The organism is Pantoea wallisii (assembly GCF_002095485.1).
GTDB lineage: Bacteria > Pseudomonadota > Gammaproteobacteria > Enterobacterales > Enterobacteriaceae > Pantoea > Pantoea wallisii.
Genome location: NZ_MLFS01000034.1, coordinates 1 through 50,734, shown reverse-complemented (window position 1 = coordinate 50,734; position 50,734 = coordinate 1). Strand labels below are relative to the sequence as shown.

The window sequence follows — 50,734 nt, the reverse complement described above, 5'->3', positions numbered from 1 at the left end:
CCCCGGCGTGCTGTGCGTGGTGCCGGGCGAAGTGTGGGGCGGCGCGGTGCAGCGCTATTTTCTCGCGCTGGAGGGGGGCATCAACCTGCTGCCCGGCTTTTCGCCAGAGCTGCAGGGCGTTTATACCGAAGAGGGCGAGGACGGCCGCAAGCGGTTAGTGGCAAATATGCTGGTGTGATGTGCGTGGCGGGAGGGCACCGTGTGCACCCTCCCGCCCGGCACTGCATCAGTACCGATGGTAGCTGCGCTGCGCCTGGTTCACCTTATACAGATAGCGGCGTGACTCACCGGAAGGGTGGCTGGTGGTCAGCGTCTGATACACCTGAGCGGGCGACATACCGTTGATCAGCGAGAACGCGCGATCTTTATCGCTGGAGAAGACGCGCAGCACGCTGCCGGCGCCGCCGTTATACGCAGTAATCACCGCATAACGCCGCGACAGCGGATCCTGAATTCCGCCGAGATAACTCTTCTGCAGCAGCGACAGATAGGCCGTGCCGGCATCAATATTGTTAGCGGGATCCAGCAGGTAGCTGCGGCTTGGTTTGCCCCATTTCCCCTTCATCCGGAACACATCCACGCCGGCGGTATGCTGCACAACCTGCATCAGCCCCAGCGCGTCAGAGTTACTCACCGCATAGGGGTTGAAGCTTGATTCCGTCTGCATAATCGCCAGGATCAGTGAGGCATCCACGCCATACTGCTCGGCAGCTTTACGCACCAGCGGCAGATACTTATGCGCACGCTTATCAAGATGGTTAGGCACCATCGGAATGGTTACCGACCAGATAACATGCAGCCCGGATGTGCGCTTCTGCAGCTTGTTCTGGATCAGATAGTCGGCAAAGCTGCCGGCGCGCCCCTGCCAGCGGATCGGCTGCCCGGTATTATCCAGCACCTGACCGTACAGCAGTGGCTCTTTACTGATCTGAATATCGTTGGCATCGGAGTAGAGATCGACATTGCCCGGATCGTCACCGATCAACAGGGTGGTAACGATCGCCTGGCGCAGGCTGGCCATGGGATCGGTGCCGGAGATGGTCTCAATGGTGATGCTACCGCTGTCAAAGTTAATGTGACTGCGGGTGTAGTAGTTGTCGCTGTATTTGACGTAATCTTTCGGCCCGGCGATCAGAACCTCATTGATTCCCCAGATATTCTCAATGTTGGCGGCGAACTGCCCCATCAGAATGTCAAACCCGTTGGTGTCCTTTACCCACTCTTCGTGATACTGCGATTTTTTTTGTCCGGAGCAGGAGACCAAAAGTGGTGCGATCACCAACAGTGCTATCAGTTTTTTATTCATTGTGAATGCGTGCCTGACTCGAAAAAGTGGGCCTCAAAGGGAGGCCCGCAACGGTTATTTTTCTGGCGGGGTGTAGCCTTCAATGTGCACATCTTTGCCTTCAAACAGGAAGTTGATCATCTCCTGCTCCAGCACTTTACGATCGCCCGGGTTCATCATGTTGAGCTTCTTCTCGTTGATCAGCATGGTCTGTTTGGACATCCACTGCTGCCAGGCTTCTTTAGAGATCTCGTTATAGATGCGCTTGCCCAGTTCACCGGGGTAGAGCTGAAAATCCTGACCTTCAGCGTCGCGTTGCAGATAAGTACAAAAAATGGTGCGGCTCATTACTCTTCCTCTTCGGTCACACTTGTTCGCAGTTTAAGCTGACGTGGATGGCGCAGCTCTTGCAGTAAACGCTCAACTGGCGCGGCCAGGCCCACTGACGGTGGTTGCGCTAAGTTATACCAGAGAGCGCCTGCTTCATCCATCAGCGACCCGGAAGAAGGCCATGCCAGCCACATAGGCACAATGTCTAAGTGGAAATGGCTGAAGGTGTGGCGGAACGCGGTAAGCTGCTGCGGTTTGGCGTGGATATTGCGCGCGGCCAGCCAGTCCGTCAGCGCCTGCTCACTGGTAAACTGCGGGAAGCAGAAGAGACCGCCCCACAGCCCCACAGGCGGACGCTGTTCAAGAAACACCTCATCACCGTGCTGCATCATCAGGAACCAGCCGCTGCGCTCTGGCAGCGTCACTTTTGGCTTCTTGCCCGGATACTCTGCCCAGCTGTGAGTGGCATAGGCCACGCAGCCGCTGTTGAGCGGGCAGATTTCGCATTTGGGGCGAGAGCGAGTACACACTAACGCGCCCAGATCCATCATGGCCTGATTAAACTGGCTGACGCCCTCAGCGGGCGTAACCTCTTCGCTGATCTGCCACAGCCGTTTTTCGACCTCTTTTTTGCCCGGCCAGCCGCCAACCGCATAACAGCGTGCCAGCACACGCTTAACGTTGCCATCAAGAATCGGGAAGTGTTGGCCGAGCGACAGGGAGAGAATAGCGCCGGCCGTTGAGCGGCCTACGCCCGGCAGCGCAGCGACATCGTCGAAATTACGCGGGAACGTGCCGCCGTGCTTATCTACCACCTGCTTTGCCGCTTTATGCAAATTGCGTGCTCGCGCGTAGTACCCGAGGCCGGTCCACAGATGCAGCACTTCATCAAGCGGCGCGGCGGCGAGATCGCCAACCGTGGGAAAGCGCGCCATAAAGCGTTCAAAATAGGGAATAACGGTGGCAACCTGCGTCTGCTGTAACATCACTTCGGAGAGCCACACTTTATAAGGCGTCTTCTCCAGCTGCCACGGCAGAGTTTTGCGGCCGAAGCGGTGATACCACTCCAGTACCTGTTGCGCGAACTGTGGCGCCTGCATCATAAGAAGGAAATTTTCCGTGTTTACTCTACAATCAGGCAGGAATTCCAGCACAGAGACATCAGGGTGTAAACCTGAAGATTGCAAAGGCTTGCTTCTGCTATCTAACTTTGCATAATGCGCGTTTCCCTGAACAGGCTAATCAGCAGGCATCAACATGATTAATGACGTCATCACCCCGGAGTTTGATGAGAACGGGCGGCCTTTGCGCCGTATCCGCAGTTTTGTGCGCCGCCAGGGGCGCTTAACGAAAGGGCAGCAGCTCGCGCTCGATAATTACTGGCCGGAGATGGGCGTTGAGTATCAGGCGCAGCCGCTGGACATGGTGGCGCTATTTGGGCGCGAAGCACCGTTGGTGCTGGAGATCGGTTTTGGCATGGGTGCGTCACTGGTGACCATGGCGCAAAACAATCCGCATCAGAACTTCCTTGGTATTGAAGTGCATGCACCGGGCGTGGGCGCCTGCCTGGCCTCGGCGAAGGAGGCGGGCGTTGAGAATCTGCGCGTGATGTGCCACGACGCGATTGAGGTGCTGGAGAATATGATTCCGGATAACTCGCTGCGTATGGTGCAGCTGTTCTTCCCGGATCCGTGGCATAAAGCGCGCCACAATAAACGCCGCATCGTGCAGGTGCCTTTTGCCGAGCGGGTGCTGCGTAAGCTGAAGCTGGGTGGCGTGTTCCACATGGCGACCGACTGGGAAGATTACGCCACGCACATGCTGGAAGTGATGAGCAGTGTGGATGGGTATGTTAATCAGTCGGAAACAAAAACCTACGTGCCGCGTCCGGAGACGCGTCCGTTAACCAAATTTGAGCAGCGCGGGCAGCGACTGGGCCATGGCGTATGGGATCTGATGTTTGAGAGGGTGAAATAATGGCCGTACAGCGTAGCCGTCGTTTACGTAAGAAATTGCATATTGATGAGTTTCAGGAGTTAGGTTTTTCCGTTGCCTGGCGTTTTGCCGAGGGCACCACGGAGGAGCAGGTGGATGCCACGCTTGATCAGTTCATCAATGAAGTGATTGACCCGAATGGTCTGGCCTATGATGGCAGCGGCTATCTGGTGTGGGAAGGCCTGGTGTGCCTGCAGGAGACCGGTAAGTGCACAGATGAGCACCGTGAGCTGGTGCGTAAGTGGCTGGAAGATCGCAACCTCGCTGATGTTCAGGTCACTGAACTCTTCGACGTTTGGTGGGACTAAGTTTTAGTGCCGCGTTCAGGTGCGCATGAATGCGCACCCTACAACGTAATTCAGGTACGCATCATTGCGTACCCTATAATGCACTGTGCCGTAGGGTCGCCCTTGATGGCGACCGTTAAAATACCGTACCGGCATGCGCAGAAAATTTTCCAGGGGCGCCCTTCATGGCGACCGCGTCATTGACCGCACCATACCCACACCGCACAGCATATTCAGGAGATCTCATGATTCGTAAGGCTCTGTTCGCCGCGCTACTGCTGACGGCAGCTCAGGCGCACGCTGACTATCAGTGCAGCGTCAATCCTCAGGATGACGTAATCATCAAGCCGCAGAGCGTGCAGGTGTCAGGCAGCAACGGCAATCTCGAAATATCGCCCCAGGGCGATGTGACGTTCAACGGCAAAAAAGCCACGCTGGATAATGCGGCGCGTCAGCAAGCTATCGATTATCAAAACGCGCTGCGCCGCGATCTGCCATGGGTCGATAGCGGCGCAACCACGCGTCTGGAGCGCGGACGCGTAGCGCTGGATAAAGTTATCGTGGAGAAGCTCGGCACCGACAGCAACGTGCGTAACCGTCTGACCACGCTAAACGGCCAGCTAAAACAGCAGATGAACCGCATCATTGAACATCGCCCCGATGGCCTGACGTTCCACCATCAGGCCATTCAGCAGGTACGTGCCGACGGCGAGAAGCTGGTACAGAGCACGCTGGGCGGTGTACTGCAGGATAGCCTGAACGAAATGGGCGTGAAGCAGGCCGCCAGCGGCAGCAATCCGCTGCAGGCGCTGATGGGCAATCTGGGAGGATTGCAGCAGTCAATCCAGACAGAGTGGAACAATCAGGAGCAGGATTTCCAGAACTTCGGACATGAAGTCTGTAATCGGGTAACAGCGCTGGAGAGCCAGCGCAAAGGCCTGATGAAGAGCATCAAGGGTTAAGGCCCTGTAACGCAGCCAAAGCCAGCCATTGCGGCTGGCTTTGTTGTTTCTGGCCGCTATCGCTGGCGGCCCGGGCTGTACATCGCAGCGTTACATAAACAGCTCAAGCAGTGAGTTCAGAAACAGTTTCCCTTTCTCTGTAATCTGCCAGTGTTCGGCGCTCTCTGTCAGGTAGCCGGCGGCGATGGCCTGGTCCATCTGCGTCCGGATCACCGCCTCATCCAGCCCGGTATAGCGGCGGAAATCGGCGCGCGGTGCGGCCTCCAGCAGACGGAAGCGGTTCATGAAGAACTCAAACGGTTTATCCTCAGCCTCAACGTCATGCTGCTTATCCAGATAATTCCCCTTCATAAACCCGCGCGGATGCCGGGTTTTGACCGTGCGCACGATGCGGCCATCGGGCTGCGTCAGCTTACCGTGCGCGCCACAGCCAATGCCGAGGTAATCGCCGAAGCGCCAGTAGTTGAGGTTATGCTCGCAGCGGTAGCCAGGCTTCGCGTACGCCGACGTTTCATACTGCTGATAACCGGCAGCGGTCAGCAGCTGATGCCCCTGCTCGAAGATATCCCACAGCGCATCATCATCCGGCAGCGCGGGCGGACGCGAGCCAAACAGCGTGTTCGGCTCAATGGTGAGCTGATACCACGAGAGATGCGGCGGATTCAGCGCAATTGCCTGGCGTAAATCGTCCAGCGCTTCCTCCAGCGACTGATCAGGCAAGCCGTGCATCAAATCGAGGTTAAAACTGCGCAGGCCAAGCCCGGCGGCCAGATGTGCCGCGCGTACGGCCTCTTCCGGCCCGTGAATGCGACCAAGCCGCGTCAGTTTTTGCGGGCTGAAACTCTGCACGCCGATCGAGATACGGTTAATGCCGGCCTGCTGGTAGCCGCTGAAACGGTCCGCTTCAACCGTACCCGGATTGGCCTCCATGGTGATCTCTGCATCGGCGGCCAGCGGCAAACGGGCACGTACGCCATCCATCAGCATCTGCATCGCACTACTGCTCAGCAGGCTTGGCGTACCGCCGCCGATAAAGATGGTGCGTACTTCGCGGCCGGCCGTAAGCGGTAAATCCTGTTCAAGATCGCTGAGCAGGTGCTGCACATACTCAATGTGCGGCACCTCGCCTTTCAGCGCGTGTGAATTGAAATCACAGTAGGGGCACTTCTGTACACACCATGGAATGTGGATGTACAGGCTTAACGGAGGTAACTCAGGCATTGCGCATCGCTTCCAGCAGCAGCGTCAATGCTTTTCCCCGATGTGAAACGGCGCGCTTTTCATCTTTACTCAGCTCCGCCGCGGTCTTGCCCAGCGTGGGCACATAGAATATGGGATCGTAACCAAAGCCGCCTGCGCCTGCCGCTGCGCGGGTAATCTCACCCTCCCAGCTGCCGTGGAACACCAGCGGCACCGGATCTTCGGCATGGCGCACGTAGACCAGTACACAATGGAACTGCGCCTGACGCTTGCCGTCCGGCACGTTCTCCAGCGCCAGCAGCAGCTTATCGAGGTTCTGCTGATCGCTGGCATCCACGCCGGCGTAGCGCGCCGAGTAGATGCCCGGTGCGCCGCCCAGCGCATCCACCGCCAGACCCGAGTCATCAGCAATCGCCGGCAGGCCCGTAATCTGCGCTGCGTGACGCGCTTTCAGGATAGCGTTTTCAATAAACGTCAGGCCGGTCTCTTCGGCGGACGCTACGCCCAGCTCGGTTTGCGCCACGATATCGAGGCCGAAAGCCGCTAACAGATCGGCCAGTTCACGTACCTTGCCGGGATTACCGGTGGCGAGCACTACTTTTTGCATAACAGTTCCAGATTAACGAATTACAGCAGATACCAGAGACCCGGGAACAGGTCCATGCCGAGGAAATTCAGCGCGTACAGCACCAGAATCACAATCATGGCAGAAAAATCGATGCCGCCCATTGCCGGCAGGATACGGCGGATCGGAGACATTAACGGCTCAGTCAGCTGATAAAGAACCTGATCGACCGGACCGCGGCCCTGACTGATCCAGCTCATCAGCGAGCGAATAATAATCACCCAGAACACCAGATAGCCGGCCGATTTCACCAGCGACAACAGCCCAACCAGCAGGTTGGTGGGATCAACCGAGAACACGCCGACCTGAATCAGCAGCAGAATAGGGTACTTTAGCGTGGTAAGGACAAACGCCAGCAGCAGGGAAGCGGTATCAATCGGCCCGATCGCAGGCAGAATGCGGCGCAGTGGTTTGATAATCGGCTGGGTAATCTTCACAACGAACTGCGAAAGCGGATTGTAAAAGTCACAGCGCGACCACTGCATCCAGATGCGTAACAGCAGCACCATTACGTACAGGTCAATCAGCGTTTTGACTAAAAACGTCAGTGTTAACATGAGGTTCCTCAATTATTGTTGTGAAGGACGCGCGTAATCCCGCGCGCCAAATACGGCGGTGCCAATGCGCACCATGGTACTGCCTGCGGCGATGGCCGCATCCATGTCGTCGCTCATTCCCAGAGAGAGCGTATCGACGTCGGGAAAATCCCGCTGTAAGGCGTGAAATGCAGCGGCCATCTGCTGGCAGACCGCCAGCTGGCGCGCATACGCCTGCTCCGGAGCCGGTATGGCCATCAGGCCGCGCAGCCGCAAATGCGGCTGGGCACTGATCTGCTGCGCCAGCTCCGTAACGGCCTCCAGCATGATGCCAGATTTGCTGTTTTCGTCACTGATATTTACCTGAATTAACACGTTAAGCGGTGGCAGATGGGCCGGGCGCTGATCGTTCAGGCGCTGCGCGATACGTTGGCGATCAACGGTGTGGCACCAGGCAAAATTCTCCGCCACCAGACGGCTCTTATTGGATTGCAGCGGGCCGATAAAGTGCCATTGCAGATCAGGATGTGCGGCCAGTTCGGCGACTTTTTCAACCCCTTCCTGCACGTAATTTTCACCGAAGGCGAGCTGCCCCGCAGCAATGGCTTCTGCGATAGCGCTCGCAGGTTTAGTTTTACTGACTGCAAGCAGCGTAATTTCTTCTGGCGCGCGGCCGCAACGCGCAGCAGCAGCGGCGATACGCTCGCGCACTTGCTGTAAGTTGTGCTCAATGGAAGTCATAGTCAGGAGAAGTTAAATGGATTTGGATGAAGTTGTGGCGCTTAGTGTAAAGCATAATGCTGCCGATCTGCACCTGTGCAGCGGACATTTGCCGCACTGGCGGCGGCAGGGCGTGCTGGAGCCGGTGCCGCAGCAGGTGAAGCTGACAGACGACTGGCTGCAGACAGAGATGGCCCGCTGGCTGAATCCGGCGCAGCAGGCCGACCTGGAGCGGGCAGGGCATGTGGATTTTGCCCTTACGCTTCACGGCGGGGTACGGCTGCGTGCCAATCTGTTTAAACAGCGGCACGGGCTTTCGCTGGCGCTAAGAGTGATTGCCAGCCAGGTGCCGGACATCACCAGCCTGCGGTTGCCTGCGGTAGTGCAGCAGTGGTTAACCCTGGAAGAGGGGCTGATCTTAATCACGGGCGCGACCGGCAGCGGTAAATCCACTACGCTCGCTGCACTGGTGGATAGCCTTAACCGCCAGCAGGCGCGGCATATCATTACGCTTGAGGACCCGATTGAGTTTGTGCATCACAGTCAGCGATCGCTGATTCAGCAGCGTGAAGTGGGCGCGCACAGCGCCTCGTTTCAGCATGGGCTGAAAGCTGCACTGCGCGAAGATCCCGATGTGATTCTTTTGGGGGAGTTGCGCGATAGCGAGACAATTCGTCTGGCGCTTACCGCTGCGGAGACCGGCCATCTGGTGCTGGCAACGCTGCATACGCGGGGCGCCACGCAGGCGGTGGATCGGCTGGTGGATGTATTCCCGGCGGAGGAGAAAAACCTGGTGCGGACGCAGCTGGCGGGCAGTCTGAAAGCGGTGCTGGCACAGCGGCTGGTAACAGCAAAAGCGGGCGGCAGAATCGGGCTATTTGAGGTGCTTATCGCTACGCCCGCGGTTGCCAACCTGATTCGCGAAGGCAAAATGCACCAGTTGCCCGGCGTATTGCAAACCGGTGCGCAGTCGGGGATGCAGACCTTCGCCCAGAGTGAACAGGCCAGGCAGAGCGCAGGGCTGGTTTAGCACCTGAGCCGCCGCCCGGCATCATGTGTTCCGTAGCGGCAGGCGCAGAGATCAATGCGTCTCGAACCAATCCTGCAGAATAATCACGGCGGACTGTGAATCCACCTGGCCTTTCTGCAGGGCACGGAAACCGCCGCGCTCAAACAGATCGGCGCGCGCTTCGACGGTGCTCAGACGCTCATCCTGCAACTCAACGCGCACGCCAAAACGTCCATTCAGGCGATTAGCGAACCTGCGCGCCCGGGCGGTAAGCGGCTGTTCGGTACCGTCCATATTCAACGGCAAACCGACCACCACGTAATCCGGCTGCCACTCTTTCAGCAGCTTCTCAATCAGATTCCAGTCTGGCGTGCCATCCTGCGCTTTTAACGCTGTCAGCGGTCGCGCTGTACCAGTCAGCTGCTGGCCGATCGCGACACCGATGCTTTTCGTGCCGAAATCGAAGCCCAGTAAGGTTTCACTGGCCATCAGGCGTGCCCTGCATCGCTGGTCATATTATGAATATCCACGCCCATGCTGCGCGCAGCTTCACGCCAGCGTTCGGCAATCGGCGTCTGGAACAGAATATTGCTGTTGGCCGGCGTAGTGAGCCAGGCGTTCTCCAGCAGCTCACTCTCCAGCTGGTCTTTCTCCCACGCGCAGTAACCCAGCGCCACCAGCACGTTATCGGGCTGCTCCGCCGTACCAATGGCTTCCAGCACATCACGTGAGGTCGTAATCACCGTATTGTCTGAAATACGAATGCTGGAGGAGTAGATGCGCTGCGCAGAGTGCAATATAAAACCACGATCCTCCGCCAGCGGGCCGCCAGCGAACACCGGTTTATCCAGTTTGATCGCCGGATCGCGGTCTGTTGCAGTGATTTTTAGCTTTTTCAGGATGCCTTCAACCGTCAGGTTTTCCATCGGCTTATTCACGATCAACCCCATGGCACCCTCTTCATTATGCTCGCAGATATAAACCACGGAGCGTTTGAATAACGGGTCCTGCAGTGACGGCATCGCAATCAAAAAATGGTGCTGTAAATTCATTATCACTCGTTTACCAAAAATAGCCGGCGCTGATGCTTCAGCGCCGGTTTTGGGTGATTCATGGAGTTCGCACTCCTGCGGCATCCTCAGCCCAGACGTTTTTCAATCGCATCCATCAGCATACCGGTAATGGATACCGGGAATGCTGCTTCGATTTCACGGATACAGGTTGGGCTGGTGACGTTAACTTCAGTAAGTTTATCACCGATGATATCCAGGCCGACAAAAATCAGCCCTTTCGCTTTCAGCGTTGGGCCAACACGACGGGCAATCTCCCAGTCACTGTCGCTCAGCGGACGCGCTTCACCCCGGCCACCGGCAGCGAGATTACCGCGGGTTTCGCCACCCTGCGGAATACGCGCCAGGCAGTAAGGCACCGGCTCACCGTCCACCACCAGCACGCGCTTATCACCCTCTTTAATCGCCGGCAGATAGTTCTGCGCCATGCAGAAGAACTGGCCGTGGTTGGTCAGGGTTTCAGTAATCACGCCAAAGTTGGCATCATCCTGCTTCACGCGGAAGATGGATGCGCCGCCCATGCCATCCAGCGGCTTGAGGATCACATCGCCGTGCTCCTGCCAGAAAGCGCGCAGCTGCTCTTTATTGCGCGTTACCAGCGTATCCGGCGTGAGATCGGCGAACCACGCGGTGTAGAGCTTCTCGTTACAGTCACGCAGGCTCTGCGGCTTGTTAACGATCAGCGTGCCTTGCTCTTCGGCGCGCTCCAGCAGATAAGTAGCATAGATAAATTCTGTATCAAACGGCGGATCTTTACGCATTAATACCACGTTGAGATCGGCCAGCGGGATGGTCTGCTCGCTACCGAAGGTGTACCACTGCTCGTAGTTCTGCTCGACGCTCAGCAGGCGGGTGCGTGCATAGGTTACGCCGCCGCGCAGGGAGAGATCGCCCATCTCCATGTAGTGAATTTCATACCCGCGGCGCTGTGCTTCCAGCAGCATGGCGAAGCTGCTGTCTTTTTTAATGTTGATGGACGAAATTGGGTCCATAACGATGCCAAGCTTAATCATTATTCTCTCCTCAAAGGGGAATTCAGCGACCCCGTTCCGTGCGAAAGCGTTGTGCTGGTCAGTTATCTGTGTGTATTCGGGGGAAATTATCCCTTAACCGAGGTCGCCAAACCTCACCTGAAGTGCCGTGATCGCCGTGAGCGCCGTCGTTTCGGTACGCAATACGCGCGGCCCCAGTAAAATATCGGTAAAGCCCTGCTGCGCCGTCATCGCAATCTCATCAGCAGAGAGACCGCCCTCCGGACCAATCAGCAGCCTGACGCGCTTCACCGGCTGCGGCAGCGTATTGGTGCTCTGGCTGGCGCGCGGGTGTAAATTCAGCTTCAGGCCGTTTTCAGCCTCTGCGCACCAGGCCTCCAGCGTCATCGCTTCACGGATTTCCGGCACGCGGTTGCGGCCGCACTGTTCACAGGCGGCAATCGCAATTTTCTGCCACTGCTGAATCTTCTTCGCCAGTCGCTCGGCATCCAGCTTTACGCCGCAACGCTCAGAAAACAAGGGCGTAATCACATTCACACCGAGTTCGATCGATTTCTGGATGGTGAATTCCATTTTTTCACCGCGCGACATCACCTGGCCGAGGTGCAAGTGTAGCGGGGATTCACGATCGTCAGACTGGCTGGCAAGGATCTTTACTTTTACACGCTTTTTATCGGCCTGGGTGATTTCGGCACTAAAAGTCAGATTACTGCCATCAAACAGTTCAACCTGCTGCCCGGCGGTCATGCGCAGTACGCGTCCGACATGATTAGCGGCATCTTCCTCAAGGAAAATTTCACTGTTAACTGCGAGAGGGTGGGGATGATAAATGCGGGGTATGCGCATGCGGTTCCTGCCAGCGTTATGCCGCATCGCCTGATGCGGCCCAATCGAAAAAGCTAGTTTAGGGTAGCGCTTTTAGCGCTGGCAAGCCTGCTGAACATATGAATTGTGATTTCCCTGTACCTGAGCGATGCGATTATCGCGCTCACACTCCCATGGCGTAACCGGATAGAGTTTATTCCAGGCGGTAAAGAGCTGCGTTTGCTGACGTGACAGGCGCAGATTGTAGCGATCGCGCATATAGAAGTAGGTGCGGGCGATCGCCCCGCGTGCGCGTGCGGGCGGCTCTGCCAGCTTCTGTTTGAAATCGATCTTCATACTGCACTGGCCATACTGCTGCTCGCTGCCGTTCCACTGGCTGTACTGAAAGTTGTTGCGGTCGCCGTTGACTTCCCCGACGGCCGGCTGCAGGTTATGCAGATCGCTCTCGATACGGCGATAGTCAGCATCTTTACTGCAGTTTTTGCGTCCGCCGCTCTGCCAGCACTGGCGCTGATGGCCAAACTCCCACGCCGGCACCACGTGCTCCCACTCGATGCGCTCAGCGCGGTTGGCGTTCTTACGCACGCTGTAACCGCAGCTGCTGAGATCCGGTACCCCTTTTTTACCGTGCCAGCTGATTTTGCAGCCACAGTAAAAATCCCCCGGGGCGTCGGCATTGATCTTCGCGGCCACTACTTTGGCCTGCTGAAAATTGTTCTGGTGATAAGCCGGGGTGCTGAGGCTAAAGGCGCTTAAAGGGGCGACAAGCAGTGAGAGTAATAACAGCGTTTTGCGAGACATATTCCAAACCCGGTACGAAAAAGGGCGGCAGGGTACCAGAATGGGGCGGGGCGGGAAATGGGATTAACGGACTATTCGGCTGGAAATTCACCCGGCTGCAGCAGCGTACCGCAGTGGACGCAGCGATACTCGCTTTCGCCGCGCACTACGCGGTTATGGCGGCGCACAGTGAGCTGATGCTGCTGGCAGCGGCAGCGATAAGGGAACGTGTTAGCACGTACAGAGGTAATGGCAAACTGGTGCGTGCGTCGCGCGGGCACGCCCAGCACGCTCTCCATCATCCATTTCCACTCTTTGCCGTGCGGCGCAACGCGGCCGAAAGTCTTCCACACCAGCAGGTGCGCCAGCTCATGCGGCACGACTTCATCGATAAACGCCTGCTGATTCTCCTGCAGCAGCACCGGATTCAGGCGAATCTCCCACTGCTCCAGCCACGCCGTACCGGCAGCGGTTCCGCGCTGCTGATAGACCAGGCTGGGTTCAGGATAGCTGCGCTCCAGCCGCTGGTTAGCCAGCTGCAAAAAATGGCGCAGCGAGCGCATAACGGCTTGTTGCAGGGCGATGGGAAGGCGGGGTGTTTTCATGCCGGGAAGAATAAGGCGTTGTGTGCAGCGAATCAACCGCGCCCGTAAGCGGGAAGACCAGGGGGGCGGCGGGCAAAAAAAAGCTGCCCGCAGGCAGCTTCTCAGGTTAATCAGCGGATTACTGACCGATATCGCGCAGTTTTTTGCCCGACATCAGGTTACGCTCAATGTGCTCCAGTGAGACGTTTTTCGTCTCAGGAATCAGGGCTACCGTCAGCAGGATGAAGAACACGTTCAGGCCTGCATATACCCAGAAGGTAGGCGCATTGCCCAGGGTGTTCAGCATGGTCAGGAAGGTGGCACCGACGATCATGTTAGCAATCCAGTTGGTGGCGGTAGAGACAGTGATACCAAAATCGCGGCCTTTCAGCGGCTGAATTTCGGAGCACAGAACCCAGATCAGCGGACCGGCTGACATCGCAAAACCGATGATGAACATCAGCAGCATGGCAATGGCAAAGTACTGCGCAGAGGCAGAATGGATGCCGAGATGCAGCATGGTACCAAGGATACCCATGCCTGCGGCCATCACGATAAAGCCCAGCACCAGCGTCGGTTTACGGCCCCAGCGATCCACCAGGCCGATGGCGATAAAGGTTGCCAGTACGTTGACCAGGCCCACAATCACCGTGCCCCACATCTGCTGGGTGGTGTTAGCGAAGCCCGCAATCTCAAAGATTTTCGGCGCGTAGTACATGATGACGTTCATCCCGGTGAACTGCTGCATCACCTGCAGCAGCACGCCAAGGAATACCGCGCGACGGAAGTGGCTGCTGCTCTGGAACAGCTGCCAGCCCGACTGCTTGATCTTCAGGCTTTCGCGAATCTCATCCAGCTCGCGTTTCGCCTGCTCGCTGGTGTCGCGCAGGCGATCCAGCACGCGCTGCGCGCTGCGGAAGTCACCTTTTGCTGCCAGCCAGCGCGGGCTGTTTGGCAGGAAAAATACGCCCACCAGCAGCAGGATGGCCGGAATAGTGATGATACCCAGCATCCAGCGCCAGTCGCCGGAGGCGCTGAACGCGGTATCGGAGAGGTACGCACCCAGAATACCGATGGTGATCATCAGCTGATAAAGGGAGATCATACTGCCGCGAATCTTCTCTGGTGCGATTTCAGAGAGATACAGCGGCGCAGTGTACGAGGCGACACCCACGGCCAGACCCAGAACCACGCGAGCAGCAATCAGCATCTCCGGGTTTGGCGCCATGGCAGACCACAGCGAACCGATCACAAACAGAATGGCACCGGCCATCAGGCTCTTTTTACGGCCCAGATGCGAAGACATCCAGCCACTACCAATCGCGCCGACTGCGGCACCAAACATCATGGAGCTGACGATCCACTCCTGCTGATGCGCGGTGACGTTGAAATCTTTTGCGATGAACGGTAAAGCACCGGCGATCACGCCGATATCCAGACCAAACAGCAGGCCAGCCAGCGCGGCCAGAAAGCAGACAAACAGGGTCATGGCCTTGTTTGAGGTTCTGCTTTTGTGAGTATTACCAGGCATATTGCCTCCGAAGTTTATCCATCTTTGTTGTTATCAATGTTATGAAACCTGTCGGCGGGAAAAAGTGAGAGCGATCACATCAGTGTAATCGGTTACACACGCTGAAACCCTGCAATTCAGCATTTTTCGCCCGAAATAGTTACGTAACCAGTAAGGTATAGCACCCTTTAAGTTTCTGACATCACTCTGAATACCGGCTATCAGACGACGCTGAAAATAACGCATTTTCACCGGCGTGACTACGCTGAAAAATCCCTAAATTGCCGATAACAAAAGGATTTCAGAATGTAATCGTTAACACTTTGTTGTAAGCAAGGTGATAAGAGTGTAGACAGCGGTTGAAAATGCGCCTGAAGCGCGAGAGGCAAAAAGTGTGATCGCTCGTGGGCACAGAGCGAAACGCAAAAAAATTATGGGTCGCCGCCATTAACGGGCGATATCTGTCTGCGGCAGGCACAAAAAAGCCCGCGTTAAGCGGGCTGGTTTTGGCAGAGCGGGTGCGATTACAGGCCGGCTGCATCACGCAGCAGGGCTGCTTTGTCCGTCTGCTCCCACGGGAAGTGTTCGCGACCGAAGTGGCCGTATGCCGCCGTCTCTTTGTAGATCGGCTTCAGCAGGTCCATCATCTGAATCAGGCCGTATGGACGCAGGTCAAAGAACTCGCGCACCAGCAGCGTCAGCTGCTCGGTAGAGACTTTCTCGGTACCGAAGGTCTCGACCATGATAGAGGTCGGCTCAGCCACGCCAATTGCGTAGGAGACCTGAATCTCACAACGGTCTGCCAGGCCTGCAGCAACGATATTTTTTGCCACGTAACGTGCCGCGTAAGCCGCAGAGCGGTCAACTTTTGATGGATCTTTACCGGAGAACGCACCGCCGCCGTGACGCGCCATGCCGCCGTAGGTATCAACGATGATTTTACGACCGGTCAGGCCGCAGTCGCCCATCGGTCCACCGATCACGAAGCGGCCGGTTGGGTTGATGTGGTATTTGGTGCTGGCATTAATCCACTCGGTTGGCAGCACAGGTTTGATGATCTCTTCCATAACCGCTTCACGCAGGTCAGCCTGTGAGATCTCTTCAGAGTGCTGAGTGGAGAGAACCACCGCATCGATACCGACAATTTTGCCGCCATCATACTGGAAGGTGATCTGGCTTTTCGCATCCGGACGCAGCCACGGCAGCGTGCCATTTTTACGCACTTCAGCCTGACGCTGGACCAGACGGTGTGCGTAGGTTACCGGTGCCGGCATCAGCACGTCGGTTTCGTTGGTGGCATAGCCAAACATCAGGCCCTGGTCGCCCGCGCCTTGCTCCAGCGGATCGGTACGGTCAACGCCCTGATTGATATCCGGTGACTGCTTACCAATCGCGCTCAGTACGGCGCAGGAGTTGGCATCAAAGCCCATATCGGAATGGACATAACCGATTTCACGTACGGTTTGACGGGTGATCTCTTCGATATCGACCCAGGCGCTGGTGGTGATTTCACCGCCAACCAGCACCATACCGGTTTTCACGTAAGTTTCGCAGGCCACGCGCGCTTTAGGATCCTGTTCAAGGATGGCGTCCAGCACGGCATCGGAAATTTGGTCAGCGATTTTATCAGGATGTCCTTCTGATACGGACTCAGATGTAAAAAGGTGTTTAGCCATTCTGTTCTTTACCTTGCAAATGGTTTGAATTCGACTGCATAGCGTAAGCAGGATCAAGCCTGCCCGACGCCCCTTCAGGCAAAGCCGCGAGCAGTAGGGCGTAGTGTATTAAACGGCAATCGCCCCGAAAACGTTAATGGTTTAGATGGAAAACCATCTGGACGGCTATTCTAGGTTACACCGTCAGCACTTTTCCAGTGCTTTTTCGGCTACCGCATTTTTCAGCAAGCGCGTTACTGGAAGATTTTCCTGACAGCACGCGCAGATGGCCGACAAAGATTTTGCATTTTTAGCGATCAAACGGTATAAAACGCCGCTGCTGTTGCTCGCTAACAGCCCGAGGATGACGTCCCTGTACGTCGCGCTGTCAGATATCGTTGATCTGGCTCTCATCCACTCCGTTTCCGCATGCTTATAGCAGGCGTTGGAGGTGATAAAAGTAATGAACCACACTTTCACTCTCTTCGGTTCACTGCGCTTATCTGGCGCGCAGGCACGCCTCTCCATTTCCAGTTCAGTTCTTTTCTCCTGTCTACGTTTTCTGCGCTGCGGTAATCATCCCGACACGAGCGCCGGCTAAGCTTTTCACTCTTTTATCTGTGGTATTTCACGCCCCTGTCGCGCGGAGATGTGCGGCGATTGCCGCCCGGTTTTCACCGACTTTGGCACGGTGTTTTACACTTAAGGTCAGCAACACGTGCGCCGACCGGGTAAGGTGAGATAAGCAGGATGGGAAAATGTCTACCCGGCGCAGCGTTAGTAAAACATGGCAACGGTTTCATATTTCAACGGAAAATTGAGGTTCGCGATGTCTGACGACATGAAGAATATCAAGGGTTCGTCAGCTGGCGAACAGGGTGTACTCCGCTCAATGCAGGAGGTGGCGATGAACGATCAGGACGCAAGCAGAATGCTGCGCACCTACAACATTGCCTGGTGGGGTAATAACTATTATGACGTCAACGAGCTCGGGCACATCAGCGTGTGTCCGGATCCGGATCAGCCGGAAGTGCGCGTTGACCTGGCGAAGCTGGTCAAAGAGCGCGAGGCGGATGGTCAGCGTCTGCCTGCGCTGTTCTGCTTCCCGCAGATTCTGCAGCACCGCCTGCGTTCAATTAACGCCGCGTTCAAGCGAGCGCGTGAATCGTACGGCTATAAAGGTGACTACTTTCTCGTTTACCCGATCAAGGTCAATCAGCATAAGCGCGTAATTGAATCGCTGGTCAACTCTGGCGAACCGCTGGGGCTGGAAGCCGGTTCAAAAGCGGAGCTAATGGCGGTACTGGCCCATGCCGGCAAAACCCGTTCGGTGATCGTCTGTAACGGCTATAAAGATCGCGAATATATTCGTCTGGCGCTGATTGGTGAAAAACTCGGCCATAAAGTGTATCTGGTCATCGAGAAGATGACAGAGGTGCGTCTGGTGCTGGAAGAGGCCGAGCGTCTGAACGTGATTCCGCGTCTCGGTATCCGCGCGCGCCTGGCGTCGCAGGGCTCCGGTAAGTGGCAGTCGAGCGGCGGGGAGAAGTCCAAATTCGGTCTTGCGGCTTCACAGGTGCTGCAACTGGTGGACATTATGCGCAAAGCAGGCCGTCTTGATAGCCTGCAGCTGCTGCACTTCCACCTGGGTTCGCAGATGTCCAATATTCGCGATATCGCCACCGGCGTACGTGAATCGGCGCGCTTCTATGTTGAGCTGGCAAAGCTGGGCGTCAACATCAAGTGCTTCGACGTGGGCGGTGGCCTTGGCGTGGATTATGAAGGCACGCGCTCGCAGTCAGACTGCTCGGTCAACTACGGCCTGAATGAGTACGCCAATAATGTTATCTGGGCTATAGGCGATGCCTGCGAAGAGCACGGTCTGGAGCATCCTACCGTGATCACTGAGTCCGGCCGTGCGGTAACCGCACACCATACGGTGCTGGTATCGAACATCATTGGCGTTGAGCGCAATGAGTTCAGCACGCCGGTGGCTCCGGATGCAGATGCTCCGCGCCCAATCCAGAGCCTGTGGGACACCTGGCAAGAGATGCACGAACCCAGCGTGCGCCGTTCGCTACGCGAGTGGCTGCACGATAGTCAGATGGATCTGTTTGATATCCACACCGGCTACTCCTCCGGTACTTACGATCTGGGTCAACGGGCGTGGGCAGAGCAGCTCTATCTCAGCATCTGCCACTATATTCAGCAGCATCTGGATCCCAGCAACCGTGCGCATCGCCCTATTATCGATGAGCTGCAGGAGCGCATGGCGGATAAGATCTACGTTAACTTCTCGCTATTCCAGTCGATGCCGGATGCCTGGGGTATCGATCAGCTGTTCCCGGTACTGCCGCTGGAAGGGCTGAACAAAAATCCACAGCGTCGCGCTGTACTGCTGGACATCACCTGCGACTCTGACGGCACCATCGACCACTACGTTGACGGTGACGGCATTGCGACCACCATGCCAATGCCGGAGTATGATATCGATAATCCGCCTATGCTCGGCTTCTTTATGGTGGGTGCGTATCAGGAGATCCTGGGCAACATGCACAACCTGTTCGGGGATACCGAAGCCGTGGATGTGTTTGCCTTCCCGGATGGCAGCGTAGAAGTGCAGCTCTCAGATGAAGGCGATACCGTTGCCGATATGCTGCAGTATGTTCAGCTGAATCCGAACGATTTGATGACGCTGTTCCGCGACCAGGTAAAACAGCAGCAGGACATCGATGAGGAGCTGCGCGCGCAGTTCCTTGAAGAGTTCGAGAGTGGTCTGTACGGCTATACCTATCTGGAAGATGAATAAGCAGTAGCGGGCCCGGATGGGCCCGTTTTTTCTCCTCTCTCCCGCCTCACTTCTCTTTTTTCCTGTTTTTTATTGAAAGCGTGAGAAAGATCACTCTCAAATTATCTTTCCCCCCTGCGTTTATTTACGTTGTTAATTAGCGCTGCGCTTTGGTGCTTATTCACATTGCCATATTTACCGCCTGCGAAAATCTACAAGCAGATCTGTGAGTTAACTCAGAGCCCACGAAAAGTAGCAATCTTTCTTTTATGAAGACGCCTGAATGCATAACGAAAATTTAAACATTAAGGTTTCAATAGTAACGGTGGTAACTTTTTATTTTTTGGCGTTTTTTGGAATCCACATAATTAATGAGGGAAAAGACACGATAGGGTAAAAATGAAACTGCTCTATAGTTGATTAACTATTATGCCATAAATAACAGTAAGTTGATTGTTCGTTGTTTTGTCAAGCCAGGCGGTCTGCAATTTTTCTCAGGCATTATCTGATCTTTTTCTGAAACTTAAAGAAAGAGGTGGCCTTTTTTAATTGGTTTAAACGATTAAAGTTGGCAAAAGTGTTAACTGAAATCTATTTTTCAAAATGTAAGGTATACGTTAACCTTCAGTTAAGGTGTTAAGTTTTATCGATGTTTCCCTTACCTGTTACTTGAGAAATCCTGACAGTTCAGAAGTCTCTGTCAGTAGCTGTAAGGATCGCCGGATGGGCCGTAAAAATGATTACCTCTTCTTTCTGGAACCTGTTTACGCCAATTCGGGTGAGTTGCTGGCATGGGAGCTGTTAACACGTTTTGCGGATGACGCAGATATCAATAATAAGCGCAACCCAAACAGGGATGCGGGATTCTTCAGTCAGCTCTCTGCTGACCATAAATGGCAGTTATTCCTCCACCAGGTCGAAAAGCTTATTCAGCTATACCATGCGGGATTTAAGCAGGTCATTAGCGTAAATGTAGACAGAGATATTGTTGCCGGCATTTTTAAAGATGCTGAAGTACAACAAAAATTAGCAACGCTCACGCTGATGCGTATAGAGATCTCTGCCTTCTTTACCGCACGCTTTTCGCGTGCCGATCTGCTGACATTAAAAGGCGTGGCGAAAGTCACTCCGGCCCCGTTATGGCTCGATGATTTTGGTCCGGGTTATTCCAATCTGACCATGCTCGATAGCGGAATATTTGAAATCGTCAAGATTGACAAAGAATTCTTTTGGCAATTTGGCGAGGATCGCACTTTCGACATTCTGCTCGACCATCTTAATCAATTATGCCGCGGCGTGATTGTTGAGGGCGTCGAAACTCAATCTCAGGCTGACTTGCTGGCGCATAAAGCAATTTACGGTATGCAAGGTTACCTCTGGCAGAGCGTCTATCTGAATGATTTGCTTGCACAATCCTGATTAGAAACGCGATGAGGAATACTTATCTTAGGGAGAAATATGTCTGGCGCGGGGAGTAAGAGATTACAGTTTTACTGTCTCCATCCCATCGAAAATAGAGACATATCTCCTGTGGTGTTATTAACGCACCGTTCTCATCGTTTATCAGGCTGGCAGCTTAGCAAGGCTCAGCGTGATTTCATTGTTAATTTCCTGCAATGAAGTTGACCTGGAGAGGATGTGAATAATTCGCCGAATTATTCGCGCATAAAACCGGCATCTGCGGATGGCGGATATTTTTATGGATGCTGATAAGCAAATAACTGCGCGGGATATCAATAACATGAACAATATCTCTATAACGCCTAAAGGCGGGACGATTGCTTCTGAAGTCAGCGGCAATCAGGTTAATTTAACTGCCCCAAGTGTGGTGAAACTTCATCTCAATCAGGCAGATATTAAATCTTTCACACGCAATGGTAATGATTTAGTTGTCACCACCAAATCAGGTGAAGTTCTTGTTATTCATGATTTTTATACACCCAATGGCGATAGCGATCTGGTACTTGAGGACGATCGCGGCGCCTTGTGGTGGGTAGAAGATCCCGGCACGGAAGGTTTTCAGTATGTCTCTATCGACAGCACAGAAGGGCTGTTAGCGGCCAATACAACCGATAACGGCACTATCGCGGCCTTTGGTATTGCCGGTGCGGCGCTGGCAGGTATCGGCGCACTGGTTGCCGGTAATAATGGCGGCGGCGGCGGCGGCGATGATAATGGCGGCGGTGATAACGGCGGTGGCGACAACGGCGGTGGGGATAATGGCGGCGGCGACAACGGTGGTGGCGATAATGGCGGCGGTGATGACACCACGCCACCTGCAGCCGTCACCGATCTGCTGATTACCGGCAATGCGGGCAACCAGCCAGGCACCATTGCTAACGGCTCAGCCACGGCTGACAACACGCCAACCCTGAGCGGTACCGCCGAAGCCGGCGCGATTATCCGCGTTTACGATGGTACGACGCTGATTGGCAGCACGACTGCCGGTGCCGACGGCCGCTGGAGCTTCACGCCCTCTGCGCTGAGCGAGGGGCAGCACAGTTTAAGCGTCACGGCGACTGATGCCGCAGGGAATACCAGCCCGGCGAGCAGTGCAATTAGCTTTACCGTGGATACTCTGGCCCCTGCCGCCGCAACCGACCTCTCCATGACAGATAATACGGGCGGAACGACGACGCCTGTGCCAAACGGGTCAACCACTGACGATAACACGCCAACCTTAAGTGGCCGCGGCGAAGCGGGCGCGACGGTCTCTGTTTATGACGGACAGACCCTGCTGGGTACGGTCGTGGTAGGGGCTAATGGCACCTGGAGCTTCACGACGCCAGTGCTCAGCGCCGGCAGCCACAGCCTGACGGCGACCCTGACCGATGCAGCGGGAAATGTCAGCGCGCCATCAGTCCCGTTCGTAGTGAGCATTGTGGCCGAACTGCCGCCTGCCACCAGCGATCTGCAAATTTACGACGACAGCGGTAATACCGCAGTACAGCTGGGTAACGGCGCAAGCACGGCTGATACCACGCCAACCCTCACAGGCGTAACCACCGCCGGGAGCCTCATTACCCTTTATAACGGAACTACTGTATTGGGTAGCGTGGTGGCGGATGGCAGTGGTCAGTGGCGGTTTACGCCCTCCGCGCTGAGTGACGGAAGTTACAACTTCTCTGCGACGGTAACCGATGCTAACGGTAACGTGACGCAGACCCCCACCATCACCATTACTATCGATACCGTTGCGCCGGTCGGGGCGGGCGATCTCAACCTGAGTAACGGCACGGGCGATACTGCAGTCCCGATTACCGCGGGCGGCGTGACCAATACCACGACGCCAACGCTCAGCGGGACGGCCGAACCGGGCAGTACCATAACCATACGTGACGGGACTACCGTGATTGGTACGGCTACCGCAGATGCCAACGGCGGCTGGAGTTTCACTACACCGGTTCTGAGTGAAGGCAATCATAGCCTGACGACGACTGTCAGCGATGCGGCGGGCAATACCGGGCCAGCTTCAGCCCCTATTAATTTTGGTGTGGATGTTACGCCGCCTGCGCAGGCGGGCGGGCTACAGCTGATTGATAACTCCGGCGCTACGCCAGCGCCGATCGTGAATGGCGCCACGAACAACCCTTCTCCGGCATTGAGCGGCACGGCAGAGCCGAACAGCACCGTTACGGTGTCGGATGGTAACACTGTACTTGGCACAGCCACTGCTGATGCGAATGGCAACTGGAGCTTCACGCCCGCTGCGCCGCTGACGGAAGGTGACCACAGCCTGACGGTGGTGGTTACCGATCCGGCCGGCAACGCCAGCAGCGCATCTGACCCCATCAACTTTACCGTTGATATCACGCCACCGCCTGCAGCCAGCGGGCTGGTACTCAGCAATGACGAAAGCGGCACGCCGGTACCTATTGGTTCAGGCGAAACCACTGACGACAGTACGCCGGTGCTGAGCGGTACGGCAGAAGCGGGCGGTACTGTGCAGGTGTATGACGGCGGCGAACTGCTCGGCAGCGCGACGGTCAACAGCGATGGCAGTTGGAGCTTTACCGTTCCGGCATTGGCGAACGGTGCTCACAGTCTGACTGCAGTAGCGATTGATGCTGCAGGAAACCGCGGTGACGCCTCGCCGGCTGTCAATTTCACCGTCGATGCGGCACTGCCGCCGGCCACCGTCTCGCTGGAAATTACTGACGACAGCGGTAATACCGTGGTCAAACTCGCAGACGGTGACAGCACGCGTGATGATACGCCAACGCTGGCGGGCCTGGCGCCGGCAAACAGTATCGTCACGCTGTATGACGGCGATACCCTATTGGGCAGCGTCACCGCTGATGCCAACGGGCAGTGGACGTATGAAACCGGCGCGCTGGCTGATGGCACCTATAACTTCTCCGCCAGTATCAATGATAACGGCACCGTGACCACGTCGCCGACCATCACCATCACTATTGATACCCTGGTGCCGGCGGCGCCTGCCGGGCTGCAGCTGGTCAATGATCAGGGCGAAACCGACTGCCCATCAGCGCTGGCGGTGCAACAAACGACACGACGCCAGTACTGAGCGGCACGGCAGAGGCGGGCAGTGTCATCACCATCTATGACGGCACCAGCATACTGGGTACGGCTACGGCGAACGAGAGTGGTAACTGGAGTTTCACTACGCCAGTGCTGACTGAAGGGGCGCACAGCCTGACGGCAGTGGCCACCGATGCGGCCGGCAATGCCAGCCCGGCTTCGGCCCCTCTCAATTTCAGTGTGGATACCACAGCCCCGGCTGCCGCTGGCGATGTGCTGTTGAGCAGTGATGTCGGCGGCGTACTGGTCCCGGTTTCGCCTAATGGCAGCATCAGCGACAACGCCCCACAGCTCAGCGGGACGGCTGAATCCGGCAGCGTCATTTCCATCTTTGACGGTGAGACATTACTCGGGTCGGTTGCCACTAACGCAGACGGCAGCTGGAGCTTCACCACGCCAACGCTGGGTGAGGGGGCGCACACGCTGACCACTACTGTGACCGATGCTGCCGGCAATACCAGCTCGCCGTCAGCGGGTATCGTGGTGACTGTGGACACCGTTCCGCCAGCCGTCATTAGCAATCTGGTGATAAATGCAGACTCCGGTAATAACCAGGGCCCGCTAAGTCCCAATGATACCACTGACGATCGCACGCCAACCCTGAGCGGCACCACAGAACCCTTCAGCCAGGTCAGCGTTTACGATGGCAGCACGCTGTTAGGGGTTGTCGCGGTAGATAGCAGCGGCAACTGGAGTTTCACGACGCCGACGCTAAGCAATGGCGCGCATAACCTCATCGTCAGTGTGACGGATGCTGCAGGCAATGTTAGCGCGACCACCCCGGAATTCCCGCTGACGGTTGCCGGTAGTGCACCCGTCGCCAGCGCAGCGCTGGAAGTGTACGACGAAAGCGGCAATACCCTGACGCTGCTGAGTAATGGCGCAATCACCAATGATTCAACACCGCTGCTCTCAGGGGTAGCGACCGCCAACGCGCTTGTTACTATTTACGATGGCACCACGGCGGTGGGATCGATCACGGCGGGCGCTAACGGGCAGTGGAGCCTGCGGTTAGCCAGCTTGTCTGATGGAGTACATAGCCTGCGCGCCAGCTTCGATGATGGCAACGGTAATACCGTCAGTAGTCCGGTTATAACCATCACGCTGGATACCAGCGTGCCGGATGCCGCAGACGATCTGGTATTGAGCAGCGATCAGGGCGGAATTGTCACGCCGATCGCGGCGGAAGGCGCATCGGGCGACAATACGCCGGTACTGAGCGGAACGGCCGAAAGCGGCAGTGTCGTAACCATCCTTGATGGCACTACAGTACTCGGCAGCGTGACCGTTGGCAGTAATGGCACCTGGAGCTTTACCTCTCCGGCACTGATTGATGGCAATCACAGCCTTACCACAACGGTAACGGATGCGGCCGGTAACGTCAGCGCGCCTTCCGCGCCTGTCACCTTTACTGTCGATACAACACCGCCTGCGGCAATCAGCGACCTGTTGGTGAGTGATGACAGCAGCACACCGATTACCAGCGGTGGCACAACCACTGACAGCACGCCAACGTTAAGCGGCACCACCGAGGCTGGCGCGGTTGTCAGCATCTATGACGGCAGCACGCTGCTGGGTACCGCAACCGCAGGCAGTGATGGCAACTGGAGCTTCACTTCACCACTGCTGACCAATGGCGCGCACTCACTCACCACCACCGTCACGGATGCGGCCGGTAATGTCAGCCAGCCCTCTTCGGCACTCGATTTCACCGTGGATGCCGGTATTCCGCCGACCAGCGAACTGCTGGTGGTAGCGGACGACAGTGGCGCTGCGCTGGTGGTGTTGAGCAATAATGACAGCACCCGTGATGCAACGCCGATACTGAGCGGCCGTGCTGAAGCGGATGTTGTCGTCACCCTGTTTAATGGCACCACAGAGATTGGTAGCGTCATTGCGGGCAGTGACGGCCTCTGGACCTTTACGCCGACCGAACTGGCAGACGGCACCTATGTGTTTAATGCTTCGTATACCGACGGTGCCGGCACGCTGATAGAGAGCAACCAGGTTACCATCACCATCGATACGGTTGCGCCTGTCACTCCGGCAGATGTGGGGCTGACCGACGCTGACGGCAACACCATCCCGTCAGGAGAGACCACTAACACCAATGCGCCGGTACTGAATGGTACGGGTGAGGTGGGCAATACGGTTACTATTTCGGATGGCAACACCGTGCTGGGAAGCACCACCGTGGGCGGAGATGGCAACTGGAGCTTCACCACGCCGCCGTTGAGCGAAGGCAACCATAGCCTGACCAGTACGCAGACCGATGCGGCAGGTAACGTTAGTCCGCCATCTGCGCCGGTGGTCGTCACGGTAGATACAGTACCGCCAGCGGTACCGGGCAACCTGCAGCTGAGTGATGCAGACGGCGATGCGCTGGCGGCTGGCAGTGTGACCAATGTTGCGCAGCCGGTGCTTAGCGGCAGCGCTGAGCCGGGTAGCACCATCACCGTCTCTGATGGCGATACTACGCTGGGTACCGCGACTGCCGGTGCTGATGGCAGCTGGAGCTTTACGCCGCCAGCCGCGCTGGATGAGGGCAACCACAGCCTGACGGCGACAGTGACTGATACAGCGGGCAATACCGGGCCAGCCAGTACGCCGCTGGTGATCACCATTGACACTACGCCGCCAGCGGTGGTGAGCGATCTGTTGCTCAGCAACGATCAGAGCGGCACGCCGGTAGCCATCGGCAACGGCGTAACCAACGACACCACGCCGGTGCTCAGCGGTCGCGCTGAGCCGGGCAGTACGGTCGCGATCAATGATGGCCAGACGTTACTTGGGACCGCAACCGTAGCCACTGACGGTAGCTGGAGCTTCACCACGCCGGTCCTGCAGCCGGGCGACCATAGCCTGACCGCGACCGTAACCGACGCAGCGGGGAATACCGGTGCGCCGTCTGCCGCATTGCCGGTGACCATTGATGTCGCAAGCCCGGCAGCACCAGACGATATCACGCTGGTGAACAACAACGGCACCACACCACAGCCTATTACTTCTGGCAGTCTGACCAACGATGCCACCCCGCTGCTGAGCGGGACGGCAGCGGCGGGCAGCGTGGTGACCGTCTCTGATGGGACCACAGTGCTGGGCACGGCGATTGTCGCGGAAGATGGCAACTGGAGCTTTACACCGGCTGCCGCGCTGGGCGATGGCAGCCATAGCCTGAGCGCGACGGTGACGTCGCCGGCTGGCAACACCAGCGCACCTTCTGCACCGATTATTATTACGGTGGATACCAGTGCGCCTGCTGTCGCCAGCGATCTGCAGCTGGTGAATGATAATGGCGATGCGCCGCAGCCGATTACCTCGGGCGGCGCCACTAACGATACCACGCCGCTGTTTAGCGGCAGCGCGGAGGCAGGAAGTACCCTCGCGATCTACGACGACGGTGCCCTGTTGGGCACGGCGCTGGTCGGGTCCGATGGCCGCTGGAGCTTTACGCCGCAGCCAGCGCTGGAAGCGGGCGATCACAGCCTGACGACAATCGTCACCGATGCCGCAGGCAACAGCGGTCCGGCGTCCGCAGCCATCAACTTCACCATCGATCTCACGACGCCGCCGGCCGCGGCGGAGGTGGTGCTGACCAACGACAACGCCACCACACCGCAACCGATCGCCAACGGCAGTGCGACCAACGACACGACGCCAGTGTTAAGCGGCACGGCAGAGGCGGGCAGTACGGTCACGGTGCTGGATGGGAATACGGTGCTGGGCACCCTGCTGGTGGGAAGCGGTGGCGACTGGAGTTTCGCCCTGCCGACGCTGACGCAGGGCGCGCATAGCGTGACCACAACGGTGACCAGCCCGGCAGGTAACGTCAGTGAACCTTCTGCCGCGATCGATTTTACCGTGGATACCGTCGCGCCTGCCGCACCGGCGGCGCTGCAGCTGGCAAACAATGAAGGGGCTACGCCAGTGGGCGTACCATCGGGTGGCACCACCAACGACACCACGCCGCAGCTGAGCGGCAGCGCTGAACCAGATAGCCTGGTCATTGTGCGTGATAACGGCGTCGTTATTGGATCGGCCACTGCAGGCGCAGATGGCAGCTGGAGCCTGACGCCGGAGACGCCACTTGTTGCGGGCAGCCACAGCCTGACGGCGACCGTGACCGATCCGGCAGGCAATGTCGGCCCGGCCTCAGCACCTTATACATTCACGGTCGATCTCACGGCGCCGGAAGCGCCAGTGGGTGTGGTACTGAACAATAATGAGGGCGGCGCACTGGTACCGATTGCCGCAGGCGGTACCACCAACGATGCCACGCCGGAGTTGACCGGCAGCGCCGCGCCGGGCAGCATCATTACCATCTATAACGACGACAGCACCACGCCGCTGGGATCGGTCACCGTAGGGGCAGACGGCACGTGGCTCTTCGTTACCGGGACGCTCACAGATGGGGATTACAGCCTGAGCGTGACCGTGACAGATGCCGCTGGCAACGTCAGCGATCGCTCTGAGCCTCTCACCTTTAGCGTCGATACCGCCGCGCCAGGCCCGGCAACGGGACTGCTGTTAACCAATAATGATGTGGATCCGGGCACAGCCATCACCTCCGGCAGCAGCACCAATGACAATACGCCGGTGCTGAGCGGTGTGGCGGAACCGAACAGCATCATTACCGTGTATGACGGCCAGATTCCGATCGGCACGGCAACCGCGGGCGATGACGGCAACTGGAGTTTCTCACCCATACTGACGGATGGTCAGCACAATTTGAACGTTACCGTAACGGATACGGCGGGCAACACCAGTGAACCGGGCAATAGCATCTCGTTCACGGTGATTACCAGCACACCACCAGCGGTAACCGATTTGACCATTGCCAACAACAACGGTAGCGGCGCACCGGTCACCATTCCGAATGGCGGCCTGACCAATGACAGCACGCCACTGATCAGCGGCGCGGGCGCACCAGGCAGTGTGGTGGTGATCGCCAACGGTGATGATGTGCTGGGTACGGTTACCGTGGGCGCCGACGGCAGCTGGAGTTTTGCACCGCAAACTGCGCTGGCGGACGGCAGCTACACCCTTACCGCCACCACGCGTGATGCGGCGGGCAACCTGAGTGCGCCGGTGACGGCGCAGCTGGTGATTGACGCCACGCCGCCGCAGCCGGCGACGGAGATTACGCTATCAAGTGATAACGGGGCCTCGCCAGGCGAGATTCCGGCAGGCTCCACCACCAGTGACAACACGCCGCTGCTGGCCGGGACCGCAGAAGCGGGCAGTACGGTCAACGTCCTGGATAATGGTGTGCTGGTAGGCACCGCAATTGCGGACGCAGACGGCGCATGGAGCTTTAGCGTTCCGACGCTGAGCAATACCGCACACAGCCTTACCGTGACGGTCACCGATGCAGCAGGCAATACCGGCACGCCTTCTGCGCCCATCAACTTCACCGTCGACAGCCAGGCACCGGTGCAGGCCACACTTGTCGTGACCAATGACAACGGTCCCAATCAGGTGATTGTGCCGAATGGCACGTTAACTAACGACAACACGCCACTGCTGAGCGGCGAAGCCGAGCCGGATAGCCTGGTCATCATCTATGATGGCGACGTTATTTTAGGCTCGACCACCGCCACTGCTGGCGGCACATGGAGCTTCCCATCACCGGCACTGACCGACGGCGCGCATACGCTGACGGCGACGGTCACCGACGCGTTGGGTAACGTCAGTGCGCCGTCATCCAGCTTTACCCTGCAGGTTGACGCTACGCCACCGCAGCCGGTGAGCGGGCTGCTGGTGCAGAACGACAACGATGCGGACAATCCGGCAACCATTGCCAACGGCGGCGCAACCAATGACAACACGCCGCTGCTGAGCGGTACCGGTGAGCCGGGTGCCCTCGTGAATGTGTTTAACGGCAACCTGATCGTGGGTTCGGCAACGGTAGACGCAGACGGCAACTGGAGCCTGAACACCAATCCGCTCGACAACGGCACCTACAATTTGTCGGTGGTGGTGAGCGATGCGGCGGGCAACGCGAGCGATCCGGTGAGTGTCGGGCTGACAATCAACACCGTCGCGCCGGATCCGGTGTTGACCTTTAACGTCTTTGGCAACAACGGTTCGACGCCGCTGCTGGTCAATGATAACGGCTTCACCAATGATACAACGCCGGTACTGCGTGGTACGGCGCTGGCCGGCGCAACGATCAACCTGCTGCAGGATGGCGAGGTGATCGGTACGGCTATCGCGGATGCCAATGGTGTGTGGCGCTTCGAAACCAGCGCACTGGATGACGGTGCCTATGCCTTCTCCGTGGAAGTGGTGGATGCGGCCGGCAACGTCAGTGAACCGACCGGACCGATTACCGTCAACATTGATACCGTACTGCCAGTCGCGGTCACGGACCTGACGGTGTCAGACAATGTGGGCGGTAGCAACGGCGAGCTGGGCAACGGCGCAGCTACGGATGACAACACGCCGCAATTAAGTGGCACGGCGGAAGCGGGAAGCCGGGTCGCGATTTATGACGGCGATACCCTGCTGGGCACCGCGCTGGCGGGCACAGGAGGCGCCTGGACGTTTACCCCTGCGGCCCTGAACAATGGTCTCCACTCCTTTACGGTGGTGGTGACTGATGCGGCGGGCAATGTGGGGCCGGCGTCGGCCGCCTTTGATATTAATGTTCAGGCCGATCTGCCACCGGCCACCAGCACGCTTCAGATCACCGATGACGCCGGTGGTACGCTGGTCACGCTGGCCGACGGTGCGGTAACCAGAGATACCACGCCGACCCTGAGCGGCCTGGCGGGTGCGAACGAAATCATTCGCATCTATGACGGCACAACCAATACGGAGATTGCCAGCGTCACGGCAGGGACGAATGGTCAGTGGAGCTACACTCCTACGCTGACAGTGGACGGCGTATATTCCTGGTATATCACTGCACAAAGCCCAGGTAACGATCCTGGTGCGCCGTCTGACACTATCACCATTACGCTGGATACCGTGGCGCCAGCAGCGGTTGATGATCTGGTGGTCAGTAACGACAGCAGCGGTACGGCGGTGCCGATTACCGCAGGCGCATTCGTGAATGACAATACGCCAGTCCTGACCGGCAGCACTGAACCCGGCGGCATCGTGACCATCTTTGATGGCAGCAATGTGCTGGGGACGGCGATTGCCAACGGTGACGGCGACTGGACCTTTACCACGCCATTCCTCAATCAGGGGCCGCACGCGCTGAGCGTGGCGGTGACCGACGCGGCGGGCAATGTTGGCCCGGCGACGCCGGCCCTGAACTTCACTATCGATAGCGTCGCACCGGCGGCACCAACGCTGCTCATCACCAACGATGTGATTAATCAGCCGGTGCCAAACGGCGGCTACTCGCGCGATGCCACGCCAACCCTGAGCGGAACGGCAGAAGCGGGCAGCAGCATCACTATCCGCAGTGATGGCGATATTCTGACGACGCTCACCGTGCCGGCAAACGGTCAATGGAGTTATACGCCGGCAACGGCGCTGGGCGAGGGCCCACACGTGATTAGCGCATCAGTGACGGATGCGGCGGGCAACGTCAGCGGCACCACCAGCGCCACGGTTATCGTGGATACCGTGGCGCCTGCGGCAGTTACGCTCAATGCCAGCAACAACGAAGGCAGCACGCCGGTAGCGATCCCGAACGGGACCACCACCGGTGATGCGACGCCGCTGCTGAGCGGAACGGCGCAGGCCGGCACCCTGCTGACCATCAGTGAGGCGGGCCAGGTTGTGGCGTCGCTGACGGTCGGTGCCAGCGGCAACTGGAGCTACACCTCGGCGGCGCTGAGCGATGGCAGCCATACCTTCAGCGTGATCGCCACTGATGCTGCAGGCAATAGCTCACCGCCGACTACGTTGACGCTAAATGTAGATATCACGCCGCCGCTGGCCGCCACCAACATTGTGGTGCTCAATGACGCGAACGCCACCGTGCCAGCGGGCGGATCCACCAATGACACCACGCCAACGCTGCGCGGTAACGCTGAAGCGAACGGTATTGTTACCGTTTACGACGGCAATACCGTGCTCGGCACGGCAACCGTCGATGGCACCGGTGCCTGGACCTTTACCTCGCCAGTGCTGAGCAATGCCGCGCACAGTCTGAGCGTAACGGTCACGGATGCGGTGGGGAATGTCGGACCGCGCACCGCGCCAATCAGTATCACCGTTGATACGACAGCACCGACCAACCCAACACTGGTGGTAACCAATGACAACACCAGCGCGACGGTCCCCAACGGCGGCTACAGTAACGACAGCACGCCAACGCTGCGCGGCACGGCCGAAGCCAACAGCACGGTGATTATCCGTGAAGGCACTACGGTGCTGGGCTCGGTGGTGACAGGCGGCGACGGCAGCTGGAGCTTCACCGTTCCGGGCACGCTGACGCTGAGTGACGGTTCGCACACGCTGAGCATTACGGCGACCGACGCGGCGGGCAACGTCAGCGGCGCGGTCAGCTCAACGCTGTTTGTGGATACCGCTATTCCGGCGGCCATTACCGGCCTGACGGCGGCAACAACAACGGCAGCACGGCGGTGACAATCCCGAACAACGGCGTCACCAACGACAGCACGCCGCTGCTGACCGGCTCGGGTGAGGTGGGCGCGCGCGTGACGGTTTACGACGGCACGACGCTGCTGGGTACCGCCACGGTGGGCAGCAACGGCAGCTGGAGCTTTGTGGTGGCCAACGCGCTTAGCAACGGCAGCCACACCTTCAATGTGACGCAGACCGATGCGGCGGGTAACACCAGTCCGCAGGCCTCAACCACGCTGACCGTGGATACCGTGGCGCCGCCAACGGTTCTTGATCTGGTCGTCACGGACGATGTTGCGCCAAATACCGGCGGGCTCACTAACGGCGCGGTGACCAATGACACCACCCCAACCCTGAGCGGAACGGCGGAAGCCAATGCTATCGTCACCATTTATGACGGTACCACGGTGCTGGGATCGGTCACGGCAGGCGCGGGTGGAACGTGGAGCTTCACCACTGCAGCCCTGAGCAACGGCGTGCATCCGCTCAGCGTTACCGTTCGCGATGTGGCGGGCAACGTGAGCCCGGCCTCGGCAACGGTATCCATCACCGTCGATACGGTCGCGCCGGGCAATCCAACGCTGGTGGTGACCAATGACAACACCAGCGCGACGGTACCCAACGGCGGCTACAGCAATGACAGTGCGCCAACGCTGCGCGGCACGGCCGAAGCCAAACAGCCACGGGCAGCAACGGCAGCTGGAGCTTTGTGGTGGCCAACGCGCTCAGCAACGGCAGCCACACCTTCAATGTCACGCAGACCGATGCGGCGGGCAACACCAGTCCGCAGGCCTCAACCACGCTGCGTATTGATACCGTGGCGCCTGTGGCAAGCACGCTTACCATCACCGACGACACCGGCACCACGCCGGTATCGCTGGCGAATGGCGCGTACACCCGTGATACCACGCCAACCCTGAGCGGCACGGCAGAAGCTGGCGCAGTAGTGACCATCTTCGATGGCGCAACGGCGATCGGGTCTGTCACTGCAGGCACCGGCGGCACCTGGAGCTTTACCACCGCCGCCCTGGCGAATGGTGCGCATACGCTGAGCACCACGGTGACCGATCCAGCGGGCAATGTCAGTACCGGTAACGCCACAGCGACAGTGAACGTGGATAACGTACCACCGGCGGCCGTCAGTGCGCTGGCGATCAACAGTGCCGGTACTACCGTCACGGGTAGCGGTGAAATCGGTGCCACGGTGACAGTGCGCGATGCCGGCGGTAACGCGCTTGGCACGGCGACAGTGGGCACCGGCGGTACCTGGTCGGTCACGCTTAGCACTGCTCAAACCACCGGCGCAACGCTTTCGGTCACGCAGACGGACCGCGCCGGTAACGTTTCACCGGGTGCTTCTCTGGTTGGTGCGATCCGCGTGGTGGCGACCAATGACACCAACGAAGTCGATTACACCACTACGCAGGCGACGGTAAGCAACGGCACGGTCAATTCGTCGCACACGGCGTTGCTGACGGTAGGCTTGGGTACGCTGCTGAATGCCAGCGTAATTAACAACGGTAACGCTTATCTGTTCAACGTGGGTCCGGACGATACGCGTACGGTGACGCTTAACGGCTCTGTGACCAGTATCGGTCTGGCGGCCAACTACTCGCTGAACCTCTATGAGCAGCAGGCGAACGGCTCGTGGTTGTTGATTCGCTCGCAGCCTAACTACATCAACGCCTTGCTGACCATCGGCACGCTGAAGGGCGGCAACGTTACCTACAGCGCGCTGGGGACCGGCAACTATGCGGTAGTCGTCGCGGCAACCACCAACGTCAGTGTCCTGCCGACCACCACAGTTAGTACGGTATCGGACTTCACTACCCTGGCGGTCACCACGGCAGCGACGGTCACCGGTAATCTGCTGACTAACGACACCAGCTCGATCGCCGGCACCATTCCGGCGGGCACGGCGGTTACCACGGTAGGCGGGAGTGCAGTGGCCGCAAGCGGTAATACGATCATCAATACCGCTTACGGGACTCTGACAATCGATGCGAAGGGCGCTTACACCTATGCGCTGAAGGCGGGCCTGAATATCGATACCCTGCCAGCAGCGGACACCTTCACCTATGCGGTGCGGGATGCCAATGGGGCCATAACCACGGCGACGCTCTCCGTCACGCTGCATAACGGTGTAGCCACTGCGCTGTTTGCCACCACCAGCCTGGCGGCGGAAGCGACCAGCGCCGAGCATGATGCCAGCGGCACTATCTGGAGCGACAGCGCCGCCAGCCACGCCGGAACCTTGAGTATCGCTAATGAACACGGCGATTTCACCACCGTAAGCAGTACCGGAACCACGCTGGTCGCGGGTGACTATGGGGTGCTCTCCATTGCCGCCAACGGCAGCTACACCTATACGCTGAATGCGAATCTTGATGTGCAGAGCATGACGCATAAAGAGGTGTTTACCTATACCCTGGCCGCGAAGGACGGCACCATCACCACCAATAGCTTCACTATTGAGCTTCACCCAACCATTACCGGTACTGCGGGGGCTGACAGCCTGACCGGTAGCGCCTACGACGACACCATCACCACCGGTGCCGGCGCAGATACGCTGGTCTACCATCTGCTGAGCGCAGCAGACAGTACGGGCGGCAACGGCCATGACACCTGGACCGACTTTAACGTCGCGCAGGGTGACAAGGTTGACGTCAGTAACCTGCTGATCGGCTGGAATGATTCCACAAGTAATATTAATGATTTTGTGAAAGTGGACCATACTTCTGATGGCAATACTGTGCTCTCAATTGACCGTGACGGTAGCGGAACGGGCTACAGCAGTACTCAGCTGATTACGCTGGAAGGCGTAAACGTCTCACTGGAGGAGTTACTGCAGCAGCCGCACCAAAACCACACGGCATAGTGGTGATGTGACGCAGGGACGCTTAACGGGCACAGGATGTGCCCCTTTCTCTATTTTGACTGGTGGACAATCGATGGATCTGATGCACTCCGGCGCAACTTCTCGCCGTTCCTGTAAGCTCCGCGTACTCTGCGCGGGCCTCGTTTTATTTCACAGTTCTCATCTTCTTGCTGCCAGTGATGCCCTTACGCGTGCCGGATACATAAGCCCGGCAGGGCTGGCGCAACAGCAGGAGCTTCCGTCATTAACCGGTCAGGTGGCCGAGCCCGCGCTGGCAAATGTGCCCGATACCTTAACCATCAGCCAGGCGGTGCAGCGCGCCATTCAGTGGCATCCCGATGTGGCGCAGGCCATTGGCCGGATGCTGGAGCAGGCCAATCAGGTCGATGTGGCGAAAGCCAAATACTATCCGCAAATCAGCGGCGGGATGAATAACGGCTACAGTAACGCTTACTCAGAAAAGGGCTTTAGCCCCTCGTTTGTGCTGTCGGTGTCGCAGATGCTGTACGACTTCGGCAAAGTCAGCAGTTCGGTGCGCTCCGCTGAAGCGGGCGTGGCGCAGGAGCAGGCCAATGTGCTGGTCAGTATTGATACCGTTGCGCATGACACGGCGGCCGCCATCGTGCAGGTGCAGGGGTATCAGCGGCTGGTAAAGATTGCGCAGGATCAGCTGGCGGCGCTGAGCAAAATTGGCGAGCTGGCGCGGCAGCGCAACGAGGAGGGCGCCGCTTCGCTCTCGGACGCTACGCAGACGGATGCGCGTATTGAAGGCGCGCGCACAATCCTGACGCAGTATCAGGCCAGCCTTGCACGCTGGCGCGCCACGCTGGCAACCTACCTTGGCTGGCCGCTGGTAAAGCGCGTGAGCGATGATTTCCCGACGAACCTGACGCGATCCTGCGCGGTCGGTAAAGCCGATGATAAGACCAACCCGGCGGTGCTGGCGGCCTGGGCGCAGGCGAATCAGGCGCAGGCCAAGCTGGATAACGCGAATGCACAGAACCTGCCGACTATCTCGCTGGAGCCGCAGGTGACGCACTATCTCAATAACCACTATTCCGGCAGCGAAACGCTGGATCGTACCCAGTATCAGGCATTTGTCAGAGTAGAAATGCCGCTGTATCAGGGCGGCGGCATCACCGCCGCGCGCGATGCGGCAGCGAATGCGCTGCAGGCAGCCAATGCAGCGGTAAACTCTGCGCGCCTGAAAGCGCGGCAGCAGCTGAGCGAATCGCAAAACGAAGCGCTCAGCCTGTCGCAGAGTCTGGCCATCATGGCGCGGCAGCAGACGCTGGGGGAGAAAACTCAGCAGCTGTATCAGGATCAGTATCTGCAGCTCGGTACGCGTCCGCTGCTGGATGTGCTCAACGCCGAGCAGGAGGTGTTCCAGACCCGCTTTACCCTGCAGCAAACCATCAGTCAGTTACGCTCACTGCAGCTCGACTGCTTATACAGCACCGGGCAGATGCGGTCGGCATTTGCGCTGAATAATCAACGCATTCAGTCCGTGGAGATTCAGCCATGACACAACTACAACTTCCCGATGCGCCCAACGGTAGCACCGACAGCGCGACCGGCGGCGATGTGCCGCTCAACGGCTGGGCTACGGCGATTATCCTGATCGCCACTCACTACCGCTTGCCCTGCTCGCCGGGCATGATCATGGCGGCCAGCGAGTGGCAGGGTAAGCAGACGCGCGATAAGGCGCTGCGCCACCTGGCGCGGCAGGCCGGTTTATCGCTACAGCTCTATGAAGAGAATCAGTGGGAGATCACCAGCTGGCGCCTGCCGCTGGCGATTGAGCTGAGCGACGGTCAGGTGGGCGTGATCACCAGTTTTGACGGTGACGATGAGGTGCGCGTCCATTTTGCCGGTGATGAACAACCGGCGCCGATTGCGCTGGCGAACCTGCTACCGGAGATCCGCTTTGCCGCCGCGCTGCGGCCGGTAACCGCCGCGAAAGACAGCCGCGTTGATCGCTATCTCGCCACGGTAAAACCAGACTGGCTGCGCCGCCTGGTGCTGCACGATATGCGCCCTTACGGTTACGTGATGCTGGGATCATTTCTGATCAACCTGCTGGCGCTGGTCGGCATCATCTTCTCCATGCAGGTGTATGACCGGGTGATCCCGGCGCAGTCCTACCCGACACTCTATGTGCTCTACATTGGCGTGATCATCTCGGTGGTGTTTACCTACATTCTGCGTGTCGGGCGCGATCACGTGACCGATCTGCTGGGCAAGCGCGCCGATATGCGCGTCTCCGATCGCGTATTTGGTCACGCGCTGCGTCTGCGCAACAGCGCGGTGCCGCGCTCAACCGGTACCTTTATCTCCCAGCTGCGCGAGCTGGAAGCGATCCGCGAAATGGTGACGTCAACCACGGTAACGGCGATTGTGGATATGCCGTTCTTCCTGCTGTTTATGCTGGTGATGGCGATCATCGCGCCGCAGCTGGCGTGGATCGCACCGGTAGCCGTTCTGCTGATGATCCTGCCCGGCCTGCTGAGCCAGAAGAAGCTGGCGAAGCTGGCGCAGCAGAACCTGAAGGAGTCGACGCTGCGCAATGCAGTACTGGTGGAGAGCGTACAGGCGCTGGAGGATATCAAACTGATGCAGGCGGAAGATCGCTTCCTGCAGCAGTGGAACAGCTATATCCGCATTACCGCGCAGTCCGGCGTAGAGATGCGCAAAGTGATGCACTCGCTGATCAGCTGGGGCGTGACGGTGCAGGGGCTGGTGTACGCCAGCGTCATCGTAGTGGGCGCGCCGATGGTGATCAACGGCGATATCACCACCGGTGCGATTGTGGCGGCATCGCTGCTGTCGTCGCGCATGATTGCGCCGATGGCGACACTGTGCGGCGTGCTGGCCCGCTGGCAGCAGGTGAAAGCGGCCAAAGGGAGTCTGGATGCGTTGATGAGCCTGCCCGTGGAGAACAGCAAAGACGAGACGCGCATTCACTGCCCGGTGCTGTTTGGTCACTATCAGTTCACCGATGCTATGTTCCGTTACTACACCGATTCGCTGACGGTGGCGCTGCGGATCAAAACTCTCACCATCAAACCCGGGGAGCGCATCGCGGTACTGGGGCGCAACGGCTCCGGTAAATCAACGCTGCTGCAGGCGATGGCGGGCGGGATGGATCTGGTTGGCGGGGAGCTGCGGCTCGATAACCTCAGCCTGCCGCATATCGATGTGGCCGATGTGCGCCGCAATGTCGGGCTGCTGACGCAGAATGCGCGGCTGTTCCACGGCACGCTGCGCGAGAATCTGACCATGGGTGCGGCACACGCTACCGACGATGCGATCTTTGGCGCGCTGACGGTGAGCGGCGGGGCAGAGTTTATCCGCCGGCTGCCGCTCGGACTGGATCACCCGGTGATGGAGGGCGGTGTGGGTTTGTCCGGCGGTCAGCGCCAGTCGCTGCTGCTGGCCCGTATGCTGCTGCGCGATCCCAATATTGTGCTGCTGGATGAGCCGACTGCTGCGCTCGACGATCATACCGAGAAAGAGTTTATTGAGCGGCTCGGCGCGTGGCTCAATGGCCGCACGCTGGTGGTGGCCACGCACCGCGCAGCGATCCTGTCGCTGGTGGATCGCGTGCTGGTGCTGAAGGAGGGGCAACTGGTGATGGATAGCCCGAAAGAGAGCGCGCTGCCTGCGCCGCGCGCAAGCGAGAACCTGCCGGGGGCGCAATCATGATGAAGCAACTCCCCGCTAAACTGCGGCTGGTGACGGCCGCTGAAGTTGACTCCTCGGACGATCTGCTCGGTGAACTGAAATCAGAATCCCACTACACCGGTGCGGTGCGCCTGATCGTGATCAGCACCGCATTGATCCTGGTGACGCTGGTTTGGGCCTGGTTCGGCGTGCTGGATGAGGTCTCCACCGGCACCGGAAGGTGATTCCCAGCTCGCGTGAGCAGGTGCTGCAGTCGCTGGAGGGCGGTATTCTTACCGAACTCTACGTGCATGAGGGCGATCAGGTGCAGGCCGGCCAGGTGGTGGCAAAGCTGGATCCTACGCGCTCGCAATCCAGCGTGGGCGAGAGTGCCGCACGTTACCGGGCTGCCCTGGCGGCGGCCTCGCGCTTGCGGGCGGAAGTGAATGACGATCCGCTGACCTTTCCCGATGAGCTCAAGGCCTATCCGGATTTAATCGCCTCGGAAACGCGGCTGTATAAAACTAAGCGCGCGCAGCTTAACGATGCCACCCGGCAGTTTAATGCGTCGCTGGCGCTGGCCAACCGCGAGCTGGCGATTACGCAGCGCCTGGCAAAAACCGGCGCGGCCAGCAGTGTAGAGGTGCTGCGGCTGCAGCGTGATAAATCGGATCTGGAGCTGAAACTCACGGATATGCGTTCGCAATACTATGTGCAGGCGCGTGAAGAGCTGGCAAAAGCCAGCGCGGAAGCGGACAGCCTGGCGCAGGTGATTAAAGGGCGGGAAGACACGGTCACACGATTGACGATCCGCTCGCCGATGCGCGGCATTGTGAAAAATATCAAGGTCTCAACCGTGGGCGGCGTGATCCCGCCCAACGGGGAGCTGCTGAATATTGTGCCCATGAACGATCGGCTGCTGATTGAGGCGCGCCTGTCACCGCGCGATATCGCCTTTATCCACCCCGGCCAGCGGGCTGTGGTGAAGATCTCCGCCTACGATTACGCGATCTACGGTGGCCTGAACGGGGTGGTGGAGAGCATCTCGCCCGATACCATTCAGGATGAGGTGAAGCCCGAGATCTACTACTACCGCGTCTTTATCCGTACCGATAACGACTACGTGCAGAACAAGGCCGGTAAGCGGTTCTCCATCAGCCCGGGCATGGTCTCAACGGTGGATATCAAAACCGGTGAGAAAACCATTATGGATTATCTGATCAAACCGTTTAATAAGGCCGGCGAGGCGCTGCGCGAACGCTAAGCGTATGGAGATTGCAGGGCGTAACGATCTCCGCGATAATTGCGCTATCCCATCCCTTCCTCGTCGGGCTTAACGACGCGGAGGGGATTTTTTTCATCTATACCTTAACTGGCTAACAGCTTTACGGATTAAAGAGGACTCGTTATGTATAACACCCTGGGCAATCAGTACGACAACTCCCTGGTTTCCAATGCCTTCGGTTTCATGCGCTTTCCGGTGAACTTCCAGCCGTATGACAGCGACGCCGAATGGGTTATCACCGGCGTTCCGTTTGATGCCGCCACCTCAGGCCGTCCGGGCAGCCGCCTTGGACCGGGTGCTATCCGCCAGATCTCTACCAACCTTGCGTGGGAAGGCTGCCGCTGGCCGTGGGATTTCGATCTGCGTCAGCGTCTGAATGTCGTGGACTGCGGCGATCTGGTCTATGCGTTCGGTGATTCTCAGGATCTGTCTGACAAACTGCAGGCGCATGCGGAGAAGCTGCTGGCTAACGGCAAGCGCATGCTGACCTTTGGCGGTGACCACTACGTGACGCTGCCGCTGCTGCGTGCGCACGCCAAACACTTCGGCAAGATGGCACTGGTGCACTTTGATGCGCACACCGATACCTACTCCAACGGTCCGACTTTCGACCACGGCACCATGTTCTTCACCGCACCGAAAGAGGGGCTGATCGATCCGCAGCACTCGGTGCAGATCGGGATTCGTACTGAGTTCGATAAGAGCCTTGGTTTCAATGTGCTGGATGCGGCACAGGTTAACGATCGCAGCGTTGATGACATTCTGGCGGAAGTGAAGCGCACCGTGGGCGATCTGCCGGTCTATCTGACCTTTGACATCGACTGTCTGGATCCGGCACATGCGCCTGGCACCGGTACGCCGGTGATCGGTGGCCTGAGCAGCGATAAGGCGACCAAGCTGATCCGCGGTCTGCAGGGCATGAATATTGTCGGGATGGATCTGGTGGAAGTGGCGCCGGGGTACGATCATGCGGACCTGACGTCGCTGGCGGCGGCAACGCTGGCGCTGGATATGCTGCACGTTCAGGCAGCGAATAAGGGTTAAGGTTTTTGGCGACCCAAGAGGGTCGCCAGCTTTGGCTTATTTCCCGGCGGCAATGCGCTCGCGGATATGCTGCGCGCGCGCGGCAGAATCGGGGTGGGAATCAAACATCGAACTCTGATGGCCCTGATCCAGCTTTGCCAGCTTCTCAAAGCTGGTGGCTAAGCCCAGCGGATTGATGCCGCGCTTCTTCAGCAAATCAAACGAGTAGTCATCAGCCTGCGACTCCTGGGTTTGCGAGAACTGCGCATTCACCAGCTTCTCACCCATTTCACCCAGCTGTGACTGCGAGAGCGAACCAATCACGCCGCCCACGGAGGCTGCGGCATTGCGCGCTGCGGTTGTGGCAAACGCAACCTGCATCGCTTTACGCGTATGGCCAAGCGCCACGTGCCCCATCTCGTGGCCGAGCACGCCTTCCACTTCGTTATCGGTCATCATATCCATCAGGCCGCTGTAGACGCGGATACAGCCATTTGCCATCGCCCAGGCGTTCACGTCTTTCGTCATGTAGACCTTGTAGTTAGCCGGCACGCCGTTGATGTTATCGCCCAGCGCGGTGGCGATCTTATTCAGACGCTGCTGGTAGCTGCTGCTGGCGGCAGCCACCTGATTATCTTTATCCATCTGCGTACAGGACTGATCGCTCAGCTCTTTAACCTGCGCATCACTCAGGGTATAAGCCTGAAACGCCTGCGCGCCAGACTGCAACAGGCCGTTGTTATTCATACCTTCGCAGCCGCTGAGCAGCGCAGCCATTCCCAGAGCAAGCACCGTAGCTCGTACTTTCATATCAGCATCCTTTTAAGTAACAAGTAGTTAAAAAAACACCCGAAAACGATTGCAGGTGTTTAAACGCTTTGGTTATAGCGTGCAACAGCCATGTTGGCTAGCAGACATGGCCGGAATTGCAACCTCTGACCAGCAGATTTAGCACCCTGGTACATGTACTTTCCACCCGATTTTCATGTACATTGATGTGCGACTTTTTTCTCGCTTCGCCTTATAACTGATTAATTACAATAAGTTAAGCGCGGCGGAGCATTAATCCGACCTGGAGTAGAAGATGCCCTCTCGTAAAGAGCTTGCCAACGCCGTTCGCGCGTTAAGTATGGATGCAGTACAGAAAGCCAAATCGGGACATCCGGGTGCCCCGATGGGCATGGCGGACATCGCTGAAGTGCTGTGGCGTGACTTCCTGAACCACAATCCGACTAACCCGCTGTGGGCAGATCGCGACCGCTTTGTGCTGTCGAACGGTCACGGCTCCATGCTGATTTACAGCCTGCTGCACCTCACCGGTTACGATCTGCCGATGAGCGAGCTGCAGAACTTCCGTCAGCTGCACTCTAAAACCCCAGGTCACCCGGAGTACGGCTACACCGCAGGTGTGGAAACCACCACCGGCCCGCTGGGCCAGGGCATCGCTAACGCGGTTGGCTTCGCCATTGCTGAGCGTACGCTGGCGGCGCAGTTCAACCGTCCGGGCCACGATATCGTTGATCACAGCACCTATGTCTTCATGGGCGACGGCTGCATGATGGAAGGCATCTCGCACGAAGTGTGCTCCATCGCCGGTACGCTGAAGCTGGGCAAACTGGTCGCGTTCTATGATGACAACGGCATCTCTATCGATGGTCACATTGATGGCTGGTTCACCGACGACACGGCTGCACGTTTTGAAGCCTACGGCTGGCATGTGGTGCGCGGCGTAGACGGTCACGATGCTGACGCCATCAAAAAAGCGGTTGAAGAGGCCAAAGCGGTCACCGATAAGCCATCACTGCTGATGTGCAAAACCATTATCGGCTTCGGTTCCCCGAACAAAGCCGGCACCCACGACTCGCACGGCGCGCCGCTGGGCGACGACGAGATCGCGCTGACCCGCAAACAGCTGGGCTGGAACCACGCACCGTTCGAAATCCCTTCTGAGATCTATGCCCAGTGGGATGCGAAGGAAGTAGGCCAGGCAAAAGAGCGCGCATGGGACGAGAAGTTTGCCGCTTATGCCGCAGCCCATCCGGAGCTGGCTGCCGAGTTTACACGCCGCGTGAATAACGAACTGCCGGCAAACTGGGAGACCGAATCGCAGAAGTTCATCGAGCAGCTGCAGGCGAACCCGGCGAAAATTGCCAGCCGTAAAGCCTCGCAGAACGCCATTGAAGCCTTCGGCAAACTGCTGCCAGAGTACCTGGGCGGCTCCGCTGACCTTGCGCCGAGCAACCTGACCATGTGGTCTGGCTCGAAACCTATCAACGAAGATGCAGCGGGCAACTACATCCATTACGGCGTGCGCGAGTTCGGCATGACCGCGATTGCCAACGGTATCGCGCTGCACGGTGGTTTCCTGCCGTACACCGCGACCTTCCTGATGTTCGTCGAGTACGCTCGTAATGCAGCGCGTATGGCCGCGCTGATGAAAATTCGTCAGATCATGGTCTATACCCACGATTCGATTGGCCTGGGTGAAGATGGTCCGACGCACCAGCCGGTTGAGCAGATGGCCAGCCTGCGCACCACGCCAAATATGAGCCTGTGGCGCCCGTGCGACCAGGTTGAATCCGCCGTGGCATGGAAGTACGCGATTGAGCGTATGGATGGCCCGTCAGCGCTGATCTTCTCCCGTCAGAATCTGGCGCAGCAGGATCGTACGGCTGAGCAGCTGGCGAACGTAGCGCGCGGCGGTTACGTGCTGAAAGAGAGCGAAGATACGCCAGAGCTGATCCTGATCGCCACCGGTTCAGAAGTGGAGCTGGCGGTAGCGGCCTTTGAGCAGCTGACCGCAGAGGGGCGTAAAGTGCGCGTGGTGTCTATGCCATCCACTGACGCCTTTGACAAGCAGGATGCGGCATACCGCGAATCCGTGCTGCCGAAAGCGGTTGCGGCACGCGTGGCTATCGAAGCGGGCATCGCTGACTACTGGTTCAAATACACCGGCCTGCACGGCGCGATTGTGGGCATGACCACCTTTGGTGAGTCTGCGCCGGCAGAGCTGCTGTTTAAAGAGTTCGGTTTCACCGTGGAGAACGTGGTGAATGTAGCGAAATCCATTCTGTAATCAGCGGTCGCCATGAATGGCGACCCTACAGAACTGAAAGCGTGGTCTGATCTTTCCGACCACCGTGAACCCCGGGGTGCGCATTCATGCGCACCCTGTTTCATTGCCTTCCACGTTTCCAACCTGAAACGGTTCAATTATTCCTGCAGTAATAATTCCTCTGCGCAAAATTGTGACGCAGATCCAATAATCAGCAGCGCAGTTGATCACAATCATTCCTGTTATTCCTTCCATGCTTTATTCTCGCTGAACCGTTTCAGTTGCAGGTGAGTAGCCCTCTTTTGTCACCCGCTGCAGGCAAGAATTCCCTGTACAAAACGTAGCGAAACGCTCAAGGTATTTGGCACGTTTTTTAGGTGTTGTGGCAGGAAGTGAGATGACGGTTCGCATCGCTATCAATGGTTTTGGTCGTATCGGGCGCAATGTTTTGCGTGCGCTGTATGAAACCGGCCGCCGCGCGGAGATCACCGTGGTGGCCATCAACGAACTGGCAGAAGCCGTCGGCATGGCGCATCTGCTGAAGTATGACACCAGCCACGGCCGTTTCGCCTTTGATGTACGCCAGGAGCGTGACCAGCTGTGGGTAGGCGATGACACCATCCGTATCCTGCATCAGGCGGAGATCGCGGCACTGCCGTGGCGGGAGCTGAACGTCGATATCGTGCTGGATTGCACCGGCGTGTACGGCAGCCGCGCCGACGGGGAAGCGCATCTGCAGGCGGGGGCGAAGAAAGTGCTGTTCTCGCACCCGGGCGGCAACGATCTGGATGCGACGGTAGTGTTCGGCGTGAACGAACAGGCTCTTAAACAAACTGACCGCATTGTCTCCAACGCATCCTGTACCACCAACTGCATTATTCCGGTGATCAAGCTGCTGGATGACGCCTTTGGCATTGAGTCGGGCACCGTGACCACGATTCACTCCGCGATGCATGACCAGCAGGTGATTGACGCCTACCACAGTGACCTGCGCCGTACGCGCGCCGCCAGCCAGTCGATCATTCCGGTGGATACCCGTCTTGCCGCAGGCATCACGCGTATTTTTCCGAAATTTAACGATCGCTTTGAAGCGATTGCCGTGCGCGTACCGACAATTAACGTGACAGCCATTGATTTGAGCGTGTCGGTGCGTGACGCGGTGAAGGCGTGCGAGGTCAACGCCTTGCTGCAAAACGCGTCAGAGGGGGCATTTCGTGGTATAGTTGACTATACGGAATTACCGTTAGTCTCAGTAGATTTTAACCATGATCCGCACAGTGCCATAGTGGACGGCACGCAAACGCGGGTCAGTGGTCATCACCTTATCAAGACCCTGGTCTGGTGTGACAACGAATGGGGCTTTGCTAATCGTATGATCGACACCACGTTAGCAATGGCCGCAAGCGGTTTCAGGTAAGACGCGGACTGCGTCTGGCAAAACTTATGAGAATCAACGAGAGGATTCACCATGTCTGTAATTAAGATGACCGATCTGGATCTTGCTGGTAAACGCGTTCTGATCCGTGCCGATCTCAACGTGCCAGTGAAAGAGGGGAAAGTGACGTCAGATGCACGTATCCGTGCTTCTCTGCCTACCATCGAAGCGGCGTTGAAACAGGGCGCGAAAGTGATGGTTACCTCTCACCTGGGTCGTCCGACCGAAGGTGAATACAACGAAGAGTTCTCCCTGCTGCCTGTTGTTAACTACCTGAAAGAAAAACTGAACGGCACCCAGGTTACCCTGGCAAAAGATTACCTTGACGGCGTTGAAGTCGGCGCGGGCGAGCTGGTGGTGCTGGAGAACGTGCGCTTCAATAAAGGCGAGAAGAAAGACGACGAGACGCTGTCGAAGAAGTATGCGGCCCTGTGCGACGTCTTCGTGATGGACGCCTTCGGTACGGCGCACCGCGCGCAGGCTTCTACCCACGGTGTGGGCAAGTTCGCGCCTATCGCCTGTGCGGGTCCGCTGCTGTCTGCGGAGCTGGAAGCGCTGGGCAAAGTCATGAGCAACCCGGAGCGTCCGCTGGTGGCAGTGGTGGGCGGCTCTAAAGTCTCAACCAAATTTGATGTGCTGCAGTCGCTGGTGAAGATCGCAGACACCGTGATTGTGGGCGGTGGTATCGCGAATACCTTCGTGGCGATCGACAACAACGTGGGCAAATCCCTGTACGAGCCAGACTTCGTGGAAGCAGCGAAAACGCTGCGTGATGAGCACGGCATTCCGGTGCCGACCGACTCCCGCGTGGGCACGGAATTCTCTGAAACTGCACCAGCAACCGTGAAAAAGGTTTCTGAAGTGGCAGATAACGAAGAGATTATGGACTTCGGCGACGAAACCGCACAGGCGATGGCAAAACTGCTGAAAGATGCCAAAACTATCCTGTGGAACGGCCCGGTTGGCGTGTTCGAGTTCCCGAACTTCCGTAAAGGGACTGAGATTGTGGCGAACGCCATTGCAGACAGCGATGCATTTTCGGTTGCCGGTGGCGGCGATACCCTGGCAGCGATTGATCTGTTCGGTATCGAAGACAAGATCTCCTACATCTCTACCGGCGGCGGCGCATTCCTTGAGTTCGTGGAAGGCAAAAAACTGCCTGCTGTAGCGATGCTGGAAGAGCGCGCAAAGCAGTAATTTTTGGGGGCGGCACTCCGGTGCCGTCTGAAGGCTGGCCTTCATGGTGAAGGCAACAAATCGATGTCCCCTTAATGGGATGAACGATAAACGAAACAGGACACAACCATGTCTAAAATTTTTGATTTCGTAAAACCCGGCGTTGTCACTGGTGATGACGTTCAGAAGATCTTCAAAGTAGCGAAAGAAAACAAATTCGCTCTGCCAGCAGTTAACTGCGTCGGCACGGACTCCATCAACGCGGTACTGGAAGCTGCGGCCAAAGTTAAAGCGCCGGTCATCGTTCAGTTCTCCAACGGTGGTGCTGCCTTCATCGCCGGTAAAGGTTTCAAAACCGATAAGCCACAGGGCGCGGCAATCTTCGGCGCTATCGCCGGTGCGCACCATGTGCATCTGATGGCTGAGCAGTACGGCGTGCCGGTTATCCTGCATACTGACCACTGTGCGAAAAAACTGCTGCCATGGATCGACGGTCTGCTGGATGCCGGTGAAGAGCACTTCAAGAAAACCGGTAAGCCACTGTTCTCTTCACACATGATTGATCTCTCCGAAGAGTCACTGGAAGAGAACATCGAGATCTCCTCTAAGTACCTGGCGCGCATGGCGAAGCTGGACATGACGCTGGAGATTGAACTGGGTTGCACCGGCGGCGAAGAAGACGGCGTGGACAACAGCCATATGGACGCTTCTGCCCTGTACACCCAGCCAGAAGACGTGGACTACGCTTACACCGAGCTGAGCAAAATCAGTCCGCGCTTCACCATTGCCGCCTCTTTCGGTAACGTGCACGGCGTGTACAAGCCAGGCAACGTAAAACTGACCCCAACCATTCTGCGTGATTCGCAGAAATACGTGGCTGAGAAGCACGGTCTGCCGCACAATGCGCTGGACTTCGTGTTCCACGGTGGTTCCGGTTCTTCTGCAGCAGAGATCGAAGAGTCTATCAGCTACGGCGTGATCAAGATGAACATCGATACCGATACCCAGTGGGCAACCTGGGACGGCATTCTGCAGTACTACAAAACTAACGAAGCCTATCTGCAGAGCCAGCTCGGTAACCCGAACGGCGTCGATAGCCCGAATAAGAAATACTACGATCCACGCGTCTGGCTGCGTGCTGCACAATCCTCCATGGTTGTGCGTTTAGAGCAGGCTTTCAAAGAGCTGAACGCGGTAGACGTGCTGTAATTTTTACTTACAGTACAAAAAAGGCCCGGAAGGGCCTTTTTTTATGCGTCCGGTCGGAAAAAGTGAAGCAATTCAGCGCAACTTTGGCGCTTCGTCACATTATTGTTTACCCTTGTTAGCGGGAGTGTCGGATCGAATCTGGCAGTTTTTGTACTTTCCTGCGGGAAACTCAACAACAGGGCTAACAAATGGAAGATCTCAATGTCGTTAACGGCATTAACAATGCAGGTGGCTGGCTGGTACGCAATCAGGCGCTGATCCTGAGCTACGCGGTGAATATCGTTGCCGCGATCATTACTATCATTATCGGGATGTTCATCGCGCGCATTATCTCTAATGCGGTGAACCGGGTACTGCTGGCGCGTCATATTGATGCCACGGTTGCCGATTTCCTCTCCGCGCTGGTGCGCTATGGCGTTATTGCCTTCACCATTATCGCTGCCCTGGGCCGCGTGGGCGTACAAACCGCTTCGGTCATTGCCGTACTGGGTGCTGCCGGTTTAGCCGTTGGCCTGGCGCTGCAGGGTTCGCTCTCCAACCTGGCGGCTGGCGTACTGCTGGTGACTTTCCGTCCTTTCAAAACCGGTGAGTTTGTCGATCTCGGTGGCGTGATGGGCACCGTGCAGAACGTGCAGATTTTCTCTACCACGCTGAAAAGCGCTGACGGTAAAATCGTGGTGGTGCCGAACGGTAAAATTATCAGTGGTAATATCATTAACTTCTCGCGTGAGCCGATCCGTCGTAACGAGTTCATTATTGGCGTGGCGTATAACGCCGATGTGGATCAGGTGATTGCGCTGCTGCGTGAAGTGGTAGAAGCCGACGAGCGCGTGCTGAAGGAGATGGGCATTCAGATTGGCCTGAATGAGCTGGCCGCCTCTTCGCTCAACTTTGTGGTGCGCTGCTGGAGCAAAAGCGGTGATCTGCAGAACGTTTACTGGGATCTGATGAAGAACTTCAAGCGTACGCTGGATGCGCACGGCATCGGTATCCCTTATCCGCAGATGGATGTGCATCTGCATCAGGTTAAGAGCGAACAGCTGCCTGCGCGCGCTGAATAGTGCCGAAGATTGTGGTGGTGCGCATGAATGCGCACCCTACAACACGCACTGGTGGGATGGATGTTAAATCCCGCGCCGTTTACGGTATCCATTGTCATAACGCTTCACCGCTATCACTTCTGCTAATACCCGATTAAATCTTTCAATTTCCGCTAATATCCGCGCATCTTTATACTGCAGAGCATCTTCACGTTATGCAGGAATATCACCGTGTTATCTGTTTATTTACAAGGCCTTGCTCTGGGGGCAGCGCTAATTCTGCCGCTGGGGCCGCAGAACGCATTTGTGCTCAATCAGGGTATCAAACGCCACTACCACTTAATGACGGCGTCGCTCTGTACGCTTAGCGACATCGCGCTCATCTGCGGGGGGATTTTTGGCGGCAGCGCGCTGCTCAATCAATCACCCATGCTGTTAATGCTGATTACCTGGGCCGGCGTGGCGTTTCTGCTGTGGTACGGCTGGGGCGCGCTACGCAGCGCCTGGCAGGGCGATGTGACGCTGGCAAGCGATGATGCGCTGAAGCAGGGGCGCTGGCGCATTGTTGCCACCATGCTGGCCGTCACCTGGCTCAATCCGCATGTCTATCTGGATACGTTTGTGGTGCTGGGCAGCCTGGGTAGCCAGCTGCCGTCAACGGAAGCGCGGCGCTGGTTTGCGCTGGGCACGGCCAGCGCATCGCTGTTCTGGTTCTTTGGCCTGGCGCTGCTGGCTGCGTGGCTCTCGCCGCGCCTGCGTACCGTACGCGCACAGCGCATCATTAATCTGCTGGTCGGCGGCGTGATGTGGTTTATTGCTCTCCAGCTGGCGCGTCAGGGCATCGCCGCTTTCTGATGCAGGTGCAGGCCATACAGGGCGGGTAACGCACCCGCGCTGGCCAGCAGTTCCAGGCGAATCTGCTGAAAGCTGACGCCATCAGGAATGGCATGGTGGCGCAGCGAGTGATGGTTATCGCTCACCTCCGCCAGGAGCCTGTCATCCAGCCACAGGCGATAGTGCGTGGTGCAGTGCGGCGTAACTGCCTCAGCGTGGCCCATCTGCACCGTCTCCATCGCATGATCGAAATCGTTATCAAACAGTAAAGTGAGATGGCTGGCCTGCTGCGCGCTTTGCCACTGCCAGCTTACGCACGGCTGGCTATCGTCCGCTGCCGGAACCCAGCAGTTGGTATGTCCCTCCAGGCGCAGCTTACCGTTAAGCAGAGCGTCGCGGTGCCAGAGCCTGAGCGGCGCATCGAGCGCGAAGGCCAGCTGGATCTGATGTGGCGCACGGCGCGGCAGCCAGAAATCAAACTCATCCACGCCATAATCGCCGTCGTTAATCTGCCGGGTGCGTTTCGCCACGCGCGGGTTAAGGCTGTTGAACACCATCATCACGCCGGGCAGGCGCTGGCGGGTCAGTGCCACCTCAACCTCTGGCTGCTGATCGAAAGCGATAAACAGATAGCGATCGGTATCCGCGCAGTAATCAAAATTCAGCTGATAGCTGGCCTGGCCGCTCACGCTGAGGGTTTGCGTGGCGAGGGTTCGATCGCCACAGGTGTTAGTCGGTTGCTCACTGGTGAGCAGCGAGACCTGTAGCGGCTGGGGCCGCGCGGCACGAAGCTGCACGGTAATCGCCGGTAAACGTTCGCCCGCTTTCAGCGGCAGCAGCAGCGCACAGCGCGAGGCGAGGGCCAGCCAGCCGCCGTCAGCGGGCAGGGCGCGC

Annotated in this window: 35 protein-coding genes and 3 pseudogenes; 21 read left to right on the top strand and 17 right to left on the bottom strand. The window is 57.8% G+C overall.

Annotated elements, in window-relative coordinates; translation table 11 throughout:
* The coding region (locus HA48_RS13120) for an Orn/Lys/Arg family decarboxylase (protein ID WP_139807984.1) at window positions 1-178 on the top strand (178 nt) is incomplete at its 5' end.
* A gap of 48 nt (window positions 179-226) precedes the next feature.
* Here HA48_RS13120 and mltC read toward each other — a convergent pair.
* The 3 genes from mltC to mutY are packed head-to-tail and all read right to left on the bottom strand — an operon-like array spanning window position 227 to window position 2,718.
* Window positions 227-1,306 carry a membrane-bound lytic murein transglycosylase MltC gene (mltC, locus tag HA48_RS13115; protein WP_128601712.1) on the bottom strand — a complete coding sequence of 360 codons (1,080 nt, stop codon included), beginning with the start codon at window positions 1,304-1,306 and terminating at the stop codon, window positions 227-229.
* Window positions 1,307-1,360: 54 nt separating this feature from the next.
* Window positions 1,361-1,633: an oxidative damage protection protein gene (locus HA48_RS13110; RefSeq protein ID WP_128601711.1), complete on the bottom strand. Its 273-nt coding sequence runs from the start codon at window positions 1,631-1,633 to the stop codon at window positions 1,361-1,363.
* Complete coding sequence (gene mutY, locus HA48_RS13105; RefSeq protein ID WP_128601710.1) at window positions 1,633-2,718, bottom strand: A/G-specific adenine glycosylase; 1,086 nt, start codon at window positions 2,716-2,718, stop codon at window positions 1,633-1,635. Before mutY ends, HA48_RS13110 begins: the two co-directional genes overlap by 1 nt.
* Window positions 2,719-2,872: 154 nt before the next feature.
* Between mutY and trmB the strand changes: the two genes are divergently transcribed.
* The 3 genes from trmB to HA48_RS13090 all read left to right on the top strand — a co-directional run bounded on the left by trmB (window position 2,873) and on the right by HA48_RS13090 (window position 4,859).
* Window positions 2,873-3,592, top strand: a complete 720-nt coding sequence (gene trmB / locus HA48_RS13100; RefSeq protein ID WP_128601709.1) for a tRNA (guanosine(46)-N7)-methyltransferase TrmB — start codon at window positions 2,873-2,875, stop codon at window positions 3,590-3,592.
* Entirely contained in the window at window positions 3,592-3,918 is a 327-nt protein-coding gene (locus tag HA48_RS13095) for a YggL family protein (RefSeq protein ID WP_128601708.1), read from the top strand. The genes trmB and HA48_RS13095 overlap by 1 nt, the downstream gene beginning before the upstream one ends.
* 224 nt (window positions 3,919-4,142) lie before the next feature.
* Window positions 4,143-4,859 (top strand): YggN family protein, encoded by a 717-nt coding sequence (locus HA48_RS13090; protein WP_128601707.1) that lies wholly within the window; start codon window positions 4,143-4,145, stop codon window positions 4,857-4,859.
* Between the two features lie 90 nt (window positions 4,860-4,949).
* On the opposite strand, the gene hemW is transcribed toward HA48_RS13090, so the two are convergent.
* Genes hemW through HA48_RS13070 form a run of 4 tightly spaced genes read right to left on the bottom strand, consistent with a single transcriptional unit; the run spans window position 4,950 to window position 7,961 of the window.
* Window positions 4,950-6,080, bottom strand: a complete 1,131-nt coding sequence (gene hemW / locus HA48_RS13085; protein ID WP_128601706.1) for a radical SAM family heme chaperone HemW — start codon at window positions 6,078-6,080, stop codon at window positions 4,950-4,952.
* Window positions 6,073-6,666, bottom strand: coding sequence for an XTP/dITP diphosphatase (locus HA48_RS13080; RefSeq protein WP_128601705.1), 594 nt, complete (start codon window positions 6,664-6,666; stop codon window positions 6,073-6,075). The genes hemW and HA48_RS13080 overlap by 8 nt, the downstream gene beginning before the upstream one ends.
* A gap of 20 nt (window positions 6,667-6,686) precedes the next feature.
* On the bottom strand, window positions 6,687-7,241 hold the full coding sequence (locus HA48_RS13075) for a YggT family protein (RefSeq protein WP_128601704.1): 555 nt from the start codon (window positions 7,239-7,241) through the stop codon (window positions 6,687-6,689).
* Between the two features lie 12 nt (window positions 7,242-7,253).
* Window positions 7,254-7,961 (bottom strand): YggS family pyridoxal phosphate-dependent enzyme, encoded by a 708-nt coding sequence (locus tag HA48_RS13070; RefSeq protein WP_128601703.1) that lies wholly within the window; start codon window positions 7,959-7,961, stop codon window positions 7,254-7,256.
* 16 nt (window positions 7,962-7,977) lie between these two features.
* Here HA48_RS13070 and HA48_RS13065 point away from each other — a divergent pair, with 16 nt between their 5' ends.
* Window positions 7,978-8,970, top strand: coding sequence for a type IV pilus twitching motility protein PilT (locus HA48_RS13065; RefSeq protein ID WP_128601702.1), 993 nt, complete (start codon window positions 7,978-7,980; stop codon window positions 8,968-8,970).
* A 51-nt stretch (window positions 8,971-9,021) separates the two neighbouring features.
* On the opposite strand, the gene ruvX is transcribed toward HA48_RS13065, so the two are convergent.
* From ruvX to metK, 8 genes are all read right to left on the bottom strand, one after another.
* On the bottom strand, window positions 9,022-9,438 hold the full coding sequence (gene ruvX / locus HA48_RS13060; RefSeq protein WP_128601701.1) for a Holliday junction resolvase RuvX: 417 nt from the start codon (window positions 9,436-9,438) through the stop codon (window positions 9,022-9,024).
* Entirely contained in the window at window positions 9,438-10,001 is a 564-nt protein-coding gene (locus HA48_RS13055) for a YqgE/AlgH family protein (RefSeq protein ID WP_128601700.1), read from the bottom strand. The genes ruvX and HA48_RS13055 overlap by 1 nt, the downstream gene beginning before the upstream one ends.
* Before the next feature lie 86 nt (window positions 10,002-10,087).
* Window positions 10,088-11,032 (bottom strand): glutathione synthase, encoded by a 945-nt coding sequence (gene gshB / locus HA48_RS13050; RefSeq protein ID WP_128601699.1) that lies wholly within the window; start codon window positions 11,030-11,032, stop codon window positions 10,088-10,090.
* A 93-nt stretch (window positions 11,033-11,125) separates the two neighbouring features.
* The gene (gene rsmE, locus HA48_RS13045) at window positions 11,126-11,857 is read right to left on the bottom strand and encodes a 16S rRNA (uracil(1498)-N(3))-methyltransferase (RefSeq protein WP_128601698.1); all 732 of its coding nucleotides are present in this window, start codon (window positions 11,855-11,857) and stop codon (window positions 11,126-11,128) included.
* Window positions 11,858-11,929: 72 nt separating this feature from the next.
* Window positions 11,930-12,637 carry a deoxyribonuclease I gene (endA, locus tag HA48_RS13040; RefSeq protein WP_128601697.1) on the bottom strand — a complete coding sequence of 236 codons (708 nt, stop codon included), beginning with the start codon at window positions 12,635-12,637 and terminating at the stop codon, window positions 11,930-11,932.
* Between the two features lie 71 nt (window positions 12,638-12,708).
* Complete coding sequence (locus tag HA48_RS13035; protein WP_128601696.1) at window positions 12,709-13,221, bottom strand: SprT family zinc-dependent metalloprotease; 513 nt, start codon at window positions 13,219-13,221, stop codon at window positions 12,709-12,711.
* Between the two features lie 118 nt (window positions 13,222-13,339).
* Window positions 13,340-14,731, bottom strand: coding sequence for a sugar porter family MFS transporter (locus tag HA48_RS13030; protein ID WP_128601695.1), 1,392 nt, complete (start codon window positions 14,729-14,731; stop codon window positions 13,340-13,342).
* Between the two features lie 503 nt (window positions 14,732-15,234).
* Entirely contained in the window at window positions 15,235-16,386 is a 1,152-nt protein-coding gene (gene metK, locus HA48_RS13025) for a methionine adenosyltransferase (protein WP_128601694.1), read from the bottom strand.
* A gap of 808 nt (window positions 16,387-17,194) precedes the next feature.
* On the opposite strand from metK, the gene speA reads away from it, so the two are divergent.
* The 10 genes and pseudogenes from speA (at window position 17,195) to speB (ending at window position 41,112) form a co-directional block, all read left to right on the top strand.
* Window positions 17,195-19,174, top strand: coding sequence for a biosynthetic arginine decarboxylase (gene speA, locus HA48_RS13020; protein ID WP_128601693.1), 1,980 nt, complete (start codon window positions 17,195-17,197; stop codon window positions 19,172-19,174).
* Between the two features lie 702 nt (window positions 19,175-19,876).
* Window positions 19,877-20,572: an EAL domain-containing protein gene (locus tag HA48_RS13015; RefSeq protein WP_128601692.1), complete on the top strand. Its 696-nt coding sequence runs from the start codon at window positions 19,877-19,879 to the stop codon at window positions 20,570-20,572.
* A gap of 322 nt (window positions 20,573-20,894) precedes the next feature.
* The gene (locus tag HA48_RS22525; protein ID WP_244182841.1) at window positions 20,895-23,681 is read left to right on the top strand and encodes an Ig-like domain-containing protein; all 2,787 of its coding nucleotides are present in this window, start codon (window positions 20,895-20,897) and stop codon (window positions 23,679-23,681) included.
* Window positions 23,633-32,245 (top strand): Ig-like domain-containing protein, encoded by an 8,613-nt coding sequence (locus tag HA48_RS22520; RefSeq protein ID WP_341864979.1) that lies wholly within the window; start codon window positions 23,633-23,635, stop codon window positions 32,243-32,245. Before HA48_RS22525 ends, HA48_RS22520 begins: the two co-directional genes overlap by 49 nt.
* Window positions 32,242-32,742 (top strand): annotated as a pseudogene (locus tag HA48_RS22515) (Ig-like domain-containing protein); the annotation flags it as partial. The gene HA48_RS22520 and the pseudogene HA48_RS22515, both read left to right, overlap by 4 nt.
* Window positions 32,743-32,954: 212 nt before the next feature.
* Window positions 32,955-35,120 (top strand): Ig-like domain-containing protein, encoded by a 2,166-nt coding sequence (locus tag HA48_RS22510; protein WP_244182840.1) that lies wholly within the window; start codon window positions 32,955-32,957, stop codon window positions 35,118-35,120.
* A 73-nt stretch (window positions 35,121-35,193) separates the two neighbouring features.
* On the top strand, window positions 35,194-36,645 hold the full coding sequence (locus tag HA48_RS13005) for a TolC family outer membrane protein (protein ID WP_128601691.1): 1,452 nt from the start codon (window positions 35,194-35,196) through the stop codon (window positions 36,643-36,645).
* The gene (locus HA48_RS13000) at window positions 36,642-38,825 is read left to right on the top strand and encodes a type I secretion system permease/ATPase (protein ID WP_128601690.1); all 2,184 of its coding nucleotides are present in this window, start codon (window positions 36,642-36,644) and stop codon (window positions 38,823-38,825) included. The genes HA48_RS13005 and HA48_RS13000 overlap by 4 nt, the downstream gene beginning before the upstream one ends.
* Window positions 38,825-40,047 (top strand): annotated as a pseudogene (locus HA48_RS12995) (HlyD family type I secretion periplasmic adaptor subunit). The gene HA48_RS13000 and the pseudogene HA48_RS12995 overlap by 1 nt, the downstream one beginning before the upstream one ends.
* A gap of 144 nt (window positions 40,048-40,191) precedes the next feature.
* On the top strand, window positions 40,192-41,112 hold the full coding sequence (gene speB / locus HA48_RS12990; RefSeq protein WP_128601689.1) for an agmatinase: 921 nt from the start codon (window positions 40,192-40,194) through the stop codon (window positions 41,110-41,112).
* Between the two features lie 36 nt (window positions 41,113-41,148).
* On the opposite strand, the gene loiP is transcribed toward speB, so the two are convergent.
* The gene (loiP, locus tag HA48_RS12985) at window positions 41,149-41,901 is read right to left on the bottom strand and encodes a metalloprotease LoiP (RefSeq protein WP_128601688.1); all 753 of its coding nucleotides are present in this window, start codon (window positions 41,899-41,901) and stop codon (window positions 41,149-41,151) included.
* 274 nt (window positions 41,902-42,175) lie between these two features.
* Between loiP and tkt the strand changes: the two genes are divergently transcribed.
* The 6 genes from tkt (at window position 42,176) to argO (ending at window position 49,861) form a co-directional block, all read left to right on the top strand.
* Window positions 42,176-44,167, top strand: a complete 1,992-nt coding sequence (tkt, locus tag HA48_RS12980) for a transketolase (RefSeq protein WP_128601687.1) — start codon at window positions 42,176-42,178, stop codon at window positions 44,165-44,167.
* Window positions 44,168-44,543: 376 nt separating this feature from the next.
* Window positions 44,544-45,563 (top strand): erythrose-4-phosphate dehydrogenase, encoded by a 1,020-nt coding sequence (gene epd / locus HA48_RS12975; protein ID WP_128601686.1) that lies wholly within the window; start codon window positions 44,544-44,546, stop codon window positions 45,561-45,563.
* 51 nt (window positions 45,564-45,614) lie between these two features.
* Window positions 45,615-46,778 carry a phosphoglycerate kinase gene (gene pgk / locus HA48_RS12970; protein WP_128601685.1) on the top strand — a complete coding sequence of 388 codons (1,164 nt, stop codon included), beginning with the start codon at window positions 45,615-45,617 and terminating at the stop codon, window positions 46,776-46,778.
* A 108-nt stretch (window positions 46,779-46,886) separates the two neighbouring features.
* Window positions 46,887-47,966 carry a class II fructose-bisphosphate aldolase gene (gene fbaA / locus HA48_RS12965; RefSeq protein WP_128601684.1) on the top strand — a complete coding sequence of 360 codons (1,080 nt, stop codon included), beginning with the start codon at window positions 46,887-46,889 and terminating at the stop codon, window positions 47,964-47,966.
* Window positions 47,967-48,154: 188 nt separating this feature from the next.
* Complete coding sequence (gene mscS, locus HA48_RS12960) at window positions 48,155-49,027, top strand: small-conductance mechanosensitive channel MscS (RefSeq protein WP_128601683.1); 873 nt, start codon at window positions 48,155-48,157, stop codon at window positions 49,025-49,027.
* Window positions 49,028-49,237: 210 nt separating this feature from the next.
* Window positions 49,238-49,861: an arginine exporter ArgO gene (gene argO / locus HA48_RS12955; RefSeq protein WP_128601682.1), complete on the top strand. Its 624-nt coding sequence runs from the start codon at window positions 49,238-49,240 to the stop codon at window positions 49,859-49,861.
* Here the strand turns inward: argO and HA48_RS12950 are convergent.
* Window positions 49,840-50,734, bottom strand: a pseudogene (locus tag HA48_RS12950) (FAD-dependent oxidoreductase); the annotation flags it as partial. The gene argO and the pseudogene HA48_RS12950 sit on opposite strands and share 22 nt — an antisense overlap.

Bases quoted from the DNA above. Each gene is read 5' to 3' on its own strand.
- mltC (WP_128601712.1), bottom strand. From the start codon at position 1,306: ATGAATAAAAAACTGATAGCACTGTTGGTGATCGCACCACTTTTGGTC.
- HA48_RS13110 (WP_128601711.1), bottom strand. From the start codon at position 1,633: ATGAGCCGCACCATTTTTTGTACTTATCTGCAACGCGACGCTGAAGGT.
- mutY (WP_128601710.1), bottom strand. From the start codon at position 2,718: ATGATGCAGGCGCCACAGTTCGCGCAACAGGTACTGGAGTGGTATCAC.
- trmB (WP_128601709.1), top strand. From the start codon at position 2,873: ATGATTAATGACGTCATCACCCCGGAGTTTGATGAGAACGGGCGGCCT.
- HA48_RS13095 (WP_128601708.1), top strand. From the start codon at position 3,592: ATGGCCGTACAGCGTAGCCGTCGTTTACGTAAGAAATTGCATATTGAT.
- HA48_RS13090 (WP_128601707.1), top strand. From the start codon at position 4,143: ATGATTCGTAAGGCTCTGTTCGCCGCGCTACTGCTGACGGCAGCTCAG.
- hemW (WP_128601706.1), bottom strand. From the start codon at position 6,080: ATGCCTGAGTTACCTCCGTTAAGCCTGTACATCCACATTCCATGGTGT.
- HA48_RS13080 (WP_128601705.1), bottom strand. From the start codon at position 6,666: ATGCAAAAAGTAGTGCTCGCCACCGGTAATCCCGGCAAGGTACGTGAA.
- HA48_RS13075 (WP_128601704.1), bottom strand. From the start codon at position 7,241: ATGTTAACACTGACGTTTTTAGTCAAAACGCTGATTGACCTGTACGTA.
- HA48_RS13070 (WP_128601703.1), bottom strand. From the start codon at position 7,961: ATGACTTCCATTGAGCACAACTTACAGCAAGTGCGCGAGCGTATCGCC.
- HA48_RS13065 (WP_128601702.1), top strand. From the start codon at position 7,978: ATGGATTTGGATGAAGTTGTGGCGCTTAGTGTAAAGCATAATGCTGCC.
- ruvX (WP_128601701.1), bottom strand. From the start codon at position 9,438: ATGGCCAGTGAAACCTTACTGGGCTTCGATTTCGGCACGAAAAGCATC.
- HA48_RS13055 (WP_128601700.1), bottom strand. From the start codon at position 10,001: ATGAATTTACAGCACCATTTTTTGATTGCGATGCCGTCACTGCAGGAC.
- gshB (WP_128601699.1), bottom strand. From the start codon at position 11,032: ATGATTAAGCTTGGCATCGTTATGGACCCAATTTCGTCCATCAACATT.
- rsmE (WP_128601698.1), bottom strand. From the start codon at position 11,857: ATGCGCATACCCCGCATTTATCATCCCCACCCTCTCGCAGTTAACAGT.
- endA (WP_128601697.1), bottom strand. From the start codon at position 12,637: ATGTCTCGCAAAACGCTGTTATTACTCTCACTGCTTGTCGCCCCTTTA.
- HA48_RS13035 (WP_128601696.1), bottom strand. From the start codon at position 13,221: ATGAAAACACCCCGCCTTCCCATCGCCCTGCAACAAGCCGTTATGCGC.
- HA48_RS13030 (WP_128601695.1), bottom strand. From the start codon at position 14,731: ATGCCTGGTAATACTCACAAAAGCAGAACCTCAAACAAGGCCATGACC.
- metK (WP_128601694.1), bottom strand. From the start codon at position 16,386: ATGGCTAAACACCTTTTTACATCTGAGTCCGTATCAGAAGGACATCCT.
- speA (WP_128601693.1), top strand. From the start codon at position 17,195: ATGTCTGACGACATGAAGAATATCAAGGGTTCGTCAGCTGGCGAACAG.
- HA48_RS13015 (WP_128601692.1), top strand. From the start codon at position 19,877: ATGGGCCGTAAAAATGATTACCTCTTCTTTCTGGAACCTGTTTACGCC.
- HA48_RS22525 (WP_244182841.1), top strand. From the start codon at position 20,895: ATGAACAATATCTCTATAACGCCTAAAGGCGGGACGATTGCTTCTGAA.
- HA48_RS13005 (WP_128601691.1), top strand. From the start codon at position 35,194: ATGGATCTGATGCACTCCGGCGCAACTTCTCGCCGTTCCTGTAAGCTC.
- HA48_RS13000 (WP_128601690.1), top strand. From the start codon at position 36,642: ATGACACAACTACAACTTCCCGATGCGCCCAACGGTAGCACCGACAGC.
- speB (WP_128601689.1), top strand. From the start codon at position 40,192: ATGTATAACACCCTGGGCAATCAGTACGACAACTCCCTGGTTTCCAAT.
- loiP (WP_128601688.1), bottom strand. From the start codon at position 41,901: ATGAAAGTACGAGCTACGGTGCTTGCTCTGGGAATGGCTGCGCTGCTC.
- tkt (WP_128601687.1), top strand. From the start codon at position 42,176: ATGCCCTCTCGTAAAGAGCTTGCCAACGCCGTTCGCGCGTTAAGTATG.
- epd (WP_128601686.1), top strand. From the start codon at position 44,544: ATGACGGTTCGCATCGCTATCAATGGTTTTGGTCGTATCGGGCGCAAT.
- pgk (WP_128601685.1), top strand. From the start codon at position 45,615: ATGTCTGTAATTAAGATGACCGATCTGGATCTTGCTGGTAAACGCGTT.
- fbaA (WP_128601684.1), top strand. From the start codon at position 46,887: ATGTCTAAAATTTTTGATTTCGTAAAACCCGGCGTTGTCACTGGTGAT.
- mscS (WP_128601683.1), top strand. From the start codon at position 48,155: ATGGAAGATCTCAATGTCGTTAACGGCATTAACAATGCAGGTGGCTGG.